Genomic DNA, 56034 nt, shown 5'->3' with positions numbered 1-56034 from the left:
GCGCAAACAGGTCGAGGAGCCTGGAGAAGGGGCTCTGGCAATCGGCGTGGCGCGCACCCCTGCCCTGCCGCCTGAACAACTCGGTCGCTGCGAACAGGTCCGCATGGTGGCGGCGGCGGTTAAAGCCGCCATCCGGGATGCCGGGATCGAGGACACCGCCGATGTCCACTTCGTACAGATCAAATGCCCGCTGCTGACCTCTCAGCGGATTGCCGATGCGGAATCAGCCGGCAAGACGACGGCGACGCGCGATACGCTGAAATCAATGGCGCTGTCACGCGGCGCGTCGGCACTTGGCGTTGCCGTTGCACTTGGCGAGGTGGATATCGACGCCATCGACGACAGTGACATCTGTAGCCGCTTCGATCTCTATTCCCGATGCGCCTCGGCTTCTTCAGGCGTCGAGCTCTTGGATCATGAGGTCATTGTACTCGGCATGAGCGCAAAATGGTCCGGGCCTCTCACCATCGACCATGCCGTCATGCGGGACGCGATAGACACTGGATCCGTCCGCGCTGCCTGGGATCGTCTGCCGGCGGAAGGAAGGCTCGCGGCCGTGCTGGCCAAGGCCGAGCCGGACCCGTCCGGTCACGTTGGTGGCAAGCGCCATACCATGCTGAACGATTCCGATATCGCCGGCACACGCCATGCCCGCGCGTTTGTGGGCGGCGCGCTCGCCGGCGTCTTCGGCATGACCGACTTATACGTATCGGGCGGTGCCGAACATCAGGGACCGCCAGGTGGCGGGCCGGTCGCAATTATCGTCGAAAAAGGAGACCTGAAGTGAGCATCGTACGCGACACGCCTCTTCCCCAGGCTGGCAAGGCCGTCGGCATCCAGACGCTCGACATGACGATGCGGTTTGCCAGTTTCACGGCGCTCGACCACGTATCGATCGATATCCCAGCCGGAACCTTCCATGCGCTCCTCGGCGAGAACGGCGCCGGCAAGTCAACGCTCGTCAAGTGCATCATGGGCTTCTGCCATCAAACCTCGGGTTCGCTCTCCGTCGATGGGCGCGAAGTGGTGATCGCCTCCCCCAGGGATGCGGCAACCTATGGGCTCGGCATGGTCTACCAGCATTTCACGCTGGTGCCGTCGCTGACGGGCGCGGAAAACCTCGTCATCAGCCGGGCTGCCGTGCCCGCGGTGATCAACTGGGCCAAGGAGCGTAGGGATCTTGCAGCCTTCATGGAGCACATGCCGTTCAAGATTCCGCTCGATCGCCCCGTCAGCGAGCTGGCCGCTGGCGAAAAGCAGAAGCTCGAAATCGTCAAGCAGCTCTATCTCGGCCGCAGTTTTCTGGTGCTCGACGAACCGACATCCGTGCTGACGCCAGCCGAGGCGGACGAAATGCTCGGACTGGTCCGCGGCATGACGGATCGCGGCGAGCTGACCGTGCTGATGATCTCACACAAGTTCCATGAGGTTACGAAGTTCGCCGACGCAGTTTCGATCCTGCGGCGCGGCAAGCTGGTCGGCGGCGGAGGGGTCGACCAGCTGTCGACCGCAGAGATGGCATCGATGATGATTGGCGACGTCAAGCTCGCCCAGCTCGATACACGCGTGCCAGTGTCTGAGATGGCAAAGCCTGTTCTCAAGGTGGAAAAGGTCAAGGCGCCGGATCGCTCGGGGTTGAAAACCATTGAAATCGACACCCTGACGGTTCGCTCCGGCGAAATCGTCGGCATTGCCGGCATATCGGGCAACGGCCAGAAGGAGCTGACGGAGATCCTGGCCGGCCAGCGGCCGACCGAGGCGGGCAGCGTGCTTGTCAACGGCGACGCCTACGGCGCGACCCGGCCGGAGACGCGCCGGAACAATGTGCGCTTCATTCCCGAGGAGCCCCTGCACAATGCCTGCGCGCCCCGCATGACGGTCAGCGAGAATCTTGCCTTCCGTACATTCGATCTGAAAAACGACGGAAAAGATGCGATCTGGCTCAACAAGGGCAGGATGAAGAAACGCGCGACGGATCTGATCACCGATTACAAGGTCAGGACCGCTTCCTCCGCCTCGCCGATCGCAGCCCTTTCCGGCGGCAATGTGCAACGCGCGGTGCTGGCGCGTGAACTGACCGGCGAAGTCGATCTCCTGATCGTCGCCAATCCTTGCTTCGGCCTCGATTTCTCAGCTGTCGCGGAAATCCGCGCCCGCATCATGAGGGCGCGCAACTCCGGTGCGGCCGTGCTGCTGCTGTCGGAGGATCTCGACGAGCTGTTGGAGATGTCCGACCGGATCATGGTCATCTCGGACGGCAAGCTGGTCTACGAAACCCCGGCGCGCGCTGCCGATATCTCGGTCATCGGCGCGCATATGGCAGGACATCACTGATGCCAGACATCAAGGCACAACCTTTTGCCTTTCGGGCCAGGCCCGACCAACTGGCGCTCATCGTCATCGACATGCAGCGTGACTTTGCCGAGCCAGGCGGCTTCGGCGCAAGCCTCGGCAACGATGTCAGCCGCATCACCAGGATCATTCCCGACGTCAAACGGCTGATTGAGGGATTTCGCGAGGCCGGCCTGCCTGTCATTCACACCATGGAGTGCCACAAGCCGGATCTTTCCGATCTGCCCCCCGCCAAGCGCAACCGCGGCGCTCCAACCCTTCGGATCGGCGATGACGGGCCGATGGGACGGATCTTGATTGCCGGAGAGGCCGGTACTGCGATCCTGGCGGAGCTTGCCCCCGTCGACGGCGAAATCGTGATCGAGAAGCCGGGCAAAGGCGCATTCTACGCGACCGAACTCGGCGAGATCTTGAAAGCGAGGGGCATCAGCCAGCTTGTCTTTGCCGGCGTCACAACCGAGGTCTGCGTTCAGACGACCATGCGCGAAGCCAATGATCGCGGATACGAATGCCTTCTCGCCGAAGAAGCAACCGAGAGCTATTTTCCCGAGTTCAAGGATGCCGCCATCGCCATGATCCGCGCCCAGGGCGGGATCGTTGGATGGACTTCACATGTGGACGACATATTGGAGGCGATTGGTCATGCCTGAGACGACACGCGAGCTTCTGACGCTAGGTGGCTGGAAAGAGCTAACTTTCTCTCCATTTCGTGAGGACGTTACGATCCACTGGATCCGCCCTTTCGAAAACGATCAGCCGGGGGTCGCCCTTTTGAAATACGAGGCCGGAGCCTCCGTACCGCGGCATCGACACGAGGGGCTCGAAACCATCCTGGTCCTGGAAGGCACACAATCCGATGAGGCCGGCGACTATGGGCGCGGCAGCTATGTCGTGAATGCGGCTGGAACCGAGCATTCCGTGTGGAGTGACACCGGCTGCGTGGTGCTGATCCAATGGGATCGGCCCGTTAGGATACTGGAAGAGGAAATAGCATGACCGGCGCACCGGCTTTCGACATCGCATCGCTGCACGCATTCTACGCTTTGGGTGGAAGCCCCGACACGATCATTGGCCGGGTGTTTGCGCGCCTGGCCGAAGTCAACGATCCTGGTATCTTTCTTCATCTCTCAGATCGCGAGGCGCTCCTTGCCGAAGTGGAAGCGCTGGGTCCGTTTGATGCCGAGGCCAAGCCGCTCTGGGGCATCCCCTTTGCCGTGAAGGACAACATCGATGTCGCCGGCATGCCGACAACGGCTGCCTGCCCTGACTATTCCTATGTAGCGGCTGTTGATGCGACCGTCGTTCGCTTGCTGAAGCAGGCCGGGGCCCTCGTCATCGGCAAGACAAACCTCGACCAGTTCGCAACAGGCCTCGTGGGCGTCCGCTCGCCCTACCCGATCCCTCGCAACGCCATCGACGCCAACCTCGTTCCCGGCGGCTCCAGCTCCGGCTCGGCCGTCGCCACCGCCCAAGGGATCGTCAGTTTCGCGCTCGGAACGGATACGGCCGGCTCCGGCCGTATCCCCGCAGGACTTAACAACATCGTCGGCCTCAAGCCGAGCGTCGGCGCCCTTTCGACGGCGGGGGTCATACCGGCCTGCCGCACGCTCGACTGTGTTTCCATATTTGCCCTTACCGTCGATGATGCATGGCGTGTCTTCGACACCACCGCGCGCTACGACGCGGCGGATGCTTACTCGAAGGACATACCCGCATCCGGCTATGGCTCGCTTCCGCCGGTCCTTTGCATCGGTGTTCCTGCAAAGGCAGACCGCCAGTTCTTTGGCGACGCCCGCATGGAGGCATCATATGAGAACGCGCTCGCGATGCTGACGATGCTCGGCCATCGCGTGGTCGAAGTGCCATTCGGCGATTTCTACAAGGTTGCCAATCTGCTCTACGAGGGCGCCTGGGTGGCGGAACGCTATGCCGCGGTGAAGGCCTTCTTCGATGCCAACGAAACGAGCTTCCATCCGGTCACACGCAAGATCTATGGTGGCGCGAAGGCGCTGAGCGCAGCCGATGCCTTCAATGGTCTCTACGCCCTTCAGGCTCTGAAGCAGACAGTGCTGCCGATCATCGATTCTGTCGATCTCTTTTGTGTGCCGACGGCCCCGAGCCACTATACGCTGGCCGACCTTGCTGCCGAACCGATCCGCGAGAACTCGCGGCTTGGGACCTATACCAATTTCGTCAATCTGCTCGATATGTGCGGGATCGCCGTGCCGACTGGCAAGCGTGCCGACGGCCTCCCCGCGAGCGTGACCCTGCTGGCGCCGTCCGGCCGGGATGGCCTGGCGGCCTCCCTTGCCCGAGAGATCCACCAAGCAGCCGGTGTCAGTCTGGGAGCGACAAGCTGGTCTCTGCCACCGGCTTTTCCGAAACCGGCGAGAATTGATGAGGATGGGATGATCGATCTCGTTGTCGTCGGTGCGCATCTCTCCGGCATGCAACTAAACGTCCAACTGCGCGACCTCGACGCCGTGTTCTCTCGGCAGGCGCAGACATCGGATGCCTACAGGCTCTATGCCCTTGCCGGCCAGGTGCCCGCCAAGCCGGGAATGATCCGTGTCGAGGCCGGCAGAGGCGGCCGCATCGACGTGGAAGTCTGGCGCTTGACGCCCGCTGCCTTCGGGCAATTCGTGGCGGCAATACCCTCGCCTCTCGGAATCGGCTCAATCAGTCTGTCAGACGGAACTGTGGCTAAAGGCTTCCTTGTTGAGCCCGCAGGGATAACAGGGGCCACCGACATCACCAGCTATGGCGGCTGGCGCAACTATGTGGCGGCGGACACCGACCGGAGAGCGCGAAGCGCAGGCTGATCAATCCCGGCAATTGTGGATCGCAGAGCCGGGCAGTTCTCACCATCTGTTACGGCAGCGCCAGCTGCCAAGATAACAGGCCGCGTTGCCACGACGCCAATGCGGCCGCTCTCTGCCTCCGTTTCGGAGGTAACCGCGGTCGGTTCAACCGGCAGCAATGATCTCGTGGCCACGGGCGCAGGTAAGCATGGAGGTCAGCAATTGCTGCGGAGCAACAACGATTGCCACTTGCAATGTTTATAAAAATATCTATCACTAAACATATTGCTAAACATGAGAGTTGAGGAGTTCATGTAGGCATTCTCGCAAATGGGTGAACTTGCGCGGTCGGCGGGGAGCCGGCCTTTGGTTCTGGGAGGAACTTATGCAAAAGAAATCGAAAGCCCTTCTCGGGCTGGCCTCGGCGTTCATCATCTCGTCGGCGCTGCCCAATCTCGCCAAAGCCGACCAATTGACGCTCTGCTGGGCCGCATGGGATCCGGCAAACGCACTGGTCGAACTCTCCAAGGATTTCACCGCCAAAACCGGCACTGAAATGAAGTTCGAGTTCGTACCGTGGACGAGCTATGCAGACCGCTTCCTCAATGAACTGAACTCCCATGGCAAGCTCTGCGACCTGATCATCGGCGACAGCCAGTGGATCGGTGGCTCGGCTGAAAACGGCCATTACGTCAAGCTCAACGACTTCTTCGACAAGGAAGGCATCAAGATGGATGACTTCGTGCCGGCGACGGTTGTCGGCTATTCGGAATGGCCGAAGAATACGCCGAACTATTGGGCGCTGCCCGCCATGGGCGATGTGGTCGGCTGGACCTACCGCAAGGACTGGTTCGAGCGGCCGGAACTGCAGAAGGAATTCAAGGCAAAGTATGGTCACGATCTCGCGGCGCCAAAGACCTACGACGAGCTGAAGCAGATCGCCGAGTTCTTCCAGAAGCGCGAGATCGATGGCAAGACCGTCTACGGCGCCTCGATCTATACGGAGCGCGGCTCTGAAGGCATCACGATGGGCGTGACCAACGTGCTCTACGATTGGGGCTTCCAGTACGACAACCCAGACAAGCCCTACGAGATGGAAGGCTTCGTCAATTCGCCCGATGCGGTCAAGGGACTGGAGTTCTACAAGGCGCTCTATGACTGCTGCACACCGCCCGGCAGTTCCAACGTTTACATGGTTGAATCCGCCGACGCCTTCAAGTCCGGCCAGGTGGCCATGCAGATGAACTTCGCCTTCACATGGCCGGGTCTCTACAAGGATGAGAAAGTCGGTGGCGACAAGATCGGCTTCTTCCCCAACCCGGCGGAAAAGAAACATTTCGCCCAGCTTGGCGGACAGGGTATCTCGGTCGTCTCCTACTCCGACAAGAAGGACGCGGCACTGCAGTACATCAAGTGGTTCGCCCAGCCTGAAGTGCAGGCCAAGTGGTGGCAGCTCGGCGGCTACTCGTGCCTGAAGTCAGTTGTGAACGCCCCGGACTTTGCGTCCAGCCAGCCATATGCCCAGGCATTCCTGGACTCGATGGCGATCGTCAAGGATTTCTGGGCCGAGCCGAGCTACGCAACCCTCCTGCAGGACATGCAGAAGCGCGTTCATAACTATGTCGTGGCCGGCAACGGCACGGCTCAGGAGGCGCTCGATGGCCTCGTGAAGGACTGGACCGAAGTCTTCAAGGACGACGGCAAGATCTAGTGTCCGGCTGGACGCAAAACATTCTTGCCAGAATGGCGGCCCGGATTGCCAAGACTGCCGGGCCGCCACGTGTCTCACATACGCAAAGACCAGGTGACACCTTGAACATTTCATCTTCCTCCATGGTCGAAAAGGCAGCTGACGCGACTGCGAGGGCGACGCCGACATCGGTCGCACGCCGTGTCCGAGGACTATCCGACCGAGCGATTGCCTGGTTGTTCATTGCACCGGCCATCATCCTGCTTCTCGCCATCAACATCTTCCCGCTCATCTGGGCGATCTATCTGTCGTTCACGAACTATCGTGCCAACCGCCCGAATGCGCCTGTTCTGAACGTCGGATTTAGCAACTACCAGCGTGTCCTGAACGACCCCGATATCTGGCAGGCCATGCAGACGACGGCGCATTTCGTGTTTTGGACGATCCTGCTGCAGACGGTTATCGGCTTTACGCTCGCCTATCTGATCGACCGCAAGTTTCGTGGCCACGCGTTCTGGACGACGCTCATCCTGATACCGATGATGCTGTCTCCGGCTGTTGTCGGAAATTTCTGGCGCTTTCTCTACGAGCCGCAGATTGGTCTTTTCGCCTACGCGGTTTCGCTCATCACCGGCATTCCGACCGCCGACATCCAGATGCTCGGCAGTGTCACGCTGGCGCCTTGGGCCATCATCATTGTCGATACCTGGATGTGGACGCCTTATGTCATGCTGATCTGCCTCGCGGGCCTGCGATCCATCCCGGACTACATCTATGAGGCAGCCGAGGTCGACCGTGCCTCCCCATGGCGGCAATTCTGGTCGATCACCGTGCCGATGGCCCTGCCTTTCATCATGCTCGCCGTACTGTTCCGCGGCATCGAGAACTTCAAGATGTTCGACATGGTTACACTGCTGACAGGTGGCGGCCCGGGTTCGACCACCGAAGTGGCCTCGATCACCTTGAAGCGTACGGCCTTCGAGAGCTGGGCGACAGGGCGGGCGTCTGCCTTCGCCATCATCCTCTTCGTTGCCGTGTTCGGCCTCGCCAACATCTACGTCAAGGCACTTAACAGGGTGAAGCAACGATGAGCTCCGTCACCTCAGCCCATTCCGTCGTCGAACCGAGCCGGGCCAACAAGCGGATCGCCGGCACCATCGTGATCCTCTACGCCCTGATCACCATGATCCCGCTCGTCTGGATCTTCCTGACCAGCATCAAGTCTCCGCCGGACTCCATCAGCTATCCTCCGAAGATCATCTTCACACCGACGCTGGAAGGCTACTGCAATCTCCTGACAACAAGGACGCGGCAGACGCCGGAATATATAGCCTCCCTGCCCGCGCCGACCGGCACCTGCGACGAGGTCACCCGCAAGCGCAACATGGTGATCGCCGGTCCTTCGAATTTCCTGCCGCGCTTTGCCAACTCGCTGGTGATTGCCTTCGGCTCGACATTCCTGGCCGTCTCATTGGGAACGCTGGCCGCCTATGGCTTCTCGCGTTTCAGGGTCCCCCTTGCCGACGACCTGTTGTTCTTCATCCTGTCGACACGCATGATGCCGCCGATCGCCGTCGCCATCCCAATCTATCTCATGTATCGGGAGCTTGGTCTTTCCGACACGGCGCTGGGCATGATCCTGCTTTACACCGCGGTCAACGTCTCCCTTGCAGTCTGGCTCCTGAAGGGCTTCATCGACGAGATCCCACGGGAGTACGAGGAGGCAGCGATGATCGACGGCTACACGCGGCTGCAGGCTTTCTGGAAAGTCGTCCTGCCGCAAGCAACGACCGGCATTGCCGCCACCGCGATCTTCTGTCTGATCTTTGCCTGGAACGAGTATGCCTTTGCGGCACTGCTGACATCGGGCGAAGCCCAGACGGCACCGCCCTTCATTCCGACCATTATCGGCGAGGGCGGTCAGGACTGGCCGGCGGTCGCGGCGGGAACAACGATCTTCCTGATCCCGATCCTCGTCTTCACCATTCTCCTGCGCAAGCAGCTCTTGCGTGGCATCACCTTCGGAGCGGTCCGCAAATGACCCACCTCATAGAAACACCGCGCCCCCCATCCCGCCCGAAGCGCCCGCTCTTTCTGCGTCGCGTTCCAATGGAAAATATCGCAACCGCGTTGATTGCCATCGGCTTCCTCATGCTCTTCCAGCCATTCCTGTTGGTGCTCTACACCTACTCGCTGGTGACGCTGCTTGCGGGCACGGCCATGTTCATCATCGTCTCGAAGTTTCCGGAGTGAGCCATGGCGGACATCAGAATAGAAAATCTCCGCAAGCAGTTTGGCAGCTTCGTTGCTGTGCAGGATTCAAGCTTCACCATCCATGACGGCGAATTCCTGGCACTGCTTGGTCCGTCCGGCTGCGGCAAGACGACGACGCTGCGCATGATCGCCGGTCTGGAACTGCCGACCAGCGGCAAGATCTATCTTGACGGCGAAGACGTCACCTTCAACCGCGCCAGCGCGCGCGATATCGCTTTCGTCTTCCAGCTCTTCGCCCTCTATCCGCATATGAACGTGCGCAAGAACATCGCCTTTCCGCTGCTGTCGCAAGGCATGCCGAAGGCCGAGATCCGCCAGCGCGTCGAGGAAACCGCGCGGCTGCTGCAGATCGATCATATCCTTGACCGGTCGGTCTCCGGACTTGCCGGCGGCGACCGGCAGCGTGTGGCGCTTGGTCGCGCCATCGTGCGCCGTCCCAAATGCTTCCTGATGGACGAACCGCTGGGGACGCTCGACGCCGAATTTCGCGAGGTCATGGTTCACGAACTTCGTGAACTGCACAACCGCATTCAAGCGACGACGGTGTACGTCACCCATGACCAGCATGAGGCGATGGCGATGGCCGACAAGATTGCCGTCATGAACCATGGGGTCATCGAGCAATTCGGTACGCCCCAGGAAATCTACAGCAAGCCCGCCACCATGTATGTCGCCGATTTCATCGGCTCGCCGTCGATGAATTTCATGCGCTTCACCTCGGGGCTGCAGACAGGCGCGCGATCCGTCTCGCTGCATGGGGTCGATGTCGCCGTTCCCGAGGTGCACCAGGACCTGGCCGAGGCGGAATTGGCACTCGGGGTTCGGCCTGAGCATATTCGCCTGAGCGATACGTCGCCCTTGAGGGGAGCGGTTTATGGCAGCGAATACCTCGGGACCAATCAGGTCGTGACGATCGAGACGTCGAGCGGCGTCATCAAGGCGCGAGTTCCGGCAAACCGCAACTTCCGTATCGGCGAGACGGTCGGTCTTGACTTCAATTCGGCCAAGCTCGCGCTGTTTGACTGCCAGTCGGGCCGCGCCATTGCTTCGGCACTCTACTCGGAGGCCGAGCATGGCTGACATCGTCCTCAAGGGCCTCGACAAGCGTTTTGGCGACACGCAGGCTCTGTCTGATCTCAACCTTTCCATCCGCGATGGCGAGTTCGTCGTCCTGCTTGGGCCGACCGGTGCCGGCAAGACGACGACGCTGCGCCTCATCGCCGGCCTGGAACGACCGGATAGCGGTCGCATCGAGATCAATGGTCGCAACGTCTCGGGCGAAGCGCCCGCCGAGCGCGACGTCGCCTTCGTCTTCCAGCAATATTCGCTCTATCCGCACATGACGGTTTACGACAACCTCGCCTTCCCGCTGCGAGCGCCTGTGCGCAAGCTGGGGGCTGAAGAGATCGACCGTCGCGTGCGCGAAATTGCGCGTATGGTCCGGATCGACCACAAGCTTGAGAACCGTTCGACGCGTCTTTCGGGCGGCGAAATGCAGCGTGTCGCAATCGGCCGGGCGTTGGTACGTCGGCCCGCCATCTACCTGATGGACGAACCCCTCTCGTCGCTCGATGCGAAGCTGCGTGCCGAACTGCGCCTGGAACTCAAACGGATCCAGAAGGAACTCGGTTCTACATTGCTTTACGTGACCCACGACCAGGTCGAAGCCATGACGATGGCGGATCGGATCGGCATTGTTGCTGGAGGCAGGCTGTTGCAGGTCGGAACGCCGCGTGAAATCTACGGCAATCCCACCAGCCTCGATGTCGCTGCCCGGCTTGGCCAACCGCATATCAACCTGCTGCCCGCCGATCTCCTGCCAGGCGCCAATCCGCCGCCAGGTACCAGGACGATCGGTGCGCGAACCGAGCATCTCGATATCATGGTCGAAAAGAATGCCAATGCCGAAATCGACTGGATCGAGCACCTTGGCGACCAGAACCACCTTCACATCCGGGTGCGCGACCACAAGCTCGTCACACTTGCCGATCCATATCTCGCAATCCGGCCGGGTGATCGAATCAGCCTCACGTTACGCGATCCGCTCTATTTCGACGCCAGCGGCCAGCGTCTGGGCTAGAATTGAACGATACAAAACACACTGCATAAAAGACGGGTCTCTCTCCATGAAACATTTCTTCAATCGCCGGGAAACCATTGTTACCGAAGCCCTCGATGGTCTGCTCCTGACAAGCAGTGCCGGTCGTCTTGCCCGTCTCGATAGCTTCCCCGACATCAAGGTGATCCTGCGCGCGGATTGGGATAAATCGAAGGTCGCGATCATCTCCGGCGGCGGCGCGGGTCACGAGCCCTCGCATGCCGGCTTCGTCGGCAAGGGCATGCTGACAGCAGCTGTATCGGGCGAGATCTTTGCTTCGCCGAGCGTCGATGCCGTGCTGACGGCCATCCGTGCGGTAACGGGCCCCAAGGGCGCCCTGCTGATCGTCAAGAACTATACGGGCGACCGGCTCAACTTTGGCCTCGCTGCCGAAAAGGCCCGTGCCGAAGGCTTCGATGTCGAGATGGTGATCGTTGCCGACGATATTGCCATCCCCGAAATCAACCAGCCCCGCGGCGTTGCCGGTACCTTGTTTGTGCATAAGATCGCCGGCTACCACGCCGAAGCAGGAGCCGGCCTGAAGACGGTCGCCGCACAAGCGGCTGCCGCAGCCCGAGATATCGTTTCACTCGGCATGTCGCTTTCGACCTGCAGCGTTCCCGGTCAGGCGCATGAGGATCGGCTCGGCGCCAATGAAGGGGAGCTTGGCCTCGGCATCCATGGCGAGCCCGGTGTCGAGCGGATCGCCTTGCAACCGGTTGTCGACCTTGTCGCGACGATGACCGAGCGACTGGCCGCAAGACTGGATGGTGCACATGACCACGCACTGTTGATCAACAACCTTGGCGCCGTGCCGCCGCTTGAGATGGGCGTCATTGCCAATGCCGTGTTGTCCTCGCCGGTCACGCGTCGCGTGCGCCTGATCGTCGGACCGGCGCCGATGATGACCGCGCTCAACATGAACGGTTTTTCGCTTTCGCTCATTCGGCTGGACGCTGCTCGCGAAGCCGCGCTGAAGTCCGCAGTCGGGCCCCATGCCTGGCCACCCGTCGCCGAACGGCATGAGATCGCCATCGTTCCCGCCCCGGATAAGTTATCTGGCCGGGATGAAGTGGTCTCGGCAAGCGATGACAGCCGGAGCCGTCGCCTTTTGACGGCGGTCTGCGAGCATCTGATTTCCCTCGAGAGCGAGTTGAACCGCCTCGATGGCCGCGTCGGTGATGGCGATACCGGTTCCACCGTGGCAACAGGGGCGCGTAGCGTTCTTTCCCGCATTGACACGCTGCCGCTGAAGGATGCTGGCGCCACCATGGCCTCGATCGGTGAGATCCTGAGCACGAGCATGGGCGGGTCCAGTGGCGTACTGCTCTCGATCTTTTTTACGGCCGCCTCCAAGGCCATGGCGGAAAAGGCTGATATAGCCGCTGCCCTGCTTGCCGGGCTCGATCGGATGACGTTCTATGGAGGCGCCGGCATCGGCGATCGTACCATGGTCGACGCGCTGGCGCCCGCACTCGCGGCCTTGGCATCAGGTGATGTCGCGGCCGCGGCGAAGGCTGCGGCTACCGGTGCTCAATCGACAAAGGCGATGCTGAAGGCGAAGGCCGGTCGCGCCTCCTATGTCGGTGAGAAGGATCTGGAGGGAGTGCCGGATCCGGGGGCTGTCGCTACGGCGGGCGTGTTCGAAGTCGTTGCAGCGCTGGCATGAATTGGCGATTGGAGGATATCGGATGCAGGCAGAACCGGTTCTTCTTACGGGATTGATCGAGACTTGCCGGGCAACGATTGCGGCAAACAGCGAACATCTCTGCGCGCTTGATCGGGCGATTGGGGACGGTGACCACGGAACGAATATGCGCCGTGGCTGCGACGCAGTCAGCGCCGAGGAAGCCTCTGTTGCAACTCTTCCCTTGCCCGACGCGCTTGAAAAGATCGGACTGACGCTCGTTATGAACATCGGTGGCGCGGCCGGCCCTCTCTATGGCACACTGCTCATGGAGATGGGTCGCGAGCTCCGTGCATTGAACCAGAACCAAGATTTTCCAGCGGTACTGAGGCAGGCAATTGATGCGGTCGCCCGTCGAGGCCGCTCGCATGCCGGGGACAAAACCCTTCTCGATGTTCTCTATCCGGTTCAGGACGCACTCGCGCATTGTTCATCTTTGACGGACATCGCACGTCAAGCCGAAGTTGCTGCCGAGCGGACGTCTGCCATGAGGGCGATGCGCGGACGGGCTTCCTATCTCGGCGACCGGTCAATCGGCCATGTCGATCCGGGCGCTTCAAGTTGTGCGCTTCTGACAACCGCGATCTGCCGCTATCTCGAGGAGCACCGCAGCGCATGAATGCGAAGACGCCAAACGTCGGAATTGTAATTGTCTCCCACTCGCCGCTCATTGCGCGTGGCACCGCCGATATGGTGCGGCAAATGGTGGGCGACAGCGTGCCGCTCGCCTGGTCCGGTGGCAACAGTCACGGCGAGTTGGGAACGGATGCCGGCGGAATTCTCAAAGCCATCGAAGAGGCCTGGTCGGACGCCGGCGTAGCCGTCTTCGTCGATCTGGGTGGAGCTGAAACCAACAGCGAAATGGCAATCGAAATGCTCGGCTCGCCCCGGTCCAAGCGGGTATCGATCTGCAACGCCCCTATCGTTGAAGGAGCCGTTATCGCCGCTGCCGAGGCCTCCGGTGGCGCCTCACTGGCCAAGGTGGTCGCAACGGCAGAGGAGCTCTCACCCTGATGAGCAGTGGATTGCGCATAGGAACCCATGAGGCAGGGCAGGTCCATGCCAGTTGCGAAACGGAGGTCGAGGTCAAGCATGGCGTCGGACTGCATGCCCGGCCTTCGGTGACGTTCACGCGGCTGGCAAAGTCGTTCCCCTGCTCCATCGAGGTCGCTGTCAATGGCAGCGACGTCTGGCTGAACGGCAAGAGCATCATCAAGATCATGGGCGCCAAGATCCGCAAGGGCTCGGTGCTTAAGATTCGCGCCGACGGAATCCTCGCCGAAGAAGCGATCCGGGCATTGAAGGGCCTCGTCGAGCGCAATTTCGATGAGGAAAAGAAGCATGGCCGCCCCGCTTAGATTGAAAGGCACGAGCGCGGCGCCAGGTGTTGCCAACGGACCGGCCTTCGTCGCCGAACCAATGGCCCCTGCCCCGTCACCGCCATCAAGCATCTCCGGCCATGCCGAACTCGCCAGCGCAGTCGACACCGCCATCCGCGAACTGCAGGACCTTGGCACCGGGGCAGACCCCGAGGGCGGCGACATCGTCGAGTTTCAGATTGAGGTGCTGCGCGATCCAACGCTGACCGAGATGGCCGGCGCGCGTATCGATGCCGGTGAAAATGTAGCTTTCGCCTGGATCGGAACGCTCGATGGTTACATCCGGGAACTGGAATGCTCGGAAGAAGATCAACTAAGGGCGCGTGCCGTCGACATTCTGGACATCAAGAACCGCGTCCTCTCCGTACTCACCGGAACGCCCGTCGACGACTTTCCAGCCGGATCCATCTATGTCGGAAAGGACATGGAGCCCAGCCGCTTCCTCGCCCATGACTGGTCGGCAGGCGGCGGTATCGTTCTCTTCGGAGGGAGTGCCGTCGGCCATGTCGCCCTGCTTGCCAAATCCCGGTCCGTTCCGATGGTAATCGGTACCGGCCGCTTCACGACCGAGGAAGGGCAACACATGGGAGTCGACGGTGATTCAGGTATTGTCATTCTTAAGACAGCCAAGGACCATGCGACATCGACGCAAGTCAGCCGTCCGCCAACAAGCACCGCACCGCCACTCGACAGCGGAATCGTGCATACCGCGGACGGAGCGCAGGTCCTCTTGTCCGTCAATGTCAATGCTCCCGAGGAAATCGATGCGATCCCGGTCGCGACAACCGCCGGAATAGGGCTGATGCGCTCGGAGTTCGCGGTGACGTCGCTCGGTGATGCCGCAAACGAAGAAAAGCAATTTGAGATCTATCGCCGCCTCCTGGATTGGGCGGATGGCCGGTCCGTGACAATCCGTATGTTGGATATCGGTGGCGACAAGCCGCTCTCCGGCCTCACGGAAATGTCCTCGTTGCGCGGCATTCGTCTTCTTCTAGCCCGGCCCGAAATTGCGCGCGTTCAAGCTCGCTCGCTTTTGCGCGCCGCGGTCTTCGGCAATCTTCGTATCATGCTGCCGATGGTGACATTTCCGTCTGATGTCGACGATATCAGGCAGATCTATCGCGAAGAATCCAGCCTGCTCGCAAGCCGGGGTATGCCGCACCGTATTCCCCCGATCGGCATGATGGTGGAGGTCCCGGCGGCGGCCCTCATGCTCGATCAATTCGAAAATGCAGACTTCTTTTCGTTTGGTACAAATGACCTTTCGCAATACCTGGTCGCTTCCGCACGCGAGCAGGCCGACTTTGCTCGTTATCAGGCCCGCGCAGTGCCCGCAGTGCTGCGCCTCGTGGCACGGGCGGTCAAGCTTGCCGGCAAAAAACCAGTCAGCATTTGCGGAGACATGGCCGGCGATCCATCCCGTATCTCTGATCTTCTCGCCGTCGGTCTTCGGCATTTTTCCGTGGCGCCGGATCGGCTTCCCACGATAAGATCGGCCATAGTCGGTCTGAATGCCGATGGAACAAGGGTAGCCGGAGAATAGGGATGGCGCGCGAAGACACCGAAGACGCCATTATCGCCTATAAGAATATTCTGGCGCAGATCATCGAAAACCGGCCTTCGGGAACCCGTCAGCGGCTGGCGACGGAACTCGGCAAGCATCGCAGCTTCGTCACCCAGATAACCAGCCCCATTTATGCGACGCCTCTTCCTGCGCGTCATCTTGCGACGATCTTCCGGGTTTGCCATTTCAGCGCCGCCGAACAGGAACGCTTTCTCGACGCTTATCAGATCGCCCATCCCGGCAAACTGCCGGAATTTGGCGCCTCGGAGAAATTGCGACACCTTTCCATCATGGTGCCTGACTTCGGTGACGAACGACGCAACCGGCTGCTTGAAGAGGCAATCACCGACTTGGTGCAGAAGATCGCTGCAATTTCGGGATCGCCGGATTGAACGGACCATTGCGCGCGACGAGGCGCTAGATGATCATCGCCTTGGGAGGGGCTTGATGAAGAAATTCATGAATACAGCGGAAACAATGGTCGCCGAAAGCCTCGACGGGTTCGTGCGCGCCCATGAGGACTTCGTTGTGTTCGGCGCTGATCGTAAATCTGTCCGCCGTCGTCACCTCGTTCCGGGCAAGGTGGCAATCATCTCCGGCGGTGGCGCGGGTCACGAACCAATGCATATCGGTTTCGTCGGTCGCGGCATGCTCGATGCAGCATGTGTCGGGCATATCTTCACTTCTCCTACTCCGGACCAGATCGTTGGCGCGATCGAGGAAACGGATACCGGGGCTGGCTGCCTGCTCGTGGTGAAGAACTACGACGGCGATGTCATGAATTTCGAAATGGCGGCAGAGATGGCATCGAGCCGCCACAAGATTGAAATGGTGATCGTGAGCGACGACATCGAAACGGCGCGGACGCAGGACGGGCGCGGCCGACGCGGTGTTGCCGGTACCGTGATCGTTGAGAGACTTCTCGGCGCTGCAGCCGAAAAGGGAATGGCGCTCGCCGAATTGAGAGCCCTTGCCGGTGATCTTTCGCCCCGCGTCAGATCGATGGGTGTCGCTTTGACTGGCGTAACGGTTCCTCACACGCAGCGATCAACCTTTGCGCTCGGCCCGAGTGAGATAGAAATGGGCGTTGGCATTCACGGGGAACCAGGCCACGAGAGAGAGCCCTTCTCCAACGCAGATGCCATCATCACGCATCTGAGCGCGACAGTCTTCAACGAAGTCGCCCCGGTTGCGGACAAGGCATTGCTTTTCGTGAATGGACTTGGCGGCACGCCACCGGCCGAACTTTATCTCGCCTACAATACTGCCCACCGCTTCATGACGGATCATGACCTGAGGATCGTACGCTCGCTGGTCGGCACTTACGCCACCTCCCTCGATATGCAGGGCCTTTCCGTCACGCTCGCCATCCTCAGTGAGGAAGAACTTCTCCTGTGGGATTCGCCCGTTGCGACGGCGGCGTTGCGCTGGGGGTGCTAATTTAGGCTCGAGCAATTGCTCCCGTGGAACTGGGCCGTCAAGCAAATTGCACCGAATGGGGCAGAGCCCCTACATTCAGAACCTCAGGACATCATCGTGAGACACGGAACCACAGAATTTTCCGGCGTTAGGTAGCAAAGAGCACCAAAAGCAGCGTAGGCATCTGATTTACTACAGAAATTGCCGACGTTATGGAGCAAGTGCCACATGCGTCAGGCGGCGCGTTGGGAGCGGCAATGCGCCCACGCTATCGCCTCTACCGACGCGGTCTTACCAGTGTTTCTGGGGTTATCAGATGCAGCCGCTCGTCTTCTTTCGCCAAACTCTCGACATCGCTTGAAAAACCACTTCTACTGAAAAACAGGTAGTGCTTGCCCGTCGCTCCTTCCCCGTAAGTCGTTTTCTCGGATCGCTCACGCAACAATCGGACGTGGCCAAGGTCGATCACGCGCGATCGCCATTTGCATTCGCCATAGAAAAATGCACCATCCAACAATCGCCCCGCGACATCGATGTCGAAATCGGCGTGACCCCAAATCTGGCCAACCTCCTGCGTCGGAACCGCAAGGACCTCCTGCAGATGAAGCCTTGCAAATTGAAGGGTGATCGGCTCGAACGCAATCCCCATATATTCGGAGAACCGAGGCTCCACGACGCGGTCGTAAACCTCCTCGCCAAACCCGCTGCTGATCGCGCTCAGGTTTGGTCGCACGAAACGATGCCAGAACGACATCAGGCTGTCTGCAACGCGATAGCGGCGGTTTCGGCCCTTTTCGTCGGCATCCAGCGATTTCGAATTATCGATCAGATCAAGCGCGAGCAGTTTCGCCAGGTACGGTCCAATACCGTCTGCTTTGACACCCAGTCGGTTTGCGATCTCCGACTTACTGTTGCAACCGTCAGATATAGCCGCAACCACGCTTGAGTAAAAGGACGGCTCTCTGAGTTCGGTCTGCAGCAGCGTGTTCGGTTCGTCGATCAGGGTGCCTGTCTCTGTGAGCAAGAGTTTGATGACGTTGTTGCGGAGCGGTTCCTGAGCGTCGCAAAGCTGAAGATAGTAGGGAATGCCGCCGAAAATCGCATAGGTTCTGATAATGTCGTCGGCCGTGTACTCCGGGAAAAACTTGGCGACGTCGACAAGGGGCAAGGCCTTCATGTCGAGCGACAGGGTTTTTCGCCCGTAAAGCGGGTTCCGTTCCGCCAACAGGTCTTCCATTTGAGAAATGGCAGAGCCGCAAAGGATCAGTTTCATCGCCCCATCTGCAAGTGCGCCGGAATCCCAGAATTTCTGCACGATCGATGGCAGTGCTGGCTCGTTATCAAGCAGATAGGGAAATTCGTCGATCGTGACGATCAATCCCGGATGCTCGCCGGCACGCTCGGCAACATAGTGCAGTACCCCCTCCCAGCTTGACAGGGCTTCGAGCTGTGGCTTTGATCCGATTGCCTTTCCGACATCGGATTTGAACTGTTCCAGGTTCAAAAGTGATGAGACGCGGGTCGCCTGAAAGTAGATTTCTGGGCGGTTCTTGGCGGCCTCCCGAAGGAACCGCGATTTGCCGATCCGCCGTCGGCCAAATACGATGATGAGGGAAGGTCGTTGCGAATCCAATTCGATCCGCACCAGCTTGAGTTCACGTTCGCGCCCGAGAAACTGCATATGCCTTCCTTGTGGTAATTATAATTACCGTAAGCGTGATTACCTTAATCGTGTTTACCTTATTGACGATCAGTTTGTCAAGTTCTGCGCGCTACAGGCTCTCCAAACCGCGTTCGAAGTGCGTGCCTTTACGGCGGCCGGTTTTGAAGATCCGGTAACCGGCAGCTTAAATGCAGGCATCGCTCAATGGTTGATTGGCAGCGGCATCGCTCCTTCGTCATACATTGCCAGCCAGGGTAGCGTCCTTGGACGGGAAGGACGTGTTTATGTGGAGCTGGTCGAAGATCGGATTTGGATCGGTGGCGACGTCACGACTTGTATCGAGGGCGTCGCAGCCGTCTAATTTGAACGCCCGCCAACGAAATTACAGCCTCCGCGGCCTCGGCCGTATGGTTACCGCACTGCCGTATATCGCCAGAGAGAATCGTGCAGTCTCGGTTGGCTTGGTGGAACGCCTCGGAGGCAATAAAAGGGGTCAGTCTCTTACTGCAGCCGAACGTTGCTTCGGTCGAAGAAGTGCAGTCTCTCTGCCTTGGCGGCAATCCGCACCGGGGCGTCGATCTCTATTCTTGATCGGCCCGCGACACGAAAGACAACATTGGCGCCGGTCGGCAGCGTTGCGTGAACGTAGCTTTCAGCGCCGATCAGTTCGACAGCGGCGACGCGCGCCTCTGTAATAAGGGCTGCGGGTTCTGCGCCTTCCGCCAGATAGAAATCCTCTGGGCGGATGCCGATGGTGGCGGTCTCGGCTGGAAGAAGGTCCGGGTTGCTCAATGTCAGGCTCGGATTGTCGGTCGAAAACAGGTTCATCGCCGGCGAGCCGATGAAGGTCGCGACGAAGGTTGTTGCGGGTTTCTCATAGAGCTCGATCGGTGTGCCGACCTGCTCGATCAGGCCGCCGTTCAGGACGACCAGCCGGTCGGCGAGGGTCATCGCCTCCATCTGGTCATGCGTGACGTAAACGCTGGTGGTTGCAAGTGTCCGCTGAAGGCGCTTGATCTCGACCCGCATCTGTACGCGCAGCTTGGCGTCGAGGTTGGAGAGCGGCTCGTCGAAGAGAAAGGCGGCGGGCTCGCGAACGATCGCCCTGCCCATCGCCACGCGCTGGCGCTGGCCACCTGAAAGCTGGCGCGGCTTGCGCTCAAGGTAGGGCTCGATCTCGAGCGAAGCAGCCGCCTTGGCAATGCGCCTGTCGATCTCGTCCTTCGGCGTGTTGCGGTTCTTCAGACCATAGGCGAGGTTCTGGCGCACGGTCATATGCGGATAGAGCGCATAGTTCTGGAAGACCATGGCGATGTCCCGCTCGGAGGGCTCCAGCTCGTTGACCCTACGCCCGCCGATCCCGATCTCGCCAGCAGTGATACTTTCCAGCCCGGCGATCATACGCAGCAGCGTGGACTTGCCGCAGCCCGAGGGGCCGACGAGGACGACGAGTTCGCCGTCGGCAATGTCGAGCGACACGCCCTTGATCACGTCGATGCCGCCGCCATAGGACTTGCGGACGTCGTTAAGCTTGATTCCGGCCATTATTTCTCCGTTTCCACCAGACCTTTGACAAACCAGCGCTGCATGAGCACGACGACGAGGACTGGCGGGATGATTGCCAGGATCGCCGTCACCATCACGAAGTTCCACGGGGTCGCCGCATCAGCAAAATCCACCATCTTGCGCAAGCCGATGATGATCGTCGTCATGCGCGCGTCGTTGGTCACGAGCAGCGGCCAAAGATATTGTGTCCAGCCGTAGATGAAGAGGATGACGAAAAGCGCGGCGATATTGGTGCGCGATAGCGGCAGCAGGATATCGCGCATGAAGCGGAAGGGACCGGCGCTGTCGATACGTGCCGCCTCGACCAGCTCGCCCGGGATCGTCAGGAAGAACTGCCGGAACAGGAAAGTCGCCGTCGCTGACGCCATCAGCGGCAGCGTCAGACCGGCGTAGGTGTCGATCATGCCGAGATCGACGATCACCTTGTAGGTCGGCAGGATACGGACTTCGACCGGCAGCATCAGCGTGATGAAGATCATCCAGAAGAAACCCATGCGGAAGGGAAAACGGAAGAAGACGATCGCGAAAGCCGACAGGAAGGAAATCGCGATCTTGCCGACCGCGATGACGAAGGAAACGACGAAGGTGTTCCAGAGCATCCGCTCGAGACTGACACCGACAGTGCGTTCGACACCACCGAAGAGCGCTTCGCCGTAATTTCCGGAGAAGTGCGCACCCGGCAGTAGCGAGATCGGCGGTCGCAGGATCTCCGCCGAGCTCATCGTCGAGGCGACGAAGGTGTAGTAGATCGGAAAGGCGACGATGACGATGCCGAGGATCAGCATCAGATGGCCGAGAAGCGTGGCCAGGGGACGTTTTTCGATCATCAGCCCGCCTCACCCATAATGTACGCGGCGTTCCACGAAGCGGAACTGGAAGGCGGTCAATGCGATCACGATTGCCATCAGGATGACAGATTGCGCCGCCGAGGAGCCGAGGTTGAGATTGACGAAGCCATCGTTGAAGACCTTGTAGACCAGCGTTTCGGTCGCCCGTGCCGGACCACCTCCGGTAACCGCGTGGATGATGCCGAAAGTGTCGAAGAAGGCGTAAACGGTATTGACCACAAGCAGGAAGAAGGTGGTCGGCGCCAAGAGCGGGAAGACGATCGTCCAGAAACGCCGGGTGCCGCGCGCACCGTCGATCGCCGCCGCCTCGATCAGCGATTTCGGGATCGCCTGCAGCCCGGCGACGAAAAAGAGGAAATTATAGCTGATCTGCTTCCAGGCGGCTGCAACAATCACCAGCAGCATGGCCTGGTTGCCGTTCAAGAGTGGATCCCAGCCGAAGCCGTTTCGGCGCAGCAGATAGGCAAAGGTGCCCATGGCGGGATTGAACATGAAGAGCCAGAGCATGCCGGCAACGGCGGGCGCGACGGCATAGGGCCAAATCAGCAGCGTCCGATACAAGCCCTGCCCGCGCACCACCTTGTCGGCGGCGGTCGCAAGCGCGAGCGCCAGGACCATGGACAGCAACGCCGTCGAGATGCTGAAGACAACGGTTACCTGCAGCGAGTTCAGATAATTCTCGTCAGAAAGAACCGCCCGGAAATTGGCGAGGCCGACAAAACCGCTCTTGAGTCCGAAGGGATCCTCGCGCTGCGTCGACTGGTAGAGCGCCTGGCTTGCCGGCCAGAAGAAGAAGACCACGGTAAGCACGATCTGAGGCGCGACCAGGAGATAGGGAAGGATCTTGTTGGGAAAAACGACACGCTGCAAATGAGGCTCCTGACAAACGGTAGTAACCGCCCGCGGTTTTGACCACGGGCGGCAGGAGACGTCTGTTAGTTGCCCAGGGCTTGCTGGATCGCCGCATTGCCTCGCTCGACCGCCTTGTCGAGGGCCGCTTTGGCATCCTGCTTGCCGGCGAGCATGGCCTCGAATTCCTCGTTCATGATGTCGCGGACCTGAGGCAGGTTGACGAGACGAACGCCCTTGGAATTTTCGGTCGGCGCCTTGCCCATCATCTGCAGGATCGGCGTTTCGCGAGCAGGGTTCTTGTCATAGAAGCCGGACTTCTTCGTGTCCTCGTAGGCCGCCATGGTGACCGGCATGTAGCCCGAAACCTGATGCAGTCGCGCCTGGATCTTGGTCTGGGAGAGGAAATGGAAGAACTCGGCGATGCCCTTGTATTCCGCATCCGACTTGCCGGCGAAGACCCAGAGGCTCGCGCCGCCGGGGATCGTATTTTGCGGCCGCCCCTCCCCATCATAATAGGGCAGTTGACCGATGCCGTAGTTCATCCCCGACTTGACGATGTCGCCGAGGCCACCCGAGGATTCCGTCATGATCGCGCATTCGCCGGAGGTGAAGAGTTGCTTTGCCTCCGAGGTCCTGCCGCCGTATCGGAAGGTGCCGTCCTTGGCGAGATCGGCGATCGCCTGGAAATGCTGGACGAAGAGTGGCGAGTTGAATTCGAGCTTCACATCCGTGCCGCCAAGCCCGTTTTCGTTGGTGCCGTAGGCGACGTTGTTCCAGGCGGCAAGGTTTTCCGTCTGGATCCAGGTCAGCCATGTTGAGGTGAGTCCGCAAGGGGCTGCGCCGCTCGCCTTGATCTTCTTGGCTGCCTCGAAGACATCAGGCCAGGTTTTCGGCGGCGTCTCCGGATCGAGGCCGGCTTTCTTGAAGACATCCTTGTTGTAGTAAAGGATCGGCGAAGAGGAGTTGTAGGGGAAGGACAGCATCGTGCCGTCCGGCTTCGAGTAATAGGCGACGATGCCGGGCAGATATTCAGACTTGTCGAACTTGTAACCGCCCTTCTCCAGCACCTGGGCAGCCGGCATGACGGCGCCCTCTGCCCCCATCATGACGCCGCTACCGGCGTCAAAGACCTGCAGGATTGCCGGTGGCTGCTTGGCGCGGAAGGCGGCGATGCCGGCGTTCAGGGCTTCCGGATAGGTGCCCTTGAACACCGGGACGATCTTGTACTCGCTCTGGCTCTCGTTGAACTCCTTGGACAGCTTTTCGACGACCTCGTTATTGGCGCCTGCCATGGCATGCCACCATTGCAGTTCGGTCACCGCAAAGGCGTGCTGGGCACCGGCCGAAAGGGCCGCGGCTGCGACGGAAACGAAAAGTAGACGTTTGGACATAATTCCTCCCTGTGGTTTTGGCGATCGTCTGCGACCTTTTCCGGACGATCCTCCTCGATCGTTCCGGAAATTCTCTTCTGTCTTTTCCCGAAAGCGGCGAACTCCCGATGCAAAGCTGTGCAATCGAGGAGAACTAGGACGCTTTCGCAATCTGTCGAGCATCGGAGCGAAGATCGCCTCAAAGGCCGGCGATACTCCTCAAATCCTCGATCGCGCCTGGCGCGGCGGCAAGCACCGGCGCGCCTTTCGTGAGCATCTCGCCCTGTGTCGGGAAAGGGTGGTACCAGCCGCCCGCCTCTTTCACCAGGCAATAGCCGGCCATGCAGTCCCAGGCATGCATGTAGGGCTCGTAATAGCCAACCAGCCGGCCCGCCGCGACATAGGCGAGCATCAGCGCGCCGGAGCCGTTGCGCACGAAATTGCCGCCGGCGTCCAGCAGGCTTTCGACCATCTTCCCGACAAAGGCCGGCGTGACGTAGTTGTTGGCACCGATTCCCGTCACCGCGTTGCGAATGTTGCGCGAGGGGTCGAGCGTCAGCGTCTTGCCATTAAGCGTCGCACCCATGCCTGATGCTGCGGCATAGAGTTCGCCGTGGCAGGGCGCGGAAATGACGCCAAGCACGGGAACGTCGTCGTGCAGAAGGCCGATCGAAACACACCAGTTCGGCATGCCGTTGACGAATGGGCTCGTGCCGTCAATCGGATCGACGACCCAGGTGAAGCCCGAGGAGCCATGTTCGAGCCCATACTCCTCGCCGAGGACACCGTCGCCCGGATAGGCTTGATGAAAGCGGGCGCGGATCAGGTTCTCGACTTCGCGATCGGCGATCGAAACGACGTCCTGGGGGTCGCGCTTGGTCTCGATGACGAGGGTTTCGCGCTTCCTGAAATAATCGAGCGCCACTTCGCCTGCCTCACGGGCAACCGCCTCAGCAAGCGCGAGACGGGCTTCGAGACCGGAGATGACATGCGACGTCATGAACTAATATCCTTCTTGTCAAAACGGGATTGGGGTCAACCGATAATGGCGATGCCACGGCTCTTGAAGCCGATCGTCACTTCCGTTCGCGGCGCGAGCGCCTGTTCGACAGCCGGGTCGACGACGAAAAGCGTACCGTTGCTCGTCTTGACCTCGTATTCGACACGGTCGCCAAGATAGGCGGCATGGGTGATCTCGCCATTGAACGATCCATCGGAGGTACGCGGTGCAAGGGTGATGGCGTTCGGACGAATGGCGAGCTGCGCCGGTCCGGTGCGGATGTTGCGGCCAGCAACCCGATGCTGCAGCCCCTCGACGCTGATCGTCGCGCTGTCGCCCTCGACGCCGACGATGTCGCAGGGCAGCACGTTGGCCTCTCCCATGAAGTCGGCGATGAAGGCGGAGGCCGGCGCGTCGTAGAGGTCGCGCGGCGCACCAGCCTGTGCGATCTGGCCATCCTTCATGACAATGATGCGGTCGGAAACGGCAAGGGCTTCGTCCTGGTCATGCGTGACATAGACCGCGGTGAAGCCGAGACGCTGCTGAAGATCGCGGATCTCAGTGCGCACCCGCCGGCGAAGGCGGGCGTCGAGATTGGAAAGCGGCTCGTCGAGCAGCAGGACCTGCGGCTCCAGCACCAGGGCGCGGGCGACGGCGACGCGCTGTTGCTGGCCACCGGAAAGCTCGGCCGGCAGGCGCTGGCCCATGCCGGCGAGACCGACCAGCTTCAACCCCTCCTCCGCCCGCTCGCGGGCCTCCTTGCGGCGAATGCGGGAGGATTCGAGGCCATAGGCGACATTATCGAGCGCCGTCATGTGCGGAAACAGCGCGTAGGACTGGAACACCATCGAGACGTCGCGCTCGTTAGCCGGAAGGGCCGTGACATCCTTGCCGCCGATCAGGATCCGGCCGGCCGAGGGATGCTCCAGTCCGGCCAGCATGCGCAGCGTCGTCGTCTTGCCGCAGCCCGATGGTCCGAGCAGCGTGACGAGCGTACCCGGCTCGATGGTCAGCGAAAGATCAGGGATGGCTGTGAAGGCACCGAAGGTCTTGCGGACATTTTCGAAGACGACGGAACCGGCGGCGGTGTTGCTCATGCGGTTTTCTCCTGACCGAGAGGCGCGGAAGCGGCTTTACCGGCAAGCGCGACGCGGTTTTCGCGCCGCAGCCGGCGCTCGCCGACGAGAAGCTGGAAGCCGGCGATGATGGCGATCATCACCAGGATAAGCGCCGAGGAATAGGCGATCGCCACGCCGTATTCGCCGTTCTCGACAAGGCCGACAATATAGGCGGTGGACATGTTGTACTTCGCGCTGACCAGAAAGATGACCGCGCTGATCGAAGTGATTGCGCGGACGAAGGAATAGACGAGTGCTGCGGTGATTGCTGGCCGAAGCAGCGGCAGGATAACCCTGCGGATGGTGCGGAAGCTGTCGGCGCGCAGTGTCAGCGACGCCTCGTCGAGGCTCTTGTCGAGCTGGCTCATGGCCGCCACGCCGCCGCGCACGCCGACCGGCATGTTGCGGAAGACGAAGCAGGCGACGAGGATCAGCGCCGTGCCGGTCATTTCGAGCGGCGGCAAGTTGAAGGCCATGATGTAGCTGATGCCGATAACGGTGCCGGGAATGGCAAAGCTCATCATCAGCGCAAATTCGAAGAGGTTGCGGCCGACGAACCGCTGGCGAACGATCAGATAGGCCGTCAAGAGGCCGACGGCTGCTGTCAGCGGCGCGGAGATCAGGGCGATCTCCATGGTCGTCCAGAAGGAGTTCCAGGCGACGCCCGTCCAGGCAATGCCGCCATCGTCGCGCCAGCCGATCGAGAAGGCCTTCACGTAGTGCTCGACGGTAAGCGTGTTGTCGAGGCCCCAGGTGCGGACAAAGCCGCCGAAGAGGATCATCGCGTAGACGACGATGGTGAAGATCATCCAGGGAATGACGATCGCATGCACGCCGATTGAAAGTCCGCGCGGCAGGGCGATATGGGCGCCCGAATCCCCCTTGCCCGTAACGGTCGCGAAACTCTTGCCGGCGAGCCAGAAGCGCTGCGCGATGAAGGCCGACATGGTGAAGAGAAGCAGGATCATCGCAAGGACGGCGGCCCGTGACGGATCGTTCTGCGAGCCGACGACGGCGAAGAAGATCTCCGTCGACAGCACGCCATGGCTGCCACCAAGCACCATCGGATTGCCGAAATCCGCCATGCTCTCGATGAAGGCGATCAGAAACGCGTTGGCGAGACCGGGCTTCATCAGCGGCAGCGACACCCGCCAGAAGGTGCGCCAGCGGTCGGCACGCAAGGTTTGAGATGCCTCCTCCATCGAGGGGCTGACGCCTTCCACCACGCCGATGAGCACAAGGAAAGAGATCGGCGTGAAGGAAAGTACCTGGGCGATCCAGATGCCCGTCAACCCATAGAGCCAGCGGCCCGGTTCCGCGCCAAGAAGAGTTGCCACCGTTTGGGTGACGACGCCGGCACGCCCGAAGAGCAGCGTCAGCGCCAGACCGACGACGAAGGGCGGCGTGATGATCGGCAAGATCGTCAGCAGCCTTAACCCCTTCTTGAAGGGGAACCGCGTGCGCGTCGCAACCAGCGCAAAGCAGAGGCCGAGAAGCGTCGCGCCGCTGGCCGTCAGGATCGCGAGCCAAAGCGTGCGCCAGGCGACGCCGCACCGATCGCCACCAACCACGCAGTCGAGACTCCAGACGGACGAGTCCTGAATATTGGTCACGAACCCGCTCGGATCAAAGGACCCATCGAAGGCCTGAAAGGCGCCGACGAACATGCTGCCTACCGGGTAGAAGACAAAGATTGCGACCAGCACGATCAACATGACGATGGCGCCGACAAGAAAGGCATCACCTTTCATGACGCCGCGTTCGGCAAGCCCGAAGGAAAAGAGAAGCACGAAAACGATGCCGGCAAGGATGGCGCCGGCACCCATCGAGGGCTGCCCATCGTTGAGCGTACCGAAAAGCACTTCGCTGATCGTCCAGCTCCAGCCGGAGAGGGTAATTGCCAATCCCTGCAGCGCCAGGAAGGCAAAGCCGAGGCCACCTGCCACGGCAAGCAGCCGACCGCGGCGGATCGGATCGGACATCAGGCGCGCCGAGCCGCCCGCCAACAGGAACGCAAGGGCGCCGGCAAGCCACCAGCGTCCGTGCATCAATATCTGCAAAACGCCAGGCGCGGCGGCAGGGTCAGCTGGAAAGCCCGAAAGCCAGCCGAAGCTGTAAAAGCCACCTTCGATCCGGTACCACGGAAAGAGAACGAAGGCAGCAAGGCCGAGAAGAAGAGCGACATCGAGCCGTCGATTGCTATGTGTCATGGTCGGGTCCGCGTCTTCATCCGGTTTCAGTTTTGCCTTCGGGCCGAACATAGTCCGGCCCGGGCACGGGCGAAGTCAGGTTCAGTTCGCCTTGGCGCCGATCTCCTTGTCCCAGCGAGCAAGAAGCGCCTTGCGAACATCGGGATCGCCGTATTTCGCGAAATCGTAATCGATGAGCTTGATGTCCTCGAACTTCGGCGCCTCCTTCGGCACCTCGGCGGATTTGTTGGACGGAAGCTGATAGGACTTCGCCTCCTTCATGTGCGACTGCGCTTCGGCGGAAAGCGCCCAATCGTACCATTTCTTGGCGTTTTCCAGGTTCTTGGCGCCCTTGACGATCGACATCGAGCCGATTTCGTAGCCCGTGCCTTCGCATGGCGCGACGGCCTTGACCGGGAAGCCCTCGACGGTCTGGGCGACCGCGTCGTGCATGAAGACGATACCGATGGTGGATTCACCGCGCGCGGCCGCCTTTACCGGCGCCGAACCGGACTTGGTGTATTGAGAAACGTTGGCGTTCAGCTTCGAGAGATAATCGAAAGCCTTGTCCTCGCCCATGATCTGCACCAGCGTGGCAAGCGTGTTATAGGAGGTGCCGGACGAATTCGGATTGGCGATCTGGATCTCACCCTTGTAGCTCGCATCGAGCAGGTCAGCCCAGCATTTCGGCTCCTTCAGCCCCTTCTTGGCAAGGATTTCAGAGTTGTAGCCCCAGCCGAGCGCGCCGGCATAAACGCCGACGGTGCGGAACTTGGCGCTCTCGGCCTGCTTCTTGGCCCAGTCTTGGAGCTGATCGAAAAGCGGCGACTTGTATTCCTGGGTCAGGCCTTCGGCGGCTGCCTGGAGATGGGGATCGCCGGTGCCGGCCCACCAGATATCCGTCTTCGGGTTGCGTGCCTCGGCACGGATCTTCGCATAGGTCTCGCCAGCCGACAGGCGAACCATGTTCACCTTTATGTCGGTCTGCTTCTCGAACAGAGCCTTCATCAGGTCGCAGACCTGCGAATCTGCCGAGCAGATGACATTGAGATCGCCGGCGGCATGAGCCGAAAAGGCAACAAAGGATATACCCGCGGCAAGCAATGCCGCGGCCAACTTGACCGGTCGCATGATTTCCTCCTGGTTGTGACGGCGCCTCCACGCCGCTCGCTTTTGCAAGCGTGTGCAGAGCTTGCATACGGGCAAAATAACTGTCAACTCGTTTTTCGCAAAACTGTCATAAAAGTCTTCGTGCAAGACCGCTTGCACGCACGTGCAACAAACGGCTAAGAAAAGACCGTGCGGGAGGGAAAGGTGCGGTCCAAAATTTTCGTTAGTGCACAGGAAGTCGCCGAAAGGGCCGGCGTATCGCGTTCCGCCGTCTCGCGAACCTTCACCCCGGGAGCGAGCGTCTCGGCAGAGACGCGCGAACGGGTGCTGCGGGCGGCAGAGGAGCTCGGCTACCACGTCAACCATCTTGCCCGAGGCCTGATGCGCAACGAAAGCGGCATCGTCTGCCTTATCGTTTCCGAGGTCGCGACGCCGTACCGGTCGGCGCTGCTCAGGGAGCTGACGCTGCAGCTGCAGAATGCCGGCAAGGTGGCGATGTTCATCAACACGGATCGCTCCGACGGCAGCGTCGACCGGGCGCTGCAACAGGCCATCCGTTATCGCGCCGATGCATCGGTCATTCTTTCCGGACTTCCCGACAAGTCGATAACGCAGCTTTGTCTGCGCAATGGCCAGCGCCTGGTGCTGATCAACCGCGACGACGATCAGCCTGGCCCGCTCAGGATCAACCTCGACGACGACGAGGCCGGCGGACGCATCCTGACTGCCTTCGTGCGGGCCGGCTGCCGCCGGCTTGCCTTTGCCAATTCCGAAGCGGGGACGCCTAGTCTCATGGGGCGCGAGCGCGGATTCGTTGCCGGCGCGCGCGCGCTTGGAATGGATGTCATCGTCGAACGTCACGGCTGGACGGGCTATGAGGCCGGGCGCGTTCTCGCCCATCGCCTGCTGACGGCCAAGGAGCGGCCCGATGCCGTCTTCTGCGCCACCGACCTTCTGGCCTGCGGTTTCATGGATGCGGCACGCCACCAGTTCGGCCTGTCCATTCCGGACGAACTCTGCGTCGCCGGCTTCGACGATATCGAGCAGGCGTCCTGGTCATCCTACGAACTGACGACATTCGCACAGCCGGTCGCCGAAATCGCTTCAAGGGCCGTCGAATGGTTGACCAAGTTCGAGCGGGAGGACGGCCAAGGCGACGTTCAGTCCATCAGGTTGAAGGCCGAACTGCTTTGGCGAAAGTCTATTCGCGCCAGGAAGTCATGACACCGCTACCGGCACTGCGAGCATGCTGCGCAGACGCGCAACGTCGCCCATACCGGCTCGGGGCTGGCGCCGCGACATGACGTCCTGACCACGATCGTCCCCCACAAAATGGGTCGGCCCTTGATGCGGGCGGTCGAACACCGGATGGCGAAGGTCGACAGCGACAAGGACGATATGGTGCCGGCATCCCTTGTCCGGCCAGGCGAGAGGCAAGGGGTCGTCCATGCCCCTTGGCGCAGAACCGTCAGCTTATCACGAGATGTCCTGGCGAAACGGTTCGATATTCGCGCCGTCCAGCCTCGTATTCGACAGGCCGGATCGGGCTCTTCAGCTCCTCGACAACAGCCATTCGTTTCTGGCGGCGACGGTCCGGATCCGGCACCGGAACCGCGGCCATGAGTTTCTTGGTGTAGTCGTGTTGCGGGTTGCCGAAGACTGCCGCGCGCGGGCCGATTTCGACGATCTCGCCGAGATACATGACCGCCACACGGTGGCTGACGCGTTCGACGACCGCCATGTCATGCGAAATGAACAGGAAGGCGAGATCGAGGTTGTGCTGCAGATCGAGCATCAGGTTGATGACCTGCGCCTTGATGGACACGTCGAGTGCCGAGACACTTTCATCAGCGACGATGACCCTCGGTTTAAGTGCCAAGGCCCGGGCGATACAGACGCGCTGTCGCTGGCCGCCAGAGAATTCATGCGGGTAACGTCTTGCCATATCGGGTGTCAGCCCGACCTTCAGGAGCATGTCAGCGACGACGTCCTTTGCCTCTCTTGCTGTGCCCATCTTGTGCTCGAGGTAGGGTTCGGCAATCGCCTGGCCGACGGTCATGCGTGGGTTGAGCGATGCAAACGGGTCCTGGAAGATCATCTGCACAGACTTGCGCATATCGCGCATCCCGCGCTTGTCGAGAGCGAGAACGTCGCGTCCTGCGACCAGCACGGATCCCGAATCCGGTTCGATCAGCCGCATGATGGCGCGCCCTGTGGTTGATTTGCCACAACCGGACTCGCCGACCAGCGACAGCGTCTCGCCGGCGAAAAGGTCGAAGGAAACGTTCTCGACGGCATGCACGCGGCCGCTCAGTCGTCCAAACAGCCCCGAGTGGATGTCGAACCGCTTGGTGAGCCCCTTCACCTCAAGGATCGGCTTGTCCTTGGATACGGTGTCAGGCACTTCGACCTGCTTGTCCGTTTCACCGGTTGCGGTGTTGACAACAGGAAAGCGCAATGGCCGCGCATAGGCCTGCATTGATCCAAGCACCGGGACGGCAGACAGCAGGGCGCGGGTGTAGGGATGCTTTCCACGGTGGAAGATGTCGGCGGTGGCACCGGTTTCCACCTGCTCACCGCGATACATGACGACTGTGCGGTCAGCAATTTCGGCAACGACGCCCATGTCGTGAGTGATGAACAGGACCGAGGTCCCCTGCTCGTCCTGCAGCATCTTGATGAGATCGAGGATCTGCCCCTGGATCGTTACGTCGAGTGCCGTCGTCGGTTCGTCGGCGATCAAGAGCTTTGGCCTGGAAGCCAGAGCCATGGCGATCATCACGCGCTGGCGCATGCCGCCGGAGAAGCGATGCGGGTATTCATCGAAACGAGATGCGGCGGACGGGATGCGGACCTTTTCCAGCAACCGGATCGTCTCCGCCTTCGCCTCGGCCTTCGACATCGCCTGGTGGCACAGCAATGCCTCCGAGATCTGGTCGCCAATGGTAAAGAGCGGATTGAGGCTCGTCATCGGTTCTTGAAAGATCATCGAGACGTCGTTGCCGCGGACCTTTCGCATCTCATTTTCGGAAAGCGACAGCAGGTCGCGGCCACCCAGCATGATTTTGCCCTCGATGCGGCTCGAATCGGGCTGCAGGAGCCGCATGATCGAGAGCGACGTGACACTCTTGCCCGAGCCGCTTTCGCCGACGATCGCGACCGTTTCTCCCGGTGCCACAGAGAAGGAAACATCCCGCACGACGGGTTTCAATCCGCCATCCACCAGAAACGAGGTGGTCAGGTTCTGGACAGACAGAACCGGATCGACGGACCTTGCAGTGCTTGTCTCTGTGGCGCTCATGATCGTTCCCTTCCTTCTATCGTTTGTCGCCTGTCGGTCCTCAGTCCGGCCAGCGCAGCATGCCGTCAAATCGATGCTTGCTGCGGTTTTCGAACGGCGTGGCGATGATCTCGTTCGAGGCACGAGCCTTGTTGAGCTCTTCTGCAAGGCGGACGGCGACGATCTCTTCCTGGCCAGGGTGCAGGTTGCAGGGATCGAGATAGAAATGCTGATGCTCGACCTCATGGTCGCGCACGATGACCGGCGGGTTGCCTTGCGACAGAGCGGCAGCGAGATCCCAGGCGGTGATGTGTGCCTCCGTCGGCGATATGACCACCCGCAAGCGGTCAAGCGGATTGTTGGTAGGATCGGGCTCGATCAGTGCCGTCACGCCTGGGCGATCGTCCAGTTCGTTCTTCCAGAGGTTCAGGCAGGCGGTCTCACGTTCCCGGATAGCCGCATGATCGCGCTTTTCCCAAGCTTCTAGCGCAGCCATGACGCCATAGACGCTTTCCTTGCCGACTTTCATGCCGCGGCCGATCCCCATGTTCTGCAGGAAGGCGCTGCGCACCAATTCCTTATTGCCAGCGACGATGCCGGAGGTCGGGCCGCCGAGGAACTTGTGGCCGGAATAAAGCGCGATATCGGCTCCTTGCGCCAGGAAGAGCTTGAGATCGTATTCGGAGGCCGCATCAACGATCACCGGAACGCCCTTCGCATGGGCGATCTCGACAAATTCGGTAAGATGAAGCAAGCCGTAGTCGACAACATGATGCGACACGACATAGACGGCCGCCGCCGTTTTCTCGGTAATGGCATTTTCCATATGAAAACGATGCGTCGAGGTTGCCTGCCCAATCAGGACGACCTTGCCCCCGGCGAGGCGGATGGCCTGATCAACCGGCGCGCCGTAACTGACAACATGGCCCATCTGCACGAGGACTTCGTTCTTCTCGGGAGAGACATCGGGCAATTTCTCGATGGCCAGGAGATTGTCGCCGGTGATGGCGCCGGCGACGGCGAGGCTTATGCCGGCCGAGCACGATGCGGTGACAAAGCCAGCTCCACCACCAGTCAGCCGTGCGATGACGCTGCTTGCCTTGCGTTGCAGGTCGTTGATCTCGACGAACTGCGGCAGAATCGCTGCCATCGCCTCTATCGCTTCCGGCACGACGATCGATGCGCCGAGGCTTGTCATGGTGCCGGACACGTTGATGACCGGGCGCAGGCCGATCTTGGTGCGGATATCATCGGACATTCTATTTCTCCAGAGTGGCGGCAGGTTGCGAATTGCCATCGACAGTTATGCCATAGTAATGTAATAGCTTCTCGTTATCAGACGAGGAGCGTTGAATTGGACACCAAGACCTCATCCGCAGCCCCCCTCTATGAGGCCGCATCGATCGAGGCGGCCGACGCAAAAGGCGCGCGGCGCTCTCGCGTCAGCGGTATTGACCGTGCCTTGCAGGTAATTGATTATCTTTACGAAACCGGTTCTCCAGCGGGTGCTTACGCGATTGCCAAGGCAGTCCGGGCTCCGCTTTCCACCGTCTACGTTATCATCGACGACCTGGTCGAAAAGAACATGCTGGCTCGCAACTCGGATGGGTCGATCTGGCTTGGTTCGCGCCTCTATCATTATGGCCTCGCCTATGCCCGGTCGCTGGACTTCATGAGCGTTGCCACGCACGAGATGCACGATCTCTGCCGGCAAGCCGGCGAAACCGTGCAGGTCTGCGGTCGCGACGGCGATTACATGCTTGTGCTTGCGATGGCGGACGGCCCAAGCCATTTTCAGGTTGCCTCGCGTGTCGGCACGCGCGTGCCATTGAACTGGACGGCGTCCGGCAGGCTTCTTGTCGGCCACCTGCCCGAGAACGAGCGGGTAGAATTGTTCAAGCGCTGCGCCCGCACCTCGCCGACCGGGCGCGCTGAGATCGATGCGCGCACGCTTTCTGATGCCGCAGGCAAGGCTTTCGGGGAGCGACTGTCTATCCAGGTCGCCGAGTCGGACTACGCGGTTGCCTGCATCGCTTCGCCGGTCTGCGACCGGGAAGGCCAATGCGTTGCCACCATTTCGATCGTCCTGCCCGAACAGAAGGTTCTGTCCGACGAAAGCCATTACACCGAACAGGTGCGAGCTTCGGCGGAGCGGATCGAGAAGTTGATGGGATGGCGCAACCACTGACCTGACCTCCTCAGTCGTTGAGCGAGACGATCGCCTCGATCTCGACAGTGATGTTGCCTGGCAGGGAGCCGAAGCCAACGGCGGAGCGAGCATGCTGACCGGCCTCGCCGAAAACCTCGATAAGGAGGTCCGAGCATCCATTGATGACGCTTGGATGGTTTTCGAAGTGCGGCACGGCATTGACCATGCCGAGCAGCTTGACCACCCGCTTCACCCGGGAGAGGTCGCCGAGCGCGTCGTGCATGACGGCCAGCAGGTTGATGCCGGTGAGCCGTGCATGCTGATAGGCTTCTTCGGTGCTCACTTCGCTGCCAACCTTGCCGGCGTGCAGATGACCGTCCGCTTCCCGCGGGCCCTGACCCGACAGATAGAGGATGTTGCCTTCGCGAACATGGGTAATGAAGTTGGCGATGGGCGGGGGAGCTGATGGCAGCGTAATGCCGAGCGCCGCGAGGCGCTCGTAGGGTGTCTGTACCGCTGCTGCGGCCTCTGCTGGGGACGTGTCCACGTCTGCTCCTATCATGCGGTTTGGACCTTCCGTTCAGCGCCACGAATAGCCGTGGCTGTGACGGACGAGCTTGCGGGCACGCGGGATATAGCGGCTGGCCGCGATCGCCTCCGATCCGATCACCGCATATCGCGGTTCAAACAGCTTCTGCAGGCGGGAAACGTCGCCGTTGGAGTCGGTCGCTTCGAGATCGGCATCGATGAGGTCGAAGATCGTGAAATCCGCCCTCTCGCCAACACAAAGACGGTTTTCCATCGACAGCTTGATGACCGAGGCCGGTGCGTGCGTCACAGCCTCCACGACCTTGTCGAAGGGCATGCCGACGGACAGGAGCTTCGACATGGTGGTCGCGAGGTCCCAGACCGGGAAATTCATCGAATGACCATGCAGGTCGGTCGAGATGGAGAACGGCAGAAGGCCGCGTGCGATGGCTGCTTCCGCCACCTTGAAGGAGAAGGATGCGCCGCCATGGCCAATGTCGAGGCGAATACCTTCGCCAGCGCAACGTTCGGCGAGATTGAAGAGGTCCTCGTCTTCCATGATGCTCGACCCGGCCTTGCCGTTGAAGCAATGGGTAACGACGTCTCCGGGACCGAGGATCTCAAGCACTTCATCATAGAGCGCTGGCGGCTCGCCGACATGGACCATCATCGGGATCTTGAGGATCTTGGCGATCTTCTTGCCGAGCTTGACAGGCGTGACACCCCACGACCCGGTGATGACATGGCTCGCCCGTACCTTCAGGCCGACGATGTGTTCGCTATTCTCAGCATAGCATTCAAGAATGCGGTCGAGGTCGATGTCTCTGATATCGCGCAGCTCGGCAACGCGGTTGCAGGCGACAAGGCCGATCGAGCCAAGGTTCAGGAAAGCCTTGATGCGCTCTCTCGACGGCTCGATGATATATTCGCGGAAGCCGTGGAAGTTGGCTTCCCCCGCTGATCCGGCATCAACCAGCGTCGTGACGCCTCGCTCGGCGCCGCATTCCGACGGACGGATCGAAATGTCGGTGCCGCCATGCCAGATATGGACGTGAAGATCGACCCAGCCGGGCGAGATCCAGGCTCCCTTGGCGTCGACGCGCGCGGCATCTGCTGGCGCGGCAAGCGACGGGCCGATTGCGGAGATCCTGCCGTCTGCGCCGACAAGGATGTCCGTCGTGCTGCTGGAGGGGGAAGCCGCGTCGAAAGCCATGGGCTTTACATTGGTGATGAGGAGCGGCTTGCCCGCTTTTTCACCGGTCATTCTAAAGGTCCTTTCGAAGTCTTGGATCGAGCATGTCCCGTAGACCGTCGCCAACCATTTGCAGCGACAGTACGGAGAGGATGATGGCGAAGCCCGGGAAATAGGTCATCCAGTCGGCCTGGCCGATATATTGACGGCCGGCTGCGATCATGGTTCCCCAGGTCGGGATTTCGGGGCTGACGCCGAGGCCGAGGAAGGAAAGTCCGGCTTCGGCCAGCATGGCGCTGGCAAACAGGAAGGTGCCCTGCACCAGGATCGGCGACAGAAGATTGCGAAGCACATGCCGCGTCATGATATGGAAGGTGGAAATGCCGAGCGCCTGCGCGGCCTCCACATAGGGTAGCTCGCGGATGACCAGGGTCGAGGCGCGAACGATACGCGCCAGGCGCGGCGAGTAGACGATCGACAGGGCAACGATGACCGTCGTCAGCGATGGCCCGAGAGCTGCGACAAGCGCGATAGCCAGGAGAATGTCGGGAAAAGACATCATCGCGTCGATCAGGCGGGCGATGGGCGTATCGAGTTTCTGGAAGAAGCCGGCGAGCAGACCGAGCGTGACACCGATCAATGCAGAGAGCACGACAACGGCGGCGCCGACCAACAGCGACAGCCGCCCGGCATAGATGGTGCGTGAAAACACATCGCGGCCGAACTCGTCGGTGCCAAACCAGAACATTTCACTCGGTGGCTTGAGCCGGTTGACGATCGACAGCTTCGAGGGAGAGTACGGCGCAATCCAGGGCGCCAATGCCGCCAACAGCACGAAGATTGTGAGCACGATGATGCCGGCGGCGACCGTCTTGCGTCTCAACAGGCGGCGAAGAAATTTGCTGCGCTCAGTTGCGGCGGGTCTCTCGGTGGTGGTTACGATATCAGCCATCAGTAGCGCACCCTTGGATCGACCAGCAGATAGAGCATGTCGATTGCGAAATTGATGAGGACGTAGAGGCCGGCAATGACCAGCAGTGCGCCCTGGATGACGGGGTAGTCGCGTCTGAGAACGGCAGAGACGACGAGATTGCCGACCCCCGGAAGGCCAAACACGGTCTCCGTTACAACAGCACCTGAAATCAGCACGGCGGCAGTGAGGCCAAGCACTGTCAGGATCGGGATCAAGGCATTCTTCAGCGCATGCTTGAGGACAACCTTGCGTTCGACCAGCCCCTTGGCGCGCGCGGTGCGAATGTAATCGTCGCCGAGCACATCAAGCATCGAGGCGCGCGTGAAGCGCAGGATCAGCGCCGAGGAGACAAGACCGAGGGCGAAGGAAGGCAGCGTCAGGTGGTACATGCGCTCAAGAAAGGACGCGCCGGGGCCGCCGTATCCGGAGACAGGAAACAGGTTCAGGCGCACGGCGAAGAACTGCATGAGAATGAGGCCGAGCCAGAAGCTCGGGATGCTTGCGGCCAGCATGGCGATGGTGGTCGACAACTGATCTATGAACGAGCCGCGTCGGTAGGCGGCATAGATGCCGATCGGCAGTGCGACGACACTTGCAATCAGGAGCGAGAAGATCGTCAGGAAGAAGGTAGGTTCTGCCCGTTCGAGAAGCGCCGAGGTCACCGGCATGTTGAGGAAGATCGACTGGCCAAGATCCCCCTTCAGAAGCTGTCCTATATAGAAGAAGTATTGAACAACGATCGACTGGTCGAGACCGAGGCGCGCGCGCAATTCGGCAACGTCCTGTGTGGTTGCATCAGGGCCGAGCATGACTGCGGCGGGGTCGCCGGGCGTCACACGCACGATCACGAAGACAATCGTGACGACGAGAAACATCACAACGATCATGCCAAGAAGGCGCTGTAGGATGTAGCGTATCATGGAAAGCGGCTCCTGTGTCCAAACACAGCACGATCGTGGACGGATGCCGGCCTCAGGACCAGCACCCGGCACACGGGGTTACTTCTTGATCGATGCGTTCCAGAAGTACGGCCAAGGGGCGGGATCGACACCCTGAAGCTTCGTTGACATGGCCGAGACGGCGTTGAAATCGCCAATCTTCATGAACGGCACCTCGTCGTACATCGTCTTCTGGACGTTGGCCCAGAGTTCAACGCGCTTCATTGGGTCGATCTCGGTGGTGAACGCATCGACGGCACTCTTGCGCGCCGGCGTGTCCCACCATCCAGGCGAGCTCGGAGACAGGGAGCCGATCAGGGCCGGTTCCGGAAGGAACGGGCTGTGGCTGATATAGATGTCCCACAGCGCCTTGTCGGTGCGGCGCTGTGTCAGCGTCGCCCAGTCGACAACCTGGAGGTCCACCGTAAAGCCCGCCAGCTTCAGATATTCGGCCGCGACCTGGGCCATCTTGTAGTGGAACTCGTACTGGCGGCTGGTCAGGATGCGGATGGGCTCAGCGTTGTAGCCTGCCTCCTTGGCAGCCGTGGCTGCGCCTTCCGGATCCGCGACATTGTAGTTGCCTTTGACACCTGCGTCCGTGCTCCAGGCGAAGTTGCCAGGATAGATGTTGCCATCCGCCGCGTAGAAGTCCGTACCGCCGAAGGCGGCTCCCATCATGTCTTCCATACTGAGCGCCTGGCGGATTGCCTTGCGGATCGCAACGTTCTTTGTAACGCCGGCAGCGGTGTTAAAGACGAATACCGGGTAGCCAAACGGCTTCAGGAGCAGCGGCTGGGTTGCCGTTGAGGACTTTAGTTTGTCGTAGGATTCGACCGGCAGGGAGTCGATATAGTCGTATTGGCCAGAGACGGCGGCCTCGACGCGGGTGTTGGCATCCGGCACCGGTACGAAGCGGATTTCGTCGAGATACTGATGGCGGGCGCCGCCATAGCCATCACTGTCGCCGGAGCGCGGCTTGTAGTCATTGAAGCGAACGAGCTGGATATATTGGTCAGCCTTGCGCTCCTTCAGCATGTATGGGCCGGTGCCGATGAAATCCGTCATCGTGTCGGCCTGCTTTTCCGCGGGAATGATGATCGCAGCAGAGTTGTTGAAGGCAAGCAGCGAGACCAGTGGAGCGTAGGGCTGTTTCAGCTTGATCGTGACGGTCGATGCGTCGGTTGCAGTGATCGACTCGATAAAGCCAGCAGCCTGTTTCCCGCGTGAGGCAAGCTTGGCCCAACGGTTGAGCGAGGCAACTACGTCGTCGGATGCCATGTCGCTGCCGTCATGAAACTTGATGCCCGTGCGCAGCTTGATCGTGTAGGTCTTCCCGTCGGCGCTAACCTCAGGGAGGCTTTCGGCCAATAGCGGCGTTACGGCCCACTTCTTGTCGAACGTATAAAGCGTCTCGAAGATATGCTGCGTGACGATACCGACAAGGTCGGCTGTCGACGTCATCGGATCGAGTGTGGGCGGTTCGCCAATCGTGGCGACGTTGATCACGCCGCCTTTTTCCTGCGCCAGCAGAAAAGACGGTGTTGCGATCAACGCCGTGGCGACGAGGAATGCGAGCTTCATTCTCATATCTATCTCCCGTTTTGTTCCACAATTATGGTATATGCACTTTTATAAAAGAATACATGGAGTGATGGTGGTGTCAATGGCGGGACACGACACGAGTAGCGTCAATGCATTCGTGGAGGTGAGCGGAGCAAGTCGAAGGACGCCGCAGTTGGAACGCAGTTCGGCGGCACTCGCATGGCCGAGAAGGTCGTCACCTACTGTAAGGCCATGTGGAAACGGATGAAGCCGCACCTTCCGGAGCTATTCCGCACCGACACGCCGAATCCGTGGCACGGCGTGACGCTGAAGCGCAGGAAGAAGCAGACCAATGGCCACGTAAACCGAGAGACGGTCTATGCCTTTGCGAGTTCCCCCACCGTCGTCTCCCCAACTGAGAGCCCCGCTTGGTCTTGCACTTCCGCGGGGCTTTTTTTGGCCGGAGTTCAGCCGCTTGAAACGACTATTATTGTGCCGTTGGCTACAGAGCCGTGACGTCAAGAGTCGTTTGAAGGCCACCACAATCATCGGGTGGCGGTTCCAAGCGAAAAACCTGCGTCGGGCGGCTTTTTGTCGCCCGATGCGCTGCTTCAAAACGGAGACCGGAATAGCTGCCTTTACGCAGCGCGTGCCCCGCCACGTAGATGTCCCTTTGAAGCTCTAATGTAACGGAATCCATCCGGGAATCGTGCACGTGGCGATTGCGGGCCGCTTGCATTCCTCCGAAGAGGGTTAAGTCGATGAAGAGGTACTAGGTCTCGAGTACCTCTACCTCGCGCGAAGCCTACCTCTAAGGTCTATTTACGGAACTTTAATGTGAAATACGTATTGACTAGGTGCGTATTTTACTCACATAAGAGGTCCATGCACACGGTCACAGAACTCTGGTCTTTCCGCAAGGCTGCTCTGGCAGCCGGGATGTCCGAACAGGACATAGAAGCTCTGGTCGATCATCTGTCAGAGAACCCTGATGCGGGAGACGAGATGGAAGGCACCGGTGGGTGTAGAAAGCTACGCTGGGCCATTAGAGGAAATAACAAAGGTAAGAGCGGCGGTGTTCGAACCATCACGCTGTTTTCCGGGGAGAATCTTCCTGTGTTCCTGATCACCGCCTTTGGGAAAGGTCAGAAATCCAATCTCACCAAGGGCGAGCGGAACGATCTGAAGAAAATATCTGACCGTGTGGTCCAAGAATATTCAAGACGGGTTTTACCGATCGCAGTAGGAGAATGACAATGAGCAAGAAGGTATTCGATCAAATCGCAGAGGGCTTGAATGAGGCTTTGGCCGTTGCTCGCGACGAAGCCGAACCTTACAAGCTCCATGTGCCGGCCGAGATCGATGTCAAGGCCATACGTGTGCGCACGGGTCTGACGCAGAAAGATTTCGCGTCGACGTTCGGGTTTGGCTTAGACCAACTCAAGCAGTGGGAACAGGGCCGTTCGCGGCCTGTGCAGGCGATGAGGGCATATCTCCTTCTGATCAATTCTGAGCCGCACAAGATGGTTCAGGCTCTCAGGGAGATCAATATCGCATCGCACGACGTCCCTATGAGACGCGCTGCCTGCTGAGTAAGCTGGGCAATACACAACCAATTAGGAACGAGTCATACCCCGCCTCCTGGCGGGGTATTTGTTTTAAGGCCTATAGCGACTTTTCGCTCTTCCCGTTGGCTCGTCGATCTTGCCGGACAACACCTCTCCTCGGGTAGCGACCTTGTTGACGGTGTCGAGGACCGTATCCAGCTTACCGCCGAAGGACTCAACGACGCGATCAATCCGCTTGTTTGAGCGATGCTGGTCTTGTTCTCGCTGACCTTCTCAAGCATTTGAGACTGCTGGTACTGAAGCGGAGCAATCTGGCCAATCTGGGTATTCATCCCGTCCATGGTCACTTGGTAGATCTTCTGACGCTCCTTGCGATCGAGAGCTTCGCGGTCGAACCGGTCTGCAAGCTCGCGCTGAGTTTGCTTCAGATCGTCCACGGTGTTGTTAAGATTGGCCCATACCACGCCGATACCCACCATGCATGCCAATGGTGAGAACAACGGCAAAACCGAGGATGACAACCAAGGCCCGCCAGTCGAAGCCAGAGAAGGCAGCAAGACCGAACCCACCGCCACCGAATGCCGTGCTAGCCCAGCCGAGGATGTTGGATTTCTTCCTGACGGTCTTGTCCACTGCGACCGGTACAGTCTCCTTCTCCTCGACGACAGGAGCCTCGGAGAACGCCGCCATCTTCGTCGAGACACCCGAGAGGGCCAAAAGGGCTCTATGCAGTGTCGCGCCGAATGCTGCCTTACCACGGGCCCTACGCCATGACGGCCTGGGCAAGAATATCAGACCCTGGCGAACGGCTTGACTATATCCTCCTCGAACATCCGGAGGCCTCTAGAAGAGGCCTCCGTTCCTGTCGTTCGAGGTTCCTTGTATGCAGATGGGAGGGCAGGCTCCTGCAGCCGAAGCCCGGGCCCAGGCCTGTCCCGGCATGCCCTCCCAAGGTCGCCTTCCAAACTTTCACATCGGCGGCACGATGCCGTGGGTGCCGACAACGACGCGAAGGGCGGACATCGAGCCATCGGCAGCCCGTTCTGACGGAATGAACACTGTCGCACCGCTCTTGATGTCGCTCTCGGTCGCCGGAGCGAAGGTGACGACGGGCGTGCCGTCCGGGATGGAGATTTTCTTCTCACCGCCCTTGTACTTTACCGTCACGGTTCGGCCGTCGACCGATTTGACCGCATCGGCCACGGTCGCGTTGGTCATCGAACTGTTTGGCTTCAGGTCCCAGGCATAACTGCCCTCGCCGGTGCCTTTCATGGCGGCAGGGAAAATCAGCACTTCGAGTGCGCCATCACCACCGTCGGCGGTGGGCAGGGACGCGATGCCAACGAAATCGCCTGGCTTGATGTCGTCAATCGATGCCTTGGCGACGCTCGAAACCTTCCAGCCATCCTTGAGCATGATCTTGGCATCGGTGCCTTCGCGTGTCTTCACCGACAGCGTGCTGCCCTCGAGGCCTTCGACCGTGCCACGGACTCGGATCGGGTCCGCAGCGTTTGCCGAAAAGCCCACGGTGACGGCCATCAGCGCGCCTGCAAGCAACGTAAAGCCGGTTTTGAAAATAGGGGACATCTGCTTTTCCTTCTTGAAACCCTGACATCGAAACGGCCGGCGGATGCGGGTTGAAACCGTCGGCTTTCTCGAGGCGCTGCCAACAGGCCGGCCCCGCGAACATCAAATTCCGGCGTACCATTCGTAGCCGCGGTCTTCCCAGAACCCACCATTGCCGCCATAAAGACCAGACAGATCGGCGAGCGCCTCGATGCGCATCAGGTATTTTGCCTGCTTGTAGCCGAGCTGCCGCTCGACCCGGAGCCTGAGCGGCGCGCCATGCGGCACTTCGAGGTCCCGGCCATTCATCGCATAGGCGAGGATAGTTTGCGGATGGAAGGCATCGACGAGATCGATGCTCTCGTAATACCAGCCGCTGTTGTCGAGTGTTTTCTCGTATTCGTCGGCGCAATGGAAAACGATATAGCGCGCCTCTGGCTTCAGGCCGACCTGATGCAACAGGGCGCCGAGCGGAACGCCGGTCCACTGGCCGATGGCGCTCCATCCCTCGACGCAGTCGTGTCGGGTGATCTGGGTTCGCGACGGCATCGCTTTCAATGCGGCGAGCGAGAAAGCCGCCGGACGCTCGACCAGACCGCCGACCTGCAGCTGCCACGTCTGGAACTTCCGGCCGAGCAGCTCCTGATATTGCGCCCCGTCCGGCATGCTCGTGCCATTGGCTCGAAAGGTCGGCGAGATGTCCGCCATGGTGAATTCGCGCGCGAGTGCGTCATCTCCGATCAGCAGGCGCTGCGTGCGCATCGTCAGGCCCTCGGCGATCTTCAGGACCGACTGCACTTTCGGGTTTTCGACCAACATGTCGCAGCCGCTGAGACCAAGCGCCGATGCGCCAAGCGTCGAGCCAATCAGAAATCGGCGGCGGGTTATGAGGCTGCTCATGGCTTTGGCTCCGTCTGGATCGCGTAGCGACCGGTGATCATCGAACGCATGTTGTTAAAGACGCCGGACACCAGAACCATCGCAACGTGGACGACAACGAAGGCAACGAGTGAGCTGGCGGTAATGAAATGCAGCGTCCGGGCCGACTGACGACCGCCAAAAAGATCGATGAGCCATGGTGCGAAAGCATCGAACCCCGGTGACATGGTGAGGCCGGTGGCAATCATCAGCGGCAGAGCCACGAAGATTACCAGCAGATAGGTCAGCTTCTGCAAGGCATTGTAGCTGCGCGCTTTTTCGCCCCTGGGGAAACGCAGTCGGGCATGGTCGACAATCTCCTGCGCCAGATGCGCGGGGGCCAGTTCGTCAGTCGTCGGCAACAGGTCGCGGCGGAAATGGCGGGTAAGAAGACCGTAGCCCAGGTAGATCAGGCCGTTGACGACACACAGCCATGCAAAGAAAAAGTGCCACCGGCGCCCGGTTGCGAGATCCTGGTAGCTCGGGAGCGTGATCCAGGCGGGGAACCCGCGCGCAGTGGGTTCGCCATCAACATTCGATACCCCGAGCGTTCCGGTCGTGTCGAATGACAGCCCGCCGACGCGAGTGACACCCCGGACGGAATCCCCCTCTTCCACCGCCTCCAGGGAGAGGAAGGATGGATCGCTGTCAGCACCATATTGGCCCCAGTAAAGGGCCGGATGGGCATTGAAGATCTGCAGCCCGCTGAACAGCAGGATCGTCATGCACAACACGTTAAGCCAGTGCGACAGGCGCACGGTCAGGCTGTGGCGACGGATCAGCCTTCGTCCGCTCGTCATGCCAAGATCAGCAGTTTCCATTGATCGCGTCCTCACAGCAGTCGTCATCTTGCTATACGGCGCCACCCCTGCCGGAGTTTCACCGGCAAAGGCGCCACCTGATCACTTCATCGCATCGCAGCTTTTCATCATTTCGGTCTTCTTCATGCTGTCCTTCTCCATGCCGGCCTTGTGCATGCAGTCGGCCTTGCTCATGCCCATCTTCATGCTGTCTGTTTTCATGGAGCCGGTCTTCATGCTGTCCATTTTCATCGTGTCGGACTTCTTCATCGTGTCCGTGCCCGTCTGTGCGCTGGTCCCGCCAGCGGCAAGGAAAAGACCGAGAAAGACCGTGCCTGCAGTGACGGCGAAAGGACGAATGCTCATGCTGGTTCTCCCAGGTTGCGTGGTCGCCGCAGGATGCGACGACGGTCACATCGGCTCCTTCGGCTGTAGCGCTGACCGGTTACAGGCATCACGGTCATGTGATCGTGAAAATTCTGTCGCTTCAGTTTTCTCGCTTTTCCTTTCGCCCGCGTGTAACGGTTTCCTCATCTGGCCGTATGAGTGCTCATAGACATGAAGCAATTGACCGAGCCCGAGCTGAAAGCCCTGATGCTCTTGTCCCTCGATGGCGACGAGGCGGCATATCGCTGTCTGCTCGAGATGCTGCGGCATCTGCTTGCAAGCTACTACACGCGACGGCTCTACCGCTCAGCCTCGGCCGACGTTGAGGACCTTGTCCAGGAAACACTGCTCGCCCTGCATCAACGCAGGATCACCTACGATCGGGGCAGGCCGTTCACGGCATGGTTCTTCACCATCGCGCGCCACAAGCTGGTGGATCACCACCGCAGGACGGGTGGACGTTCCTATCTCGGACTGGAGATGGTCGAAGACATGGTGGACGCCTATAGCGAGGATGCGATCGCGGCGGGCATGGATATCGACCGGCTACTGAAAAGCCTGCCGGCATGGCAGGGTGAGATGATCCGGGATGTCAGGCTCAAAGGACATTCCGTCGCCGAAACTGCGGCAAGCAGCGGGCGCAGCGAAGCCATGGTCAAGATCAGTGTGTTCCGCGGTATACAGGCAATGGCGGCGAAATTGAAAGGCGAAGGTAAGTGACGACCGATGACCTCATCAACGCTCTGGCAAGAGACCTGCGGCCGGTTTCGCCGGGTGCGCTCGGGCGGCTGCTGGCATTGGCTCTGGCGCCTGGTCTTGTGCTGTCGGCGGCCCTGATATTCTTTGCGCATGGCTTGAGGCCCGACCTGTCGACAGCGCTTCATCTGCCGGCCTTCTGGGTCAAGTCCTTCTATCCGCTGTTGCTGGCGCTAACCGGCATCGGCGCGCTGATGATCGTCGCTCGACCGGGTGGCGTTCCACGCAGCTGCGGTATTGCCGCTCTTATCATCTACCTGATCTTGGTCGCACTTGGCCTGTGGCAGTTGCATGCATCTCCGGCAAGCGACTATCCGGCATTGATATTCGGCATTTCCTCCTGGTTTTGCCCGATAATCATCCTTGGTGCGGCCCTTCCGGTCTTCGCCGCCAATATCTGGTTCCTGCGCCGCGCGGCCCCGACCCATCTTCGTCTGGCGGGATTTGTCGCCGGCATCACGGCTGGGGCTGTCGGTGCCTGGACCTATTCCTGGGGCTGCATCGAAAACGGACTGCCTTTCGTAGCGCTCTGGTACACGCTCGGTATCGTCCTGTGCGGCATCCTCGGCGCGTCGACATCGCGGTCGCTACTGCGCTGGTAAGCCAAGCCGGACTGGAGGTTCAGGAAACTTCTAAGTGCGATGGAATCGGCGAGAAGCAATCGCGCGGGGGCTTAACAGGAATTCGAAGGCTCCAGATTGGCCCCGGGCAAGCGCTGCACCGCTATTCCTGCATCTGTGTGTGCGACGAAGGAAACCTGCCGCAACTCGATCCCGGCCTTTGAGCGAGACATGGCCAAAAAGCAAAAAGCCTGCCGCGGGAGGAGGTGCGGCAGGCTTTTCGAAAAGAACCGAACAGCAACTGGGAGGAGGAGTGTCGCTGTTCCTTCAGACGCCCTGGGAGGAGATTGGCCGTCTGAAACTCGAAGCATTGCGGGAGGAGGTGCATTGCTTCGACAGCTCCAACACTACATCGTTCGGCGGCAGTTTCCATGCCTTATGTTGCACTGCAGCTATGCAAATGATGCAACTTGGTAAGACTGGCGATGACTATAGGGCCTGAACCGACCTCAGCTATCGCGATCGACGCAAAAACGCCCGCGTTACCAGCGGGCGTCGGGCAGTCTTGGAGACGGAAGGTGTGCGCGGTCAGCGGGCGACCGCTGCGCGGGCAACGCTGCGGATGTCGGCGCGGTCGATGCCAAGGTCCTGCAATTCGCGGCTGGACATACGGCCGAGTTCGTTGACAGTCTGACGGAACTTGCGCCAGTTGTTGAAAGAGCGTGCTACGTTCATGATAATCCCCTTTCCTGAGGGCTAATGACGTCAGCAACCTTGCTTGGCTCCGGCGTCGTTTCGATGGTTGAGATATAGGTGGTTCAATCGGTTTAAAACAGTGACAATACCTCACCTCACCTATGCGTGTGGTGCATAGGATGATCTTTCGCTTTCAGAATATGCTTGTTTTTTAACCCCACGGGCGAGCCCGTTTCGCTGGAAGACGCCAGGGACGATGGTCGCTTTTTCAGGCCGCCGAGCCAGCTGGCAAATATACCTGCTGCCCATTAAAGAGGCTGCGCGCCCTGATCGACTGTCCTCGGCTCCCCATGCCAATCTCGGTTCGCAAAATCGGTGGAAGTGATCCTGTGGGAGTGCTCGAAGGGCGCTCCTTGGACCACGCCGGAGGCTCCCGCTGTCCGCTGACGAGGTCAGCGATCTTCGTGGAAATGAAGCCTGGTTGAATTGCCCTGGCGGTGACCGGCTACGGCGCGGTTTTCTCCTCCAGGACATACCGGAAGTCACAATGTGTCGCGCCTTGCATGATGGTCTGCGTTCGAGACATTTTGATGCGAGTATCGTAGCCTTTGCAGAAGACGGCATCCCGGTTACAGGACAGGAGATGGCCTATGTGGCCGAGCCCCATCTCGCGGTAGGTTTCGGCATAACGACAGCGCAGGACGTTGTAGTCAAACACCTTGTCATCCGCCCGCACGACCTCGATTTCAAGGGCGTCATCTTGCGTCCAAAGGCTTTGCAGCGCCTGAAACGTCAACAGACTGGTGCCTTCCTCCGTCGCGTCTGCGAATTCACGGGCGGCCCGCATCGCCGCCTTGCTTACAGCGGCATCGATGATCGCCTGTGCCTCCGCTTCGCCCAGCCGCTGCCTCAACTCATCATAGATCGGCGCGATAATGGCCGCTTCGATCTTGCGCCGCTGGAGGATGCCCATTGGTTTTGGCGCTTCTGCAGTCGCTGGGTCCGGGCAACTTGTCTCTTCATTTGGCAAATCCGACATGCCGGGTTCCCTTTGCTTCGTCTGTCTAGGGTGGTGGGCGCAACCTTGCCACACGCTGCCAATCACGTTCAAGGCTCGATGTAGCAGTCAGGGCAGCGTCGAGCGCTGTACGTGGCAATGAAAGAGCGCGGTTTCGCCATCGGTTCTGTAAAGCGCTGCGCTCGATTTCCGCGGCAACGACAAAAATAAGACGGAGCGATTGCCGATGCCGTCCGCGGTGCCGTCATGACCAAGGCCTACCTCGCCGTCAAGCTCTTGCAAGCGCTTGCAAATCTTGACGCGACGGTGCTCTCCTGGTTTGGCTGCCCTTCCCCCGATGATACTGAAATTATTCGAGTCATGGTATCAAGAGCCGTTTTCGGGCGTCAGCATCAGATGAGGTGGAAAAGGAGCAGGCTCATCGCAGCTACAGGCCGCAAATGGCGTATGGCGGACCTGCGGCAGACTACGTCCGCGTTTTGAGGTCCGAGCACGAAATTCCGGAGCACCGTCGTCGCGTTGGTAGGTTCGATTGATTCGAAAAATAAGAATCCTCTAATATGAGGTGGCCTGCCCCAGGAACCCATGTTAGGTTTTTGCCAGAAACAACGGAGCAGGACATGGGCATCTTCGATAATGTGATTTCCGGGCTGACTGCGCTTGAGGCAAGCATCGCAGCGATCAATGCAAAACCGCTTCTGGTCGATGCGCAACCGATTCCATCGCGGATAAGCCTGCGAAGCCGGGTGCGGTCGAACCCCGGCAAGGGCGGGAAACGCAAGCGAGCTTCGTCAAAGAAGCCCGCCGAGGCCCGTCGCTCCGATTAGATCTGGCCAGCCTAGGTGTTTGCCTGACGGCAGTTCGAGCGCATGTCCAAAGTGTACCCATGACGTGTACGCATGTCGTTTGCCCTCGCTATTTTGATCTATAACGAGGCGCGCAAAGCGAGTACATTTCGGATACATGGGCATCCTCGACCTTGGTGATCGTTCGTATCGGCAGTCTATCCGCGTTTGGCTTCGTCGCCTCGAAACGAGCGATGACGCCAAGGCGATGGCGGTGCAGGCTGCTTTCATGGCGGTTGACATAGCCATCCTCGCGTTTTTCGTCCTCGGGCCCTATCTGCGAACGGGACCGTCCTACCTGATCATCGATTACGCGATTGCGGCGTGGATCATTCTCGAGATGGTGGCGCGCGCAGTCGCAGCCCCCTCAGTCGGCGCATGGCTCGTTCGACCGATGACATGGGTCGACCTGATCATTCTGGCGACCCTGCTCTTCCCGTCCCTTCTCTTCAATTTCGCCTTCCTCCGGGTCATGCGCCTCTGGGCGCTCGGCCGTAGCCCCCTTCTTCTGGCAGGATTGCGTCGGATTGGTTGCAGCGAATTCGTTGAGGTTCTGCGCGCGATCCTGAACTTCCTGGTCTTCCTCTTCCTGATCACGGGATTCGTCTACACGTCGTTCTTCTACGACAGAAACGGTGAGGAAGGCTTCGTCGACGCCCTCTATTTCACGGTCGCAACTGTCACAACGACCGGCTTCGGCGACATCACGCTGCCCGGAACCCTCGGAAAGCTCACGTCGGTGGTCACCATGATCGTCGGCATCTCGCTTTTTGTACGGCTGGCGCAGGCGGTCGTGCGTCCGCACAAAGTCACGTTCCCGTGCCCCAGATGCGGCCTGCAGCGGCACGATACCGATGCCGTGCATTGCAAGGCCTGTGGGGAGGTGCTGAATATCCCCGACGAAGGAAACTGAAGGGCCTTGCCGACGGCAGGGTTTCGAGGCGGATTTCGAACCCGGGGCGACATGCGGGCGATGTCTGTCCGAGAAAGGACGCGACGTGGTCAGTCCGAGGCGATCTCGATCGAGGAGAGAAGCGTTGAGCGGGCGGTCTTCAGATGCTCGGCACAGGCATGCCGCGCCTGTTTGAGGTCGCCACTCTGAAGGGCAGCGATATAGGCCAGATGTTCCTCGACCGCGACGTGATTGCGCTGTCGCTCGTCTTTCTTGCTCCATTGATAGTGATAGTGGAAAATGACCGACATCACGCCCTGGATATTGATGAAGAACCGGTTGGGGGCGATGCCGTGGACCAGCTTATGGAACCGGTGGTCGAGATCGGAGAAATCGCGGTAGCGCCAGCTGATTTCGGCCAGCATCTCCCGATGCTCCTGTTCGAGGAACGCAAGCGTGCGCCATGCGGCATGGTCGGGCGGTAGCGCCATGAAGCGCTCCACTGCCCGGATTTCCATGAATTCGCGCATGTCGAAAAGCTCGGCCACGAAGTCCACCGTCAAACCGAGGGCCTTCCAGCGTCCGCTGCTCTGCCGCTCCAGCAGGCCGAAATGGCTGAACGTGTTGAGGCATTCGCGGATGGCAGACGTGGAGACCCCAAACTGGCGGGCGAGATCGAGCGCATTGATGCTCTGGCCAGGACTGCAATCTGGCCCCACCATCCAGGTCATGAACTTGCGTTCCACGATCTCCGCGAGCGGCCCGAGATCAGTCCCTGCCTGATAGTCCTTGGCGCACGGCAGGCGCAGGAGCACTTTGGAGCGCCCGTCGAGCGCGACGATACCGCTGCTCGAAAGCTCCGCCAGCACGGCGCGCAGCGTCGTCCGGCTGACGCCGAGTTCGGCCGCCAGGACCGGCTCAGACGCAAGCTTTGATCCCGGCGACTTGCGTGCGAGTACGTCAAGACATTGATTGAGCGTCCGTTTGTAAAGCGTGTTCGTCTTCATGCCGCCCCCCGACGCTTTGTCTTTTACAATGATTTTTTTATAAAAAAAACAGATTGCCCGTCCAAATAATGTCTTTTATACAAAAAAAACAGACCAGCTGTGTGGAAGGAGGAGTTCATGCACGCGGACAATGGATGCGAAGCGCATCCTCACACCCTTTTCTGTTGCTGTCTTCTTCTGGGCACCGGCCGCCTCCCGGTGTTCGGCCTATGACGGGGCTCATCCTTCAATTCGGCACGAGCCGCTTCCTTCAGGCGCATGTGGATCTTTTCCTGCACGAGGCACGGGACGCGGGTCAGGAGGTGCCATCGGTCGTCATCGTGCAGACCTCGGGCTCTGCCGAGCGGGCCGGTCGGCTTGCGGCCTTTTCCGATCCGGCGGGCTTTCCTGTCGTTCTTCGCGGCCTTGAAAACGGCATGGCCACCGAGCGTCGCGTGGCGGTGAAAAGCGTATCGCGCGGCCTTTCGACCGCCGGCGACTGGGCCGAGATCGTCGATCTCTTCGCTCACGAAGCCGATTTTGTGGTCTCCAACACCGGTGACTCAGGCTATGCGGTCACTCCCGGCGAGGCGTCCACCGGCCTTTCTGCTGACACGCCGCTTGTCTCGTTTCCCGGCAAGCTCCTTCAGCTTCTCCATGCCCGCTGGCAGCGCGGCGGGCGTCCGCTGACGGTGCTGCCCTGCGAACTCGTCAACCGCAACGGACCGGCGCTAAGGGCCATTGTCCGCGACCTTGCGGCGACGGCCAGCGCCCCTGCGGATTTCCTGAGGTTCCTCGACCAGGAGGTGGTTTTCGCCAACACCCTCGTCGATCGCATCGTCTCCGAGCCGCTGCAGCCGGCGGGCGCGGTGGCGGAGCCTTATGCGCTCTGGGCGATCGAGCGGACGCCGGGCCTGCGCCTGCCCTGCACGCATCCGTCCATCGTGCTGACGGACGACCTCGAACCCTACGAGCGGCTCAAGCTGCATATTCTCAATCTCGGCCACAGCGTCCTTGCCGATATCTGGCAGCGCGACGGCCGGCCGGAGCATGAGACCGTTCGTGCCATCCTGGCAGTGCCTGCCGTCAACACCCGCCTCGACGCGATCTATCGCGACGAGGTCTTGCCCGGATTCTCCGCACGCGGGATGGAGGATGCGGCGCGCGCCTATGTCGCCACCACCATGGACCGCTTCCGCAATCCCTATCTCGACCACCGCATCGCCGACATCGCTGGGAATCACGCGCTGAAGGTCGAACGGCGTATCGCGGCCTTCCTCGACTGGGCCGGTACGCCAGCGCCGGTTCTTTCCTCGATCGTTTCCCGGCAGAAGGCGACGGCATGAGCTATACATTCGACTTTTCCGCCCTCCTGCCGTACTGGCCGGTGTTCCTGCAGGGGGTCTGGCTTACGCTGAAGCTTTCTGCGCTCGCAACAGTCCTGGGCTTCGTTGTCGGCACGCTCTGCGCCATCGCGCGGGCGGACGGTCCTTCCTGGCTGAAATTTCTGGTAGCGGTCTACGTCGAGACGATACGCAACACACCGCTGCTGGTGCAGATCTTCCTGGTCTATTTTGGCTTCGCCTCGATGGGCTTGAAGGTATCGGCGAACACGGCAGCCGTCGCAGCCCTTGTGGTCAATGTTGGTGCCTATACCTGCGAGATCGTGCGGGCGGGCCTCGAATCCATTCACAAGTCCCAGTTGGAAGCCGCCGAATGTCTTGGGCTGACGCGCACCCAGACCTATTGGCACGTCATCGTGCGTCCTGCGATCGAGCGTGTCTATCCGGCACTGACCAGCCAGTACGTACTGCTGATGCTCGCCTCGTCGATCACATCGCAAATTTCCGCCGAGGAACTGACGGCTGTGGCAAACCGCATCCAGTCTGACACGTTCCGCTCCTTCGAGACCTATATCGTCACGGGGGCTCTATACATCGCCTTGTCCTTCGTGGTGCGGGTAGCCTTCATCCTGTTCGGCCTCGTTATTTTCCCCCGTCGGCGCAAGCTGGGCACGGCCATCTGAGGAAGGAACAGGACATGTCGCTCACGCCCGTCCACATCGAATTCATCGCCGTCGGGGCGCTCTGGACCATCGGTCTTTCAGCAATCGGCTTCATCGGGGGTTCCGTCCTGGGCTTTTCCATGGCGCTCGCCCGGATTTCGCCAAGCCCGCTGCTGCGGCGACTTGCCAGCGGCTATATCCAGATCGTGCAGGGCACACCGCTGCTCGTCACGCTCTTCCTCTTCTATTTCGGCCTTGCCGTCATCGGCCTCGATAGCCTGCCGGCCATTGTCGCCGCCGGCCTTGGCCTTGTCATCTACTCTTCTGCCTTCCTTGCGGAAATCTGGCGCGGCTGCCTGGAATCTGTGCCGAAGACCCAGTGGGAGGCGGCAGAATGCCTGGCGCTCAGCCGCTGGCAACGCATGACCCGGGTGATCCTTCCCCAGGCCATGCGCATCGCCACGGCGCCGACCGTCGGCTTCCTCGTGCAGATCGTCAAGAACACCTCGCTGGCCTCGGTTGTCGGCTTCGTCGAGCTCGCCCAGGCCGGCAAGCTTGTCAACAACACGATCTTTGAGCCTTTCACGGTGTTCATCGTCGTCGCCGCCTTCTACTTCGCCATCTGCTATCCGCTCTCGGCCTGGAGCCGCAGCCTTGAAAGGAAACTCAATGTCGGCCGTCGTTAGCCTCAGCAACGTGCACAAAAGCTTCGGGGCCGTGAAGGTCCTGAAGGGGGTCAGTTTCGATATCGGCGCCAGCGAAGTGATCGCGGTGATCGGTGCTTCGGGCTCAGGCAAATCGACTGCGCTACGCTGTATCAACGCACTCGAGACCATCGACAGCGGCGAGATCCTCGTTTGCGGCCACAAGGTCCACGACGCTGCACTCGACCGGCGGGCGCTGCGTCGCGACGTCGGCATCGTTTTTCAGAGCTATAACCTCTTCCCGCATCTGACGGTGGCACAAAACATCATGCTCGCGCCTTCCTGCGTGAAGAACATGGGCAAGGCTGAAGCGCGCGCGCTTGCCGAGCAGGTGCTGGCGAAGGTCGGCCTCCTGGAGAAGGCCGACAATTACCCCGAGCAACTTTCCGGCGGCCAGCAGCAGCGCGTCGCCATCGCCCGTTCGCTCGCCATGCAACCGAAGCTGATGCTCTTCGATGAGGTGACCTCGGCACTCGACCCGCAGCTCACCGGCGAGGTGCTTCGCGTCATGGAGGATCTCGCCCGCGCGGGCATGAGCATGATCCTCGTCACCCACGAAATGGCCTTCGCCCGCAAGGTGGCGAGCAAGGTGATCTTCATGCACCAGGGCAAGGTCTGGGAAACAGGCCCCGGCGCGATGCTGGATAATCCGCAGACCAAGGAACTAAACGAGTTCCTGAGCAACGGCCTCTAATTCGATCGAAATGTCTCAAGGAGGAGATTAAATGATGAAACGCAGAACCCTGATGACCAGCGCTTTGGCGCTCGCTCTCTTTGGTGCCGTCCCGGCAATCGCCATCGCCGATACGCTTGCCGACATCAAGGCACGCGGCACGCTGCGCGCGGCCATCGACCTCGGCTCACCGCCCTTCGGCATGCAGGACGCCAACATGCAGCCGACGGGCTCCGAGGTGGAAAGCGCAAAGCTGCTCGCCGATCACCTCGGCGTGAAGCTCGAAATCATCGAGGTGACCAGCCCGAACCGCATTCCCTTCCTGCTCACAAACAAGGCCGACGTGGTCGTCGCTTCGCTCTCCATCAGTGAGGAACGCAAGAAGGTGATCGATTTCGCCGATCCGCACGGCGTCATCCAGGTCATCGCAGCTGCTCCGAAGGGCCTTGAGATCAAGGGCTTGGAAGAACTGGTGGGCAAGGATGTCGCAACAACCCGCGGTACGACCAACGACAAGGTAGCCACAAGCCAGGCAACGGGAGCCAACATCGTGCGTTATGACGACGACGCGACCCTCGTCACCGCACTCGTCTCCGACCAGAACAATATCATGATCTCCGCTCCGCAGATCATGAATGCCGTCAACGAGCGCCGGACGAACGACCCGCTCGAGGTCAAGTTCGTGCTCAAGGTCAATCCCTATGCCGTTGGCCTGCGCAAGGGCGACGATGCGCTGAAGGCGGCGGTCAACGACTGGGTCAAGACCGATCTCGCCAATGGAAAGCTGAACGAGATCTACAAGAAGTACAACAACGTCGACCTGCCGGCGGAAATGCCGAAACCGTAAGCGGACAGCGGGGCGGCCGACCCACGGTCGCCCATGCACCTCCCTCGTCCGGTCGGGCTGCCGACTGATGATGAGGCGGAAGGACCTTGTCGATATGCCCGGCGGCTCTGTGGTGCCGTCCAAACCTTCAGACAATCAGGATGAACTCATGAAAGCGCTTCTCTGCGAAGAACCCGGCCGTCTTTCGCTTGTCTCCCGTCCGGCGCCGGCACGCGGCGCTGGCGAGGTTCTCGTGCGCATCCGCCATGTCGGCATCTGCGGGACCGATTTTCACATCTTCGCCGGCAAGCACCCCTTTCTCGAATACCCGCGCGTCATGGGCCACGAACTTTCCGGTACGGTCGAGGAAGCCCCTGAGGGCAGCCGTCTCAAGACGGGCGAACACGTCTATATCGTGCCCTATCTCTCCTGCGGTACATGTCATGCCTGCCGGAAGGGGCTGACGAATGCCTGCCAGTCGATCCGCGTGCTGGGCGTGCATTGCGACGGCGGCATGGCCGAATATGTTTCGGTGCCCGAGGCCAACGTGGTGCCGACGGGCGGTATCGCGCTTGAAGATGCGGCGATGATCGAATTCCTGGCGATTGGCGCGCACGGCGTCAAGCGCGGCGCGATCAACGCCGCCGACCGCGTGCTCGTTACCGGATCCGGTCCGATCGGCATGTCGGCGATCATTTTCGCCAAGACGCGCGGAGCGCATGTGACTGTCATGGACACGCGCGCCGACCGGCTCGCCTTTGCCACAGACCGGCTCGGCGCTGACGCTGCAATGCTCGCCGATGCCTCCGCCGAGGCGGAAGCGAACCGCCTGACCGGCGGCGACGGTTTCGATGTGGTGATCGACGCGACCGGGAGTGCCGGCCCCATCGAGCGGGGTTTCGCCTTCCTCGCCCACGGCGCGCGCTATGTGCTGCTCTCCGTCGTACGGCAAGACATCACCTTCTCCGACCCGGAATTCCACAAGCGTGAGGCGACGCTTCTGGCCAGCCGCAATGCCCAACCGGACGACTTTGCCGAGGTCGTGCGCCAGATCGAGGCCGGCAAGGTGCCGACCCGTGCTCTCAATACCCATCGGGGACGCCTGGAAGATGGCGCGGCGCTGCTGGTGGAATGGGCCCGTCCCGAGGCCGGCGTCATCAAGGCGATCCTGGACGTTTGAAAGCATCGACGAATTTCAAGCGCGAGCGCGGGTCCCTGACGGGCTATCGCCGAAGCATCGAATGCCTGCGAC

59 protein-coding genes and 1 pseudogene (1 of these 60 only partly in view) are annotated in these 56034 nt (G+C 60.4%); 34 read left to right on the top strand and 26 right to left on the bottom strand.

All coding sequences use genetic code 11. From position 1 onward, the window contains the following. The 18 genes from IB248_RS02085 to IB248_RS02000 all read left to right on the top strand — a co-directional run. Positions 1 to 787: the 3' portion of a ring-opening amidohydrolase gene (locus tag IB248_RS02085; RefSeq protein ID WP_192240168.1), read on the top strand. It extends 275 nt beyond the left edge of the window; the window shows 787 of its 1062 coding nt (coding positions 276-1062); the start codon falls outside the window, past its left edge; the stop codon is at positions 785 to 787. Continuing rightward, the gene (locus IB248_RS02080) at positions 784 to 2334 is read left to right on the top strand and encodes an ABC transporter ATP-binding protein (protein ID WP_192240167.1); all 1551 of its coding nucleotides are present in this window, start codon (positions 784 to 786) and stop codon (positions 2332 to 2334) included. Before IB248_RS02085 ends, IB248_RS02080 begins: the two co-directional genes overlap by 4 nt. Further along, a complete protein-coding gene (locus IB248_RS02075; protein ID WP_192240166.1) occupies positions 2334 to 3002 on the top strand; it encodes an isochorismatase family cysteine hydrolase in 669 nt (222 codons plus the stop codon). Before IB248_RS02080 ends, IB248_RS02075 begins: the two co-directional genes overlap by 1 nt. Further along, positions 2995 to 3348, top strand: a complete 354-nt coding sequence (locus IB248_RS02070; RefSeq protein WP_025658502.1) for a cupin domain-containing protein — start codon at positions 2995 to 2997, stop codon at positions 3346 to 3348. The genes IB248_RS02075 and IB248_RS02070 overlap by 8 nt, the downstream gene beginning before the upstream one ends. After that, a complete protein-coding gene (gene atzF / locus IB248_RS02065) occupies positions 3345 to 5174 on the top strand; it encodes an allophanate hydrolase (RefSeq protein ID WP_192240165.1) in 1830 nt (609 codons plus the stop codon). The genes IB248_RS02070 and atzF overlap by 4 nt, the downstream gene beginning before the upstream one ends. A 364-nt stretch (positions 5175 to 5538) precedes the next feature. Further along, on the top strand, positions 5539 to 6864 hold the full coding sequence (locus IB248_RS02060) for an ABC transporter substrate-binding protein (RefSeq protein ID WP_018855614.1): 1326 nt from the start codon (positions 5539 to 5541) through the stop codon (positions 6862 to 6864). A gap of 101 nt (positions 6865 to 6965) precedes the next feature. Then, positions 6966 to 7934 carry a sugar ABC transporter permease gene (locus tag IB248_RS02055; RefSeq protein ID WP_192240164.1) on the top strand — a complete coding sequence of 323 codons (969 nt, stop codon included), beginning with the start codon at positions 6966 to 6968 and terminating at the stop codon, positions 7932 to 7934. Next, a complete protein-coding gene (locus IB248_RS02050; RefSeq protein ID WP_025658499.1) occupies positions 7931 to 8884 on the top strand; it encodes a carbohydrate ABC transporter permease in 954 nt (317 codons plus the stop codon). The genes IB248_RS02055 and IB248_RS02050 overlap by 4 nt, the downstream gene beginning before the upstream one ends. Further along, positions 8881 to 9096, top strand: coding sequence for a hypothetical protein (locus IB248_RS02045; protein WP_192240163.1), 216 nt, complete (start codon positions 8881 to 8883; stop codon positions 9094 to 9096). The genes IB248_RS02050 and IB248_RS02045 overlap by 4 nt, the downstream gene beginning before the upstream one ends. A gap of 3 nt (positions 9097 to 9099) precedes the next feature. After that, on the top strand, positions 9100 to 10197 hold the full coding sequence (locus IB248_RS02040) for an ABC transporter ATP-binding protein (RefSeq protein WP_169679810.1): 1098 nt from the start codon (positions 9100 to 9102) through the stop codon (positions 10195 to 10197). After that, positions 10190 to 11197, top strand: a complete 1008-nt coding sequence (locus tag IB248_RS02035) for an ABC transporter ATP-binding protein (RefSeq protein ID WP_113160697.1) — start codon at positions 10190 to 10192, stop codon at positions 11195 to 11197. Before IB248_RS02040 ends, IB248_RS02035 begins: the two co-directional genes overlap by 8 nt. 46 nt (positions 11198 to 11243) lie before the next feature. After that, positions 11244 to 12884: a dihydroxyacetone kinase subunit DhaK gene (locus IB248_RS02030; protein ID WP_169679818.1), complete on the top strand. Its 1641-nt coding sequence runs from the start codon at positions 11244 to 11246 to the stop codon at positions 12882 to 12884. Positions 12885 to 12906: 22 nt separating this feature from the next. Beyond that, positions 12907 to 13521, top strand: a complete 615-nt coding sequence (dhaL, locus tag IB248_RS02025; RefSeq protein ID WP_169679821.1) for a dihydroxyacetone kinase subunit DhaL — start codon at positions 12907 to 12909, stop codon at positions 13519 to 13521. Further along, positions 13518 to 13916: a dihydroxyacetone kinase phosphoryl donor subunit DhaM gene (gene dhaM, locus IB248_RS02020; protein WP_192240162.1), complete on the top strand. Its 399-nt coding sequence runs from the start codon at positions 13518 to 13520 to the stop codon at positions 13914 to 13916. Before dhaL ends, dhaM begins: the two co-directional genes overlap by 4 nt. Further along, positions 13916 to 14260, top strand: coding sequence for an HPr family phosphocarrier protein (locus tag IB248_RS02015; RefSeq protein ID WP_025658493.1), 345 nt, complete (start codon positions 13916 to 13918; stop codon positions 14258 to 14260). The genes dhaM and IB248_RS02015 overlap by 1 nt, the downstream gene beginning before the upstream one ends. Next, the gene (locus tag IB248_RS02010) at positions 14244 to 15824 is read left to right on the top strand and encodes a putative PEP-binding protein (RefSeq protein WP_192240161.1); all 1581 of its coding nucleotides are present in this window, start codon (positions 14244 to 14246) and stop codon (positions 15822 to 15824) included. The genes IB248_RS02015 and IB248_RS02010 overlap by 17 nt, the downstream gene beginning before the upstream one ends. Positions 15825 to 15826: 2 nt before the next feature. Continuing rightward, on the top strand, positions 15827 to 16237 hold the full coding sequence (locus IB248_RS02005) for a hypothetical protein (RefSeq protein ID WP_062371674.1): 411 nt from the start codon (positions 15827 to 15829) through the stop codon (positions 16235 to 16237). 55 nt (positions 16238 to 16292) lie between these two features. Beyond that, a complete protein-coding gene (locus tag IB248_RS02000; RefSeq protein WP_192240160.1) occupies positions 16293 to 17285 on the top strand; it encodes a dihydroxyacetone kinase subunit DhaK in 993 nt (330 codons plus the stop codon). A 256-nt stretch (positions 17286 to 17541) separates the two neighbouring features. On the opposite strand, the gene IB248_RS01995 is transcribed toward IB248_RS02000, so the two are convergent. Further along, positions 17542 to 18945: an ATP-binding protein gene (locus IB248_RS01995; protein WP_192240159.1), complete on the bottom strand. Its 1404-nt coding sequence runs from the start codon at positions 18943 to 18945 to the stop codon at positions 17542 to 17544. A gap of 112 nt (positions 18946 to 19057) precedes the next feature. On the opposite strand from IB248_RS01995, the pseudogene IB248_RS01990 reads away from it, so the two are divergent. Then, positions 19058 to 19288, top strand: a pseudogene (locus IB248_RS01990) (phenazine biosynthesis protein PhzF); the annotation flags it as partial. A 140-nt stretch (positions 19289 to 19428) separates the two neighbouring features. Here IB248_RS01990 and IB248_RS01985 read toward each other — a convergent pair. The 8 genes from IB248_RS01985 to IB248_RS01950 all read right to left on the bottom strand — a co-directional run bounded on the left by IB248_RS01985 (position 19429) and on the right by IB248_RS01950 (position 29001). Continuing rightward, a complete protein-coding gene (locus tag IB248_RS01985) occupies positions 19429 to 20472 on the bottom strand; it encodes a sn-glycerol-3-phosphate import ATP-binding protein UgpC (protein ID WP_192240158.1) in 1044 nt (347 codons plus the stop codon). Then, positions 20472 to 21320 carry a sn-glycerol-3-phosphate ABC transporter permease UgpE gene (gene ugpE / locus IB248_RS01980; RefSeq protein ID WP_025658489.1) on the bottom strand — a complete coding sequence of 283 codons (849 nt, stop codon included), beginning with the start codon at positions 21318 to 21320 and terminating at the stop codon, positions 20472 to 20474. Before ugpE ends, IB248_RS01985 begins: the two co-directional genes overlap by 1 nt. Before the next feature lie 9 nt (positions 21321 to 21329). Then, on the bottom strand, positions 21330 to 22211 hold the full coding sequence (gene ugpA, locus IB248_RS01975) for a sn-glycerol-3-phosphate ABC transporter permease UgpA (RefSeq protein ID WP_192240157.1): 882 nt from the start codon (positions 22209 to 22211) through the stop codon (positions 21330 to 21332). Between the two features lie 65 nt (positions 22212 to 22276). Then, positions 22277 to 23587 carry a sn-glycerol-3-phosphate ABC transporter substrate-binding protein UgpB gene (ugpB, locus tag IB248_RS01970; protein WP_192240256.1) on the bottom strand — a complete coding sequence of 437 codons (1311 nt, stop codon included), beginning with the start codon at positions 23585 to 23587 and terminating at the stop codon, positions 22277 to 22279. 175 nt (positions 23588 to 23762) lie between these two features. Continuing rightward, complete coding sequence (locus IB248_RS01965) at positions 23763 to 24563, bottom strand: inositol monophosphatase family protein (protein WP_169679839.1); 801 nt, start codon at positions 24561 to 24563, stop codon at positions 23763 to 23765. Between the two features lie 35 nt (positions 24564 to 24598). After that, positions 24599 to 25660, bottom strand: a complete 1062-nt coding sequence (locus tag IB248_RS01960) for an ABC transporter ATP-binding protein (protein ID WP_169679842.1) — start codon at positions 25658 to 25660, stop codon at positions 24599 to 24601. After that, on the bottom strand, positions 25657 to 27891 hold the full coding sequence (locus IB248_RS01955) for an iron ABC transporter permease (RefSeq protein ID WP_192240156.1): 2235 nt from the start codon (positions 27889 to 27891) through the stop codon (positions 25657 to 25659). The genes IB248_RS01960 and IB248_RS01955 overlap by 4 nt, the downstream gene beginning before the upstream one ends. An 81-nt stretch (positions 27892 to 27972) precedes the next feature. Then, on the bottom strand, positions 27973 to 29001 hold the full coding sequence (locus IB248_RS01950) for an ABC transporter substrate-binding protein (RefSeq protein ID WP_192240155.1): 1029 nt from the start codon (positions 28999 to 29001) through the stop codon (positions 27973 to 27975). A gap of 183 nt (positions 29002 to 29184) precedes the next feature. On the opposite strand from IB248_RS01950, the gene IB248_RS01945 reads away from it, so the two are divergent. Then, positions 29185 to 30204 (top strand): LacI family DNA-binding transcriptional regulator, encoded by a 1020-nt coding sequence (locus IB248_RS01945; RefSeq protein ID WP_192240154.1) that lies wholly within the window; start codon positions 29185 to 29187, stop codon positions 30202 to 30204. On the opposite strand, the gene IB248_RS01940 is transcribed toward IB248_RS01945, so the two are convergent. From IB248_RS01940 to IB248_RS01930, 3 genes are read right to left on the bottom strand one after another with little or no spacing between them, the layout of a single operon-like run. Then, on the bottom strand, positions 30199 to 30429 hold the full coding sequence (locus tag IB248_RS01940; RefSeq protein ID WP_192240153.1) for a hypothetical protein: 231 nt from the start codon (positions 30427 to 30429) through the stop codon (positions 30199 to 30201). The genes IB248_RS01945 and IB248_RS01940 overlap by 6 nt on opposite strands. 19 nt (positions 30430 to 30448) lie before the next feature. Continuing rightward, positions 30449 to 32281 carry an ABC transporter ATP-binding protein gene (locus IB248_RS01935; protein ID WP_192240152.1) on the bottom strand — a complete coding sequence of 611 codons (1833 nt, stop codon included), beginning with the start codon at positions 32279 to 32281 and terminating at the stop codon, positions 30449 to 30451. A gap of 40 nt (positions 32282 to 32321) precedes the next feature. Next, on the bottom strand, positions 32322 to 33518 hold the full coding sequence (locus tag IB248_RS01930) for an aminotransferase class V-fold PLP-dependent enzyme (protein ID WP_192240151.1): 1197 nt from the start codon (positions 33516 to 33518) through the stop codon (positions 32322 to 32324). A 144-nt stretch (positions 33519 to 33662) separates the two neighbouring features. On the opposite strand from IB248_RS01930, the gene IB248_RS01925 reads away from it, so the two are divergent. After that, complete coding sequence (locus IB248_RS01925) at positions 33663 to 34448, top strand: IclR family transcriptional regulator (protein ID WP_245267913.1); 786 nt, start codon at positions 33663 to 33665, stop codon at positions 34446 to 34448. A gap of 10 nt (positions 34449 to 34458) precedes the next feature. On the opposite strand, the gene IB248_RS01920 is transcribed toward IB248_RS01925, so the two are convergent. From IB248_RS01920 to IB248_RS01900, 5 genes are all read right to left on the bottom strand, one after another. Further along, the gene (locus IB248_RS01920; RefSeq protein ID WP_112667241.1) at positions 34459 to 34971 is read right to left on the bottom strand and encodes a RidA family protein; all 513 of its coding nucleotides are present in this window, start codon (positions 34969 to 34971) and stop codon (positions 34459 to 34461) included. A gap of 18 nt (positions 34972 to 34989) precedes the next feature. Continuing rightward, the gene (locus IB248_RS01915; RefSeq protein ID WP_192240150.1) at positions 34990 to 36201 is read right to left on the bottom strand and encodes an amidohydrolase/deacetylase family metallohydrolase; all 1212 of its coding nucleotides are present in this window, start codon (positions 36199 to 36201) and stop codon (positions 34990 to 34992) included. Between the two features lies 1 nt (position 36202). Beyond that, positions 36203 to 37081, bottom strand: coding sequence for an ABC transporter permease (locus IB248_RS01910; RefSeq protein WP_192240149.1), 879 nt, complete (start codon positions 37079 to 37081; stop codon positions 36203 to 36205). Beyond that, positions 37081 to 38022, bottom strand: a complete 942-nt coding sequence (locus tag IB248_RS01905) for an ABC transporter permease (RefSeq protein WP_029792426.1) — start codon at positions 38020 to 38022, stop codon at positions 37081 to 37083. Before IB248_RS01905 ends, IB248_RS01910 begins: the two co-directional genes overlap by 1 nt. A gap of 78 nt (positions 38023 to 38100) precedes the next feature. Next, positions 38101 to 39627 (bottom strand): ABC transporter substrate-binding protein, encoded by a 1527-nt coding sequence (locus IB248_RS01900; protein WP_192240148.1) that lies wholly within the window; start codon positions 39625 to 39627, stop codon positions 38101 to 38103. A gap of 174 nt (positions 39628 to 39801) precedes the next feature. Between IB248_RS01900 and IB248_RS01895 the strand changes: the two genes are divergently transcribed. From IB248_RS01895 to IB248_RS01885, 3 genes are all read left to right on the top strand, one after another. Continuing rightward, positions 39802 to 40098, top strand: a complete 297-nt coding sequence (locus IB248_RS01895; RefSeq protein ID WP_192240147.1) for a hypothetical protein — start codon at positions 39802 to 39804, stop codon at positions 40096 to 40098. A 369-nt stretch (positions 40099 to 40467) separates the two neighbouring features. After that, on the top strand, positions 40468 to 40836 hold the full coding sequence (locus tag IB248_RS01890; RefSeq protein WP_192240146.1) for a type II toxin-antitoxin system RelE/ParE family toxin: 369 nt from the start codon (positions 40468 to 40470) through the stop codon (positions 40834 to 40836). A 2-nt stretch (positions 40837 to 40838) separates the two neighbouring features. Then, complete coding sequence (locus IB248_RS01885) at positions 40839 to 41174, top strand: transcriptional regulator (RefSeq protein WP_018855581.1); 336 nt, start codon at positions 40839 to 40841, stop codon at positions 41172 to 41174. Positions 41175 to 41209: 35 nt separating this feature from the next. Here the strand turns inward: IB248_RS01885 and IB248_RS01880 are convergent, their stop codons facing one another. From IB248_RS01880 to IB248_RS01855, 6 genes are all read right to left on the bottom strand, one after another. Then, complete coding sequence (locus IB248_RS01880) at positions 41210 to 41626, bottom strand: hypothetical protein (RefSeq protein WP_210332919.1); 417 nt, start codon at positions 41624 to 41626, stop codon at positions 41210 to 41212. Further along, entirely contained in the window at positions 41595 to 41867 is a 273-nt protein-coding gene (locus IB248_RS01875; RefSeq protein ID WP_018855579.1) for a hypothetical protein, read from the bottom strand. The genes IB248_RS01880 and IB248_RS01875 overlap by 32 nt, the downstream gene beginning before the upstream one ends. Positions 41868 to 42119: 252 nt before the next feature. Continuing rightward, the gene (locus IB248_RS01870; RefSeq protein WP_245267911.1) at positions 42120 to 42689 is read right to left on the bottom strand and encodes a hypothetical protein; all 570 of its coding nucleotides are present in this window, start codon (positions 42687 to 42689) and stop codon (positions 42120 to 42122) included. A gap of 150 nt (positions 42690 to 42839) precedes the next feature. Then, positions 42840 to 43616: a molybdopterin-binding protein gene (locus tag IB248_RS01865; RefSeq protein WP_192240145.1), complete on the bottom strand. Its 777-nt coding sequence runs from the start codon at positions 43614 to 43616 to the stop codon at positions 42840 to 42842. After that, a complete protein-coding gene (locus IB248_RS01860; RefSeq protein WP_192240144.1) occupies positions 43613 to 44455 on the bottom strand; it encodes a cytochrome b/b6 domain-containing protein in 843 nt (280 codons plus the stop codon). Before IB248_RS01860 ends, IB248_RS01865 begins: the two co-directional genes overlap by 4 nt. 81 nt (positions 44456 to 44536) lie before the next feature. Beyond that, entirely contained in the window at positions 44537 to 44800 is a 264-nt protein-coding gene (locus tag IB248_RS01855; protein WP_025658451.1) for a hypothetical protein, read from the bottom strand. Between the two features lie 192 nt (positions 44801 to 44992). Here IB248_RS01855 and IB248_RS01850 point away from each other — a divergent pair, with 192 nt between their 5' ends. Together IB248_RS01850 and IB248_RS01845 are read left to right on the top strand one after the other, a co-directional pair. Continuing rightward, positions 44993 to 45541 (top strand): sigma-70 family RNA polymerase sigma factor, encoded by a 549-nt coding sequence (locus IB248_RS01850; protein ID WP_018855574.1) that lies wholly within the window; start codon positions 44993 to 44995, stop codon positions 45539 to 45541. Then, positions 45538 to 46179 (top strand): DUF1109 domain-containing protein, encoded by a 642-nt coding sequence (locus IB248_RS01845; protein WP_192240143.1) that lies wholly within the window; start codon positions 45538 to 45540, stop codon positions 46177 to 46179. Before IB248_RS01850 ends, IB248_RS01845 begins: the two co-directional genes overlap by 4 nt. 546 nt (positions 46180 to 46725) lie before the next feature. Here the strand turns inward: IB248_RS01845 and IB248_RS01840 are convergent. Further along, positions 46726 to 46872, bottom strand: coding sequence for a DUF1127 domain-containing protein (locus IB248_RS01840; protein WP_018855572.1), 147 nt, complete (start codon positions 46870 to 46872; stop codon positions 46726 to 46728). Positions 46873 to 47338: 466 nt separating this feature from the next. Next, the gene (locus IB248_RS01835) at positions 47339 to 47806 is read right to left on the bottom strand and encodes an L-2-amino-thiazoline-4-carboxylic acid hydrolase (RefSeq protein WP_018855571.1); all 468 of its coding nucleotides are present in this window, start codon (positions 47804 to 47806) and stop codon (positions 47339 to 47341) included. 665 nt (positions 47807 to 48471) lie between these two features. Here IB248_RS01835 and IB248_RS01830 point away from each other — a divergent pair. Both IB248_RS01830 and IB248_RS01825 read left to right on the top strand, forming a co-directional pair. Beyond that, the gene (locus tag IB248_RS01830) at positions 48472 to 48678 is read left to right on the top strand and encodes a hypothetical protein (RefSeq protein WP_192240142.1); all 207 of its coding nucleotides are present in this window, start codon (positions 48472 to 48474) and stop codon (positions 48676 to 48678) included. A 136-nt stretch (positions 48679 to 48814) separates the two neighbouring features. Continuing rightward, positions 48815 to 49609 carry an ion channel gene (locus IB248_RS01825; protein ID WP_192240141.1) on the top strand — a complete coding sequence of 265 codons (795 nt, stop codon included), beginning with the start codon at positions 48815 to 48817 and terminating at the stop codon, positions 49607 to 49609. An 89-nt stretch (positions 49610 to 49698) separates the two neighbouring features. Here IB248_RS01825 and IB248_RS01820 read toward each other — a convergent pair whose 3' ends face one another. Beyond that, positions 49699 to 50595 (bottom strand): GntR family transcriptional regulator, encoded by an 897-nt coding sequence (locus IB248_RS01820; RefSeq protein ID WP_169679888.1) that lies wholly within the window; start codon positions 50593 to 50595, stop codon positions 49699 to 49701. Between the two features lie 209 nt (positions 50596 to 50804). On the opposite strand from IB248_RS01820, the gene IB248_RS01815 reads away from it, so the two are divergent. The 6 genes from IB248_RS01815 to IB248_RS01790 all read left to right on the top strand — a co-directional run bounded on the left by IB248_RS01815 (position 50805) and on the right by IB248_RS01790 (position 55962). Then, complete coding sequence (locus IB248_RS01815) at positions 50805 to 51920, top strand: mannitol dehydrogenase family protein (RefSeq protein ID WP_192240140.1); 1116 nt, start codon at positions 50805 to 50807, stop codon at positions 51918 to 51920. Then, positions 51917 to 52600, top strand: a complete 684-nt coding sequence (locus tag IB248_RS01810; RefSeq protein WP_025658443.1) for an amino acid ABC transporter permease — start codon at positions 51917 to 51919, stop codon at positions 52598 to 52600. The genes IB248_RS01815 and IB248_RS01810 overlap by 4 nt, the downstream gene beginning before the upstream one ends. 14 nt (positions 52601 to 52614) lie before the next feature. Further along, positions 52615 to 53265 (top strand): amino acid ABC transporter permease, encoded by a 651-nt coding sequence (locus IB248_RS01805; RefSeq protein WP_169679892.1) that lies wholly within the window; start codon positions 52615 to 52617, stop codon positions 53263 to 53265. After that, positions 53249 to 53977: an amino acid ABC transporter ATP-binding protein gene (locus tag IB248_RS01800; RefSeq protein WP_192240139.1), complete on the top strand. Its 729-nt coding sequence runs from the start codon at positions 53249 to 53251 to the stop codon at positions 53975 to 53977. Before IB248_RS01805 ends, IB248_RS01800 begins: the two co-directional genes overlap by 17 nt. A gap of 34 nt (positions 53978 to 54011) precedes the next feature. Further along, positions 54012 to 54803, top strand: coding sequence for a transporter substrate-binding domain-containing protein (locus IB248_RS01795; RefSeq protein ID WP_312867191.1), 792 nt, complete (start codon positions 54012 to 54014; stop codon positions 54801 to 54803). A 148-nt stretch (positions 54804 to 54951) separates the two neighbouring features. Continuing rightward, positions 54952 to 55962, top strand: a complete 1011-nt coding sequence (locus tag IB248_RS01790) for a zinc-binding alcohol dehydrogenase family protein (protein ID WP_192240137.1) — start codon at positions 54952 to 54954, stop codon at positions 55960 to 55962. The last annotated feature ends 72 nt before the right edge of the window (positions 55963 to 56034 follow it).

This window comes from Rhizobium sp. RHZ01, assembly GCF_014851595.1.
GTDB classification, from domain to species: Bacteria; Pseudomonadota; Alphaproteobacteria; order Rhizobiales; family Rhizobiaceae; genus Rhizobium; species Rhizobium altiplani.
Note: the sequence above shows the minus strand (reverse complement) of the source record. Positions and strands in the feature narration are given on the sequence as shown.

Coding starts and splice junctions, on each gene's coding strand:
- IB248_RS01825 (WP_192240141.1), top strand. CDS start 48,815: ATGGGCATCCTCGACCTTGGTGATCGTTCGTATCGGCAGTCTATCCGC.
- IB248_RS01810 (WP_025658443.1), top strand. CDS start 51,917: ATGAGCTATACATTCGACTTTTCCGCCCTCCTGCCGTACTGGCCGGTG.
- IB248_RS01795 (WP_312867191.1), top strand. CDS start 54,012: ATGAAACGCAGAACCCTGATGACCAGCGCTTTGGCGCTCGCTCTCTTT.
- IB248_RS01835 (WP_018855571.1), bottom strand. CDS start 47,806: ATGGGCATCCTCCAGCGGCGCAAGATCGAAGCGGCCATTATCGCGCCG.
- IB248_RS01820 (WP_169679888.1), bottom strand. CDS start 50,595: ATGAAGACGAACACGCTTTACAAACGGACGCTCAATCAATGTCTTGAC.
- IB248_RS01850 (WP_018855574.1), top strand. CDS start 44,993: ATGAAGCAATTGACCGAGCCCGAGCTGAAAGCCCTGATGCTCTTGTCC.
- IB248_RS02035 (WP_113160697.1), top strand. CDS start 10,190: ATGGCTGACATCGTCCTCAAGGGCCTCGACAAGCGTTTTGGCGACACG.
- IB248_RS01915 (WP_192240150.1), bottom strand. CDS start 36,201: ATGACCGGTGAAAAAGCGGGCAAGCCGCTCCTCATCACCAATGTAAAG.
- IB248_RS02075 (WP_192240166.1), top strand. CDS start 2,334: ATGCCAGACATCAAGGCACAACCTTTTGCCTTTCGGGCCAGGCCCGAC.
- IB248_RS02050 (WP_025658499.1), top strand. CDS start 7,931: ATGAGCTCCGTCACCTCAGCCCATTCCGTCGTCGAACCGAGCCGGGCC.
- IB248_RS02030 (WP_169679818.1), top strand. CDS start 11,244: ATGAAACATTTCTTCAATCGCCGGGAAACCATTGTTACCGAAGCCCTC.
- IB248_RS01955 (WP_192240156.1), bottom strand. CDS start 27,891: ATGACACATAGCAATCGACGGCTCGATGTCGCTCTTCTTCTCGGCCTT.
- IB248_RS02015 (WP_025658493.1), top strand. CDS start 13,916: ATGAGCAGTGGATTGCGCATAGGAACCCATGAGGCAGGGCAGGTCCAT.
- IB248_RS01790 (WP_192240137.1), top strand. CDS start 54,952: ATGAAAGCGCTTCTCTGCGAAGAACCCGGCCGTCTTTCGCTTGTCTCC.
- IB248_RS01995 (WP_192240159.1), bottom strand. CDS start 18,945: ATGCAGTTTCTCGGGCGCGAACGTGAACTCAAGCTGGTGCGGATCGAA.
- IB248_RS01920 (WP_112667241.1), bottom strand. CDS start 34,971: ATGATAGGAGCAGACGTGGACACGTCCCCAGCAGAGGCCGCAGCAGCG.
- IB248_RS01960 (WP_169679842.1), bottom strand. CDS start 25,660: ATGAGCAACACCGCCGCCGGTTCCGTCGTCTTCGAAAATGTCCGCAAG.
- IB248_RS02040 (WP_169679810.1), top strand. CDS start 9,100: ATGGCGGACATCAGAATAGAAAATCTCCGCAAGCAGTTTGGCAGCTTC.
- IB248_RS02060 (WP_018855614.1), top strand. CDS start 5,539: ATGCAAAAGAAATCGAAAGCCCTTCTCGGGCTGGCCTCGGCGTTCATC.
- IB248_RS01865 (WP_192240145.1), bottom strand. CDS start 43,616: ATGAGCAGCCTCATAACCCGCCGCCGATTTCTGATTGGCTCGACGCTT.
- IB248_RS02005 (WP_062371674.1), top strand. CDS start 15,827: ATGGCGCGCGAAGACACCGAAGACGCCATTATCGCCTATAAGAATATT.
- IB248_RS01965 (WP_169679839.1), bottom strand. CDS start 24,563: ATGACGTCGCATGTCATCTCCGGTCTCGAAGCCCGTCTCGCGCTTGCT.
- IB248_RS01885 (WP_018855581.1), top strand. CDS start 40,839: ATGAGCAAGAAGGTATTCGATCAAATCGCAGAGGGCTTGAATGAGGCT.
- IB248_RS01830 (WP_192240142.1), top strand. CDS start 48,472: ATGGGCATCTTCGATAATGTGATTTCCGGGCTGACTGCGCTTGAGGCA.
- IB248_RS01805 (WP_169679892.1), top strand. CDS start 52,615: ATGTCGCTCACGCCCGTCCACATCGAATTCATCGCCGTCGGGGCGCTC.
- IB248_RS02010 (WP_192240161.1), top strand. CDS start 14,244: ATGGCCGCCCCGCTTAGATTGAAAGGCACGAGCGCGGCGCCAGGTGTT.
- IB248_RS01870 (WP_245267911.1), bottom strand. CDS start 42,689: ATGGCCGTCACCGTGGGCTTTTCGGCAAACGCTGCGGACCCGATCCGA.
- IB248_RS01840 (WP_018855572.1), bottom strand. CDS start 46,872: ATGAACGTAGCACGCTCTTTCAACAACTGGCGCAAGTTCCGTCAGACT.
- atzF (WP_192240165.1), top strand. CDS start 3,345: ATGACCGGCGCACCGGCTTTCGACATCGCATCGCTGCACGCATTCTAC.
- ugpE (WP_025658489.1), bottom strand. CDS start 21,320: ATGATCGAAAAACGTCCCCTGGCCACGCTTCTCGGCCATCTGATGCTG.
- IB248_RS01935 (WP_192240152.1), bottom strand. CDS start 32,281: ATGAGCGCCACAGAGACAAGCACTGCAAGGTCCGTCGATCCGGTTCTG.
- IB248_RS01940 (WP_192240153.1), bottom strand. CDS start 30,429: ATGGACGACCCCTTGCCTCTCGCCTGGCCGGACAAGGGATGCCGGCAC.
- IB248_RS01895 (WP_192240147.1), top strand. CDS start 39,802: ATGGCCGAGAAGGTCGTCACCTACTGTAAGGCCATGTGGAAACGGATG.
- IB248_RS01900 (WP_192240148.1), bottom strand. CDS start 39,627: ATGAGAATGAAGCTCGCATTCCTCGTCGCCACGGCGTTGATCGCAACA.
- IB248_RS01800 (WP_192240139.1), top strand. CDS start 53,249: ATGTCGGCCGTCGTTAGCCTCAGCAACGTGCACAAAAGCTTCGGGGCC.
- IB248_RS02000 (WP_192240160.1), top strand. CDS start 16,293: ATGAAGAAATTCATGAATACAGCGGAAACAATGGTCGCCGAAAGCCTC.
- dhaL (WP_169679821.1), top strand. CDS start 12,907: ATGCAGGCAGAACCGGTTCTTCTTACGGGATTGATCGAGACTTGCCGG.
- IB248_RS02070 (WP_025658502.1), top strand. CDS start 2,995: ATGCCTGAGACGACACGCGAGCTTCTGACGCTAGGTGGCTGGAAAGAG.
- IB248_RS01855 (WP_025658451.1), bottom strand. CDS start 44,800: ATGAGCATTCGTCCTTTCGCCGTCACTGCAGGCACGGTCTTTCTCGGT.
- IB248_RS01910 (WP_192240149.1), bottom strand. CDS start 37,081: ATGGCTGATATCGTAACCACCACCGAGAGACCCGCCGCAACTGAGCGC.
- IB248_RS01950 (WP_192240155.1), bottom strand. CDS start 29,001: ATGCGACCGGTCAAGTTGGCCGCGGCATTGCTTGCCGCGGGTATATCC.
- IB248_RS01860 (WP_192240144.1), bottom strand. CDS start 44,455: ATGGAAACTGCTGATCTTGGCATGACGAGCGGACGAAGGCTGATCCGT.
- IB248_RS01930 (WP_192240151.1), bottom strand. CDS start 33,518: ATGTCCGATGATATCCGCACCAAGATCGGCCTGCGCCCGGTCATCAAC.
- IB248_RS01905 (WP_029792426.1), bottom strand. CDS start 38,022: ATGATACGCTACATCCTACAGCGCCTTCTTGGCATGATCGTTGTGATG.
- IB248_RS02045 (WP_192240163.1), top strand. CDS start 8,881: ATGACCCACCTCATAGAAACACCGCGCCCCCCATCCCGCCCGAAGCGC.
- IB248_RS01890 (WP_192240146.1), top strand. CDS start 40,468: ATGCACACGGTCACAGAACTCTGGTCTTTCCGCAAGGCTGCTCTGGCA.
- IB248_RS01815 (WP_192240140.1), top strand. CDS start 50,805: ATGACGGGGCTCATCCTTCAATTCGGCACGAGCCGCTTCCTTCAGGCG.
- IB248_RS01985 (WP_192240158.1), bottom strand. CDS start 20,472: ATGGCCGGAATCAAGCTTAACGACGTCCGCAAGTCCTATGGCGGCGGC.
- dhaM (WP_192240162.1), top strand. CDS start 13,518: ATGAATGCGAAGACGCCAAACGTCGGAATTGTAATTGTCTCCCACTCG.